Origin of the sequence: Bradyrhizobium sp. MOS001 (assembly GCF_004634465.1) — a bacterium.
Taxonomy (GTDB): domain Bacteria; phylum Pseudomonadota; class Alphaproteobacteria; order Rhizobiales; family Xanthobacteraceae; genus Bradyrhizobium; species Bradyrhizobium barranii.
On the sequence record NZ_SPVJ01000011.1, the window covers coordinates 114,096 to 171,766 of the forward strand.

A 57,671-nucleotide genomic window follows, 5' to 3' on the forward strand; every position below is an offset into this window, starting at 1 on the left:
GCTCGAAGGCATGATCGCTCATCCGAGCGCACAAGCCGCTGAATAATCACTGCAAGAAGCGAGAGTAATTCATGAAGGCTTATGTCTACGGCCCTGACGGCGCTCAGATTTCCGACGTCGCTCAACCAAAGCCTAAGGGCACGCAGGTGCTGGTCCGCGTCCGCGCCTGCGGGCTGAACCGCGCCGACACCGGCATGCGCAAGGGCCACGCCCATGGCGCCGCCGGCGGTGCCGGCACCGTGCTCGGCATGGAATGGGCCGGCGAGGTCGCCGAGCTCGGACCGGATGCCAAGGGCGTGAAGGTCGGCGACCGCATCATGGGCTCGGGCGGCGCGGCGTTCGCCGAATACACCCTGGCCGATCACGGCCGGCTGTTCCGCGCGCCATCGAACATGAACTTCGAGGAAGCCGCCACCCTGCCCGTCGCGCTCGCGACCATGCACAACGCGGTCGTCACCGTCGGCGGCATTCAGCCCGGCCAAGCCGTGCTGATCCAGGGGGCGAGCTCCGGCGTCGGTCTGATGGCGATGCAGATTGCGAGGCTCAAGGGCGCCAAGCTCGTGATCGGCTCGTCGACCGATCCCTATCGCCGCGGCCGGCTTAGGGAGTATGGCGCCGACCTCGCCGTCGACTCCTCCGACCCCAAATGGGTGGACGAGGTGCTGAAGGCGACGAACGGCGAAGGCGTCGACCTCATCGTCGACCAGGTCTCGGGCAAGGTCGCGAGCCAGAACCTCGCCGCCACCAAGGTCAAGGGCCGCATCGTCAATGTCGGCCGGCTCGGCGGCACCCATGCCGATTTCAACTTCGACCTGCATGCCGCACGCCGGATCGACTATGTCGGCGTCACCTTCCGCACCCGCACCATCGAGGAGGTCCGCGAGATCTTCGACGAGGTCCGCAAGGACATCTGGGGCGCGGTCGAGTCACGCAAGCTGCAGCTGCCGATCGACAAGGTCTATGCCTTCGCCGACATCGACAAGGCGTTCGAGCACATGGAGGCGAACAAGCATCTGGGGAAGATCGTCGTGACGCTGTGATGCCTGGCCGGGCGACGAGCGCGCGGTCTCGTAGGGTGGGCAAAGCGAAGCGTGCCCACCACAGCGGTTGATCAGGAGACACTTGTTGGTGGGCACGGCGCTACGCGCCTTTGCCCACCCTACGAGACTGAGCCAGTGGCATAAGCGAGCATTCAATTCGGAAGCATTCGCAATAGTTTCGCTCCTGCAACTCACTCGCGACTACAGCTGTGGATCGTCGCTTGATGTTCAGCCCTAGGCTGCTAAATCCCCGGCCATGAGCGCACAGCACAACAAGACCTCGGTCGCCGCAATCTCGATCTTCGCCAGCGGCGGCATGGCAGCGGCCAAGTTTGCGGTCGGGATCGCGATCGGCTCGCTGGCGCTGATTTCGGAGGCCCTGCATTCCTCGATCGACCTGGTCGCGACCATCATCACCTGGGCGGTGGTGCGGGTGTCCGACAAGCCGGCCGACGAAGAGCACCATTACGGCCACGGCAAGCTGGAGAGCATCTCCGCGCTCGGTGTCACCGCCCTGCTCTACGTGCTGGCCGGGGGCATCCTGGTCGAATCCTACAGCCGCCTGCGCGAGGGAACTCCGCCGCCGACCATCTCGGCCGTACCGTTCGTGGTGCTGGTGATCGACATCGTCGTGAACTTGTGGCGTGCCCGCGCCCTGCACCGCGCCGCACGGGAAACGCGCAGCCAGGCGCTCGCGGCGGACGCGCTGCATTTCGCCTCCGACGTACTCGGCTCGTTCGCCGTGATCATCGGCCTGATCCTGGCCGCCCTCGGCTTCTGGTGGGGCGACGCCGCGGCCGCTGCCGCCGTCGCCGTGATGATCGCCCTGCTCGGCCTGCGCATGGCCGGCTCGACCGTGCAGACGCTGGTCGATCGCGCCCCCGAGGGCGCGCAGGAGAAGGCCACGGCCGCGATCCTTGGCGTGCCCGGCGTGATCGACGTCGAGCGGTTGCGGCTGCGCATGGTGGGCGCGACCATGTTCATCGACACCATCGCGAAGGTGCCGCGAACCTATCCGATCGACCGCGTCGAGGAGATCAAGCGCAAGGCGCAGGCGGCGGTCAACAAGGCATTCGGCGACGCCGACCTTACCTTCACCGCCGTCCCCGTCGCGCGCGACAACGAGACCGTGCGCGACCGGATCATGGTCATCGCACACAATTCCGGCCTCGCCATCCACCACGTCACGGTGCACGACCTCGGCGCCAAGCTCATCGTCGGCATCGACCTCGAGGTCGACGCCGGGATGCAGCTCGACGCCGCCCATGACATCGCCAACACGCTGGAGCGCAGCATCCAGGAGGAGTTCGGCGCCGACGTCGAGGTGGACGTCCATATCGAACCATTGGAACCGGAACTGCCGTTCGGGGTCGATGCCGTGCCGGAACGGGTGCGGGCCATCGCCTCCGCCCTGACGGAATATGCCGCCGGCGGCGAGATCTACGACATCCACAATGTGCGTGTCCGCAACACCGACGCCGGCGAGATCGTCAATTTCCACTGCCGTGCCACGCCCTCGATGAGCGTGATCAAGGTGCACGAGCATGTCGACGCGATCGAGCGCGCGCTCCGCCGCGCGTTCCCGAGCGTGAAGCGCGTGATCAGTCACGCCGAGCCGCCGCGGGCGTGACGCGAAATGTGCGGGGAGTCACATGTTCTCGTTTCGGACTCGCCACGCACGTAAGTTTGCGGACGCAAAGTGCGCGTTGGATAAGAATAAATTCGCGTTAACGATTCGTTGACTCTCGACAGCCTGCGAAAACTGGATTCAAATCAGGCTTGATTCGGAAGCGATGTGGGGCTGCTTCCGAACTCAAGTTGCAAGCAGGTTTTCCAGGGGGCAGAAGGCATGTCGCGTGCAGACGCCGCGAACGTGCGCGTCCAATCCGATTCGATCAAGGGATTGGCGCAATCGATCGCGAAACCTGCCTATCATCGGCTCCTGATCGCGGAGCCGGCGCTGCGCCGCGCCGTGCCGACGTTGATCATCGCGTTCCTGGTCACGATCTGTCTCGGCGCGTTCGTGCAGGTCGTCGATCAGACGCGCCAGAAGCGGCAGGTGCTCCGCCACGACATCTCGGCGCTGGCCGACCTGCTCGCAGAGCGGATCGATCGCCTGACCTCGTCGCGGCAGGAGCGGCTCAAGAACATCGAGAACCTGCCGACGCTGCTGCCCGATCTGATCCCGTCCTGGGGCACGGCCTCCGGCCGCCACGTCGTCGTCACCTCGGCCGGCGTCGACCGCCGCATCCTCGCCCGCATTCCGATCGACCGCGACCCCTCAGGCAACGACCGCCTGCTCGATGCCATCACCACGGCGCAACTGCTCGCGGCGCCGCCGCGCGACAGCAACGTCTCCGACATGACGCTGCCGAACGGCAACGCCGCAATGGTGACCTCGCGGCAGATCAAGTCGCTGCCGGGCCTCGTCACCGTGATCCAGGAGCGCAACGAGCCGATCTGGGGCTCGGACGCCGCGCTCTCGGTGACGCTGTCGGCGACCACCGGCTTCGTCGTTCTGATCCTCGGCTTCGCCTTCCACTGGCAGTCCACCCGCGCCCGCGAGGGCGACCTCATCAACGACGCCGTGCGCGGCCGCATCGACACCGCGCTCAACCGCGGCCGCTGCGGCCTGTGGGACTGGGATCTGTCGCGCGGCCGGATCTTCTGGTCGCAGTCGATGTTTTCGATGCTCGGCCTCGACGGCCGTAACGAGCTCCTCACCTTCGGCGAGGTCAATGCGCTGGTGAAGTCCGACGACATCGACCTGTTCGAGATCGCCGACCAGCTCATCTCCGGGAAGATCGACCATATCGACCAGACCTTCCGCATGCAGCACGTCGACGGTCACTGGATCTGGCTCCGCGTCCGCTGCGAGAAGACGCACGGGGCGACCGATTCCAGCGTGCACCTGATCGGCATCGCCGTCGACATCACCGAGCAGAAGAGCCTTGCTGAACGCACCGTCGAAGCCGACCTCCGCCTGCGCGACGCCATCGAGACCATTCCGGAGGCCTTCGTGCTGTGGGACGCGAGCGACCGCCTCGTGCTCTGCAACTCGCACTTCCAGCGCCTGCACAAGCTGCCCGACACCGCCGTCATCCCCGGCACCTCCTACGAGACCGTGCTCGAGGTCGGCCGGATGCCGGAGGTGCGCACCCGCCACAACGAGACGGCCAGCCAGGGTCCGGGCGCACGCACCTTCGAGGCGCAGCTCGACGACGGCAGCTGGCTGCACATCAGCGAGCGCCGCACCAAGGACGGTGGCTACGTCTCGGTCGGCACCGACATCACCCGCATCAAGGAGCACGAGCAGAAGCTGGTCGACAACGATCTGCGCCTGCGCGCCACCGTCATCGACCTGAAGCGCTCCCAGGCCGCGCTGGAGCGCCAGACCAACGAGCTCGCCGACCTCGCCGAGAAGTATCAGCGCGAGAAGACCCGCGCCGAGGAAGCCAACCAGACCAAGTCGAAATTCCTCGCCAATATGAGCCACGAGCTGCGCACGCCGCTGAACGCCATCATCGGCTTCTCCGAGATCATGGGCTCGGGCATGTTCGGCGAGCTCGGCTCGGAGAAGTACCAGGAATACTGCCAGGACATCCTGACCAGCGGCCATTACCTGCTCGAAGTCATCAACGACATCCTCGACATGTCCAAGATCGAAGCCGGCCGCATGAAGCTCGACATGGAAGAGCTCGACCTCGGACAGACGCTCGCGGAGTCCCTCCGTGTCGTCTCCGGCCGCGCACAAGACAAGCATCTGACGCTCGACGCCGGGATCGAGAAATCGATCTCGGTCGTTGCCGACCGCCGCGCGACCAAGCAGATCATCGTCAACCTGCTCTCCAATGCGGTGAAGTTCACGCCCGACGGCGGACGCATCGTGGTGCGCAGTCGGCAGCTCGACGACAAGATCGTGCTGTTGATCGCCGACACCGGCATCGGGATCGCGCCGCATTCGCTGGCACGGCTCGGCCGCCCGTTCGAGCAGGTCGAGAGCCAGCTCACCAAGACCTATCACGGCTCCGGACTTGGACTTGCGATCGCGCGCTCGCTGGCGCAGCTCCACGGCGGCTCGATGCGGCTGCGCTCGAAGATCGAGGTGGGCACCGTCGTCCGCGTGACCCTGCCGCGCGATGCGATCAAGGCGGCGTCCGGGATGTCGGCTGCGGCCTAGTGCATTATCGGTTCTGATTGGATCAGAACCGAAGCTCTGGATTCTTGTTTTGACGCGTTTTCTTCACGCGAACCGGTATCCACTTCGCTCGAAAACGCTGTAGACCCTACAATTGCAGCGACGGCGCGACTTCGCGCGCGACGTTGACCAGCGCCGCAATCAGCGGCGTCATCGGATCGCGCTGCGGAATCACCATGCCGATGCTGTAATTGACATCAGGATCGGTGATCGGGATCGAGCGCACCGTATCGGACAGGCCGAGCGTCTCGGCAAGCTTGGCCGGCATCACGCTCGCCCAGCGCCCCGTCTTCACATGCGTGAACAGCACGAGCAGCGAGTTCGAGGTCAGGGTTGGCGTCGCCTCCGCGCCGACCGAGCGGAGCGCGCGGTCGATGATGCGGCGGTTCTGCATGTCGGGCGTCAGCAGGCACAGCGGCACCTGCCCGACCTCCTTCCACGTCACCGTCTCGCGATCGCCGAACATTCCGTCCGGCGCGGTCAGCAGGCGATAGCTCTCGTTGTAGAGCGGAATGGTGCGCACCTTGCCGATCGGCTCGTTCTCGATATAGGTCAGGCCCGCATCGACCTCGAGATTTTCGAGCAGCCCGAGCACCTCTGATGAGGTGGTGGACTGGATGCGGAAGCGCACCTCGGGATGCTTGGCGCGGAACGGCGTCGTCAGCTGGGCGACCATGCCGAGCACGGTCGGGATCGCCGCGATGCGGATTTCGCCGGAGAGCTTGTGCTTCAGCCCGTTGATCTCGTCACGCATGGCGCGGGCATCGCCCACGATCCGCCGCGCCCAATCCAGCGCCCGCTCGCCCTCGGGGGTAAAACCCTGGAAGCGGGAGCCGCGCTGGACCAGCATCACGCCGAGGATCTCCTCGAGCTGCTTGAGCCCGGTCGACATCGTCGGTTGCGTCACGCCGCAGACTTCTGCCGCGCGTCCGAAATGCCGCTCCTTCGCCAGCGCCAGCAGCAGTTCAAGCTTGTCGATCAACCGGTCGTCCCCTCGGATGCCATCGTGGCACGCAAGCTAGCACGGCAGGTCATTACCAACACGGAAAAACCGGCAAGCGGAACGCGATTAATTGCATTTCCGTATCGTCTGATTGCACTTCCAAATCGATCGCAATTCGCAATCGCAGCATGAGACAGCTTTATTGATCTTCGAACGATTCCAAATAGTTTGCGATCAAGGGACGCTCAATCTGAGAACAAAGAATGACAGCGGTTTACGAGCCTTGGGACGAGACGCGCGGCGCCGAGATCATCGCCGAACATGCGAAGCAAGAGGGCGCGACGCTGGTCATCCTGCACGCCCTTCAGGAGGCGTTCGGCTACGTGCCGGAGGCGGCGATCCCCATGGTGGCGCAGGCGCTGAATCTGTCGCGCGCCGAGGTGCATGGCGTGTTCACCTTCTACCATGATTTCAGGCACAAGCCGGCCGGGCGTCATGTCCTGAAGCTTTGTCGCGCGGAAGCGTGTCAGGCTGCGGGGGGCGATGCTCTCGCTGCGCGCGCCGAGGCGAAGCTTGGCGTGCCCCTCGGTAACACGACCGCCGATGATCGCGTCACGCTGGAGCCGATCTACTGCCTCGGGCTGTGCGCGACCGCACCGTCCGCCATGCTCGACGGCCGCCTCATTGGCCGGCTCGATGAGAAGCGCCTCGATGCACTGGTCGCGGAGGCACAGCGATGAGCATGCGTCTATTCGTCTCACGCGATGCGGGTGCGATTGCGGTTGGCGCCGACGAGGTTGCGCTGGCGCTGGAGCAGGATGCGGCCAAGCGCGGCGTTGCAGTCGAGATCGTCAGGACTGGCTCGCGCGGCATGTACTGGCTGGAGCCGCTGGTCGAGGTTGCGACGCCGCAGGGCCGGATCGCCTTCGGCCCGGTGACCGAGGCCGATGTGCCCTCCCTGCTCGACGCCCTCGCCAGCAACACGCCGCATCTGCTGCGGCTCGGAGCGACCGACGAGATCCCCTGGCTGAAGCGCCAGACCCGCCTCACCTTCGCCCGCTGCGGCGTGATCGATCCGCGCTCGCTTGACGACTACCGCGCCCATGGCGGCTATAAGGGCCTCGAGCGCGCGCTGTCGCTCGGCTCGGATGCGATCCTCGCCGAGGTCACCGCATCCGGCCTGCGTGGCCGCGGCGGTGCGGGCTTCCCGACCGGCATCAAGTGGAAGACCGTCGCGCAAGCGAAGGCCGACCGCAAGTTCATCGTCTGCAACGCCGACGAAGGCGACAGTGGCACCTTCGCCGACCGCATGATCATGGAAGGCGACCCCTTCCTGGTGATCGAGGGCATGACCACCGCCGGCATCACCGTCGGCGCGACCAAGGGCTACATCTACATCCGCAGCGAATACCCCCACGCCGTCGAAGCGATGAACGCGGCCATCAAGGCAGCAAAGCGCGGCGGCTATCTCGGCGACAAGATCGGCGGCTCCACCTACAGCTTCGATCTCGAAGTGCGGGTCGGCGCCGGCGCTTACGTTTGCGGCGAAGAGACCTCGCTGCTGGAGAGTCTCGAAGGACGCCGCGGCCTGGTCCGCGCCAAGCCGCCGCTGCCGGCGCATCACGGCCTGTTCGGCAAGCCGACCGTCATCAACAACGTGCTGTCATTCGCGGCGATCCCCTTCATCCTCGCCGAAGGTGCCAAGGCCTATGCTGATTTCGGCATGGGCCGCTCGCGCGGCACGATGCCGATCCAGCTCGCCGGCAACATACGCCATGGCGGGCTGTTCGAGACCGCGTTCGGCGTGACGCTTGGCGAGCTCGTTGACGACATCGGCGGTGGCACGCTCACGGGCCGCCCGGTCCGCGCGGTGCAGGTCGGCGGCCCGCTCGGCGCCTATTTCCCGCGCGCGCTGTTCGACACCCCGTTCGACTACGAAGCCTTCGCCGCACGCGACGGCTTGATCGGCCATGGCGGCATCGTCGTGTTCGACGACAGCGTCGACATGCGCAACCAAGCGCGCTTCGCCATGGAATTCTGCGCCATCGAATCCTGCGGCAAGTGCACGCCCTGCCGGATCGGCTCGACCCGTGGCGTCGAGACCATCGAGAAGATCATCCGCGGCGAGCGCGTGAGCGAAAATCTCGCGCTCGTCGAGGACCTCTGCAACACCATGAAATTCGGCTCGCTCTGCGCACTCGGGGGCTTCACGCCCTACCCCGTGCTCAGCGCATTGAAGCATTTCCGGGAAGATTTCATCCCGGCCCCGACCACGCTTCAGGCCGCGGAATAGGAGAACGACGATGTCTCTGATCGAAGAAATCGACTACGGCACACCGCGCTCCAAATCGACGACGATGGTGACGCTGACCATCGACGGCAACCAGGTCACGGTGCCCGAGGGCACCTCGATCATGCGGGCCGCGATGGATGCAGGCCACCAGATCCCAAAGCTCTGCGCGACCGACATGGTCGACGCGTTCGGCTCCTGCCGTCTCTGCGTCGTCGAGATCGAGGGCCGCGCCGGCACGCCCGCTTCCTGCACCACGCCGGTCATGAGCGGCCTCGTCGTGCACACCCAGAGCGAACGGCTGAAGAAGCTGCGCAAGGGCGTGATGGAGCTCTACATCTCCGACCATCCGCTCGACTGTCTCACCTGCGGCGCCAATGGCGATTGCGAATTGCAGGACATGGCCGGCGCCGTGGGCCTCCGCGACGTGCGCTACGGCTATGAGGGCGAGAACCACGTCTTCGCCAAATCCAACGGCGAGGTCAACGCCGCCTGGATGCCCAAGGACGAATCCAACCCCTATTTCACCTACGATCCGTCGAAGTGCATCGTCTGCTCGCGCTGCGTCCGCGCCTGCGAGGAAGTGCAAGGCACCTTCGCACTGACCATCTCGGGCCGCGGCTTCGACAGCCGTGTTTCGCCCGGCATGAGCGAGAGCTTCCTCGGCTCCGAATGCGTCTCCTGCGGCGCCTGCGTGCAGGCTTGCCCGACCGCGACGCTGACGGAAAAGTCGGTGATCGAGATCGGCCAGCCCGAGCACTCCGTCGTCACCACCTGCGCTTATTGCGGCGTCGGCTGCGCCTTCAAGGCCGAGATGCGCGGCGAGGAAGTCGTGCGCATGGTGCCGTACAAGGACGGCAAGGCCAATCGCGGCCATTCCTGCGTCAAGGGCCGCTTCGCCTGGGGCTACACCAACCACAAGGAGCGTATCCTCAACCCGATGATCCGCGAGCGGATCGAGGATCCCTGGCGCGAAGTGTCCTGGGATGAGGCGTTCTCGTTTGCCGCTGCCAAGATGCGCGGCATCCAGAAGAAATACGGCCGTGACGCCATCGGCGGCATCACTTCGTCCCGCTGCACCAATGAAGAAACCTATCTGGTGCAGAAGCTGATCCGCGGCGGCTTCGGCAACAACAATGTCGACACCTGCGCCCGCGTCTGCCATTCGCCGACCGGCTACGGCCTGTCGCAGACCTTCGGCACGTCGGCCGGCACGCAGGACTTCGACTCGGTGGAAGATACCGACGTCGCGGTCATCATTGGTGCAAATCCCGCCTCCGCCCACCCGGTGTTCGCGTCGCGCCTGAAGAAGCGGCTGCGCCAGGGCGCCAAGCTGATCGTGATCGATCCGCGCCGCACCGAAATGGTGGAATCGCCGCACGTGAAGGCGCTGCACCTGCCGCTGATGCCCGGCACCAACGTTGCGGTCGTGACCGCGCTGGCTCATGTCATCGTCACCGAGGGCCTCGCCAACGAAGCCTTCGTGCGCGAGCGCTGCGACTGGGCCGAGTTCGAGGAATGGGCCGCCTTCGTCGCCCAGCCGAAACACAGCCCCGAAGCCACCGCGATCCTGACCGGCGTCGATCCGCAGGTGTTGCGTGAAGCCGCGCGCATCTACGCCACCGGCGGCAATGGCGCGATCTATTACGGCCTCGGCGTCACCGAGCACAGCCAGGGCTCGACCACGGTGATCGCGATCGCCAACCTCGCGATGGCGACCGGCAATATCGGCCGCCCCGGCGTCGGCGTGAACCCGTTGCGCGGCCAGAACAACGTGCAGGGTTCCTGCGACATGGGCTCGTTCCCGCACGAGCTGCCGGGCTATCGCCACATCTCGGGCGACGCTGTGCGCGACCAGTTTGAGGCGCTCTGGAACGTCAAGCTCAACCCGGAGCCGGGCCTGCGCATTCCCAACATGTTCGATGCCGCGATCGAAGGCACGTTCATGGGCATCTACGTGCAGGGCGAGGACATCCTCCAGTCCGATCCCAACACCAAGCACGTGGTGGCGGCGCTGTCGTCGATGGAATGCGTCATCGTTCACGACCTCTTCCTGAACGAGACCGCGAACTACGCCCATGTCTTCCTGCCCGGCTCGAGCTTCCTCGAGAAGGACGGCACCTTCACCAATGCCGAGCGCCGCATCCAGCGCGTCCGCAAGGTGATGACGCCGAAGAACGGCATGGCCGACTGGGAGGTCACCATCGCCCTCGCCAAGGCCATGGGCTTCGAGATGAACTACAGCCATCCGTCCGAGATCATGGACGAGATCGCGGCACTGACGCCGACGTTTACCGGCGTCTCCTACGCCAAGCTCGACGAACTCGGCTCGGTGCAGTGGCCCTGCAACGAGAAGGCGCCGGAGGGCACCCCGGTGATGCATATCGGCGGCTTCGTCCGCGGCAAGGGCAAGTTCATCGTCACGGAATATGTCGCGACCGACGAGCGCACCGGTCCCCGCTTCCCGCTGCTGCTCACCACGGGCCGCATCCTCAGCCAGTACAATGTCGGCGCGCAGACAAGGCGCACCGAGAACGTGGTCTGGCATGCCGAGGACCGGCTCGAGATTCATCCGCACGACGCCGAGCAGCGCGGTGTGCGCGACGGCGACTGGGTGCGGCTCGCGAGCCGTGCGGGCGAAACCACGCTGCGCGCGGAGATCACCGACCGCGTCTCACCGGGCGTCGTCTACACCACCTTCCATCACCCGGACACGCAGGCCAACGTCATCACCACCGACTATTCGGATTGGGCCACCAACTGCCCCGAATACAAGGTCACGGCGGTGCAGATCTCGCCGTCGAACGGCCCGTCCGACTGGCAGAAGGCCTATGACGCGCAGGCGCAGCACTCCCGCCGCATCGCGCCGGCCGAGGCAGCGGAGTAACGGCATGCACGTGCCGGTCCAGGCCATCGACCGCGAGATCTGGCGCGACGGAGTCGCGTCCGAAGGCGCGCGCCTGATCCCGGAGGAGACGCCGCTGGCGCTGACCTATAACGGCGGCAGCTATGCCGTCATGATGGGGACTCCACAGAACCTCGAGGATTTTGCGGTCGGCTTCAGCCTGGACGAAGGCATCATCAGGTCGGTCGACGACATCAAGTCGCTCGAAGTGGTCCGCCTCGACGACGGCATCGAGCTGCGCATGTGGCTGGCGTCGGAAGATGCCGCGCGCATCAGCGAGCGGCGGCGGCACATTGCCGGCCCGACCGGCTGCGGCATTTGCGGCATCGATTCAATCGCCGAGGCCGTGCGGCCCGCGGCCGTCGTCCCACCAGGGTCCAGCTTCACGCCGCAACAGATCATGACGGCGATGCAGGCGATCGCGCCCCTGCAATCGATCAACATGCAGACGCGCGCGGTCCACGCTGCAGCCTTCTGGTCGCCATCGAATGGCATTGTGGCCCTGCGCGAGGACGTCGGCCGCCATAACGCGCTAGACAAGCTCGCAGGTTCGCTGGCGCGCAGCCGGACGGACGCTAGCGTGGGCATGGTGCTGCTGACGAGCCGTGTCTCGGTCGAGATGGTGCAGAAGACGGCCGCAATCGGCGCCCCGGTGCTGGTCGCCGTTTCGGCGCCCACCGCGCTCGCGGTTCGCACCGCGGAGGCCGCCGGCATCACGTTGATCGCGATTGCCCGCAGCGATGGGTTTGAAGTATTCACGCACCAGAGTCGCGTTACGGCTCATCGTGCTCGGGAGATTATCGATGTCGTCGCCTGACCGCCTCGTCTACATGGCCAACCAGATCGGTACCTTCTTCAAGAGCCAAGGTCACGACAAGGCCGTGCCGGGAATCGCCGACCACATCAAGAAGTTCTGGGATCCCCGGATGAAGCGCGCGATCTTCGCTCATCTCGACGCGGGCGGCGCAGGCCTGGAGCCGAACGTGCGCGAGGCTCTTACCTCGCTGAAGCAGACGACGTCCCTTCCAGCAGCGCCGTAAATACGCGCCTCACCTCGCTCTGCGTTTCCTTCACGCGCGCCTCCAGTGACGAGAAGTCGGGCGCATCGCCGGCGCGCGCCATCACGCGCTGAAGGTCGGTGCCGGCAGTCTCGGGCTTGAAGCCGTCGCTGACGCAGAGCCGCAGGATCTGCGTCAGGTCGTGATAGAGCCGCGCCGCCGCGCGCAGGATCTCCGCCTCCGATTGCGGGAGCACGTTGAGCTTGGCGGCGTTGTCCAGAACCTGAAGGGTGCTGACGTCGAGAATTTCAGGCTTGTCATGGGCGTGCACGAGCTGGAGATATTGCGCGATGAAGTCGATATCGACCATGCCGCCTGCAGCGTATTTGAGATCCCAATGGTCGCTATCGCCCTTCTCCTGCGCGATGGCGCGCCGCATGTCGGCGACGTCGTTGGCAATGGTCGCCCGATCGCGGCGGCGGGTCAGGACATCGCGGATGATACGCTCGATCCGCTCACGGAATTCACCCGAGGCCGATACCACGCGGGCGCGGGTCAGGGCCATGTGCTCCCAGGTCCAGGCCTCGTTGGCCTGGTAGTCCGCGAATGAGACGAGGCTCGACGCCACCGGACCGGCGCGTCCCGACGGGCGCAGCCGCATGTCGATCTCGTACAGCACGCCGTAATTGGTGCGTGTGGTGAAGGCACTGATCAGGCGCTGGGTGAAGCGCGCGAAGTAGTGGGCGCCCTGAAGCGATTTGGCCCCGTCGGAGTCCGGATTGTCGCTGTCGAAATCGTACAGCAGGATCAGGTCGAGATCGGACGATGCCGTCATCTCGCGGCTGCCGAGCCGGCCCATCGCGATGATCGCGGTCTCCTGATCCTTGATACGTCCGTGTTGGGCGGCGAAGCGTTCGGCGACAAGATCGTGCACGGTGTGGACGATGCCTTCGGCGACATCGGCGAAAGCCGTGCTGGCCTGCTGCGCCGAGACCGTACCGGAGAGAATGCGCGTGCCGATCAGGAACAGGCTCTCCTGCCCGAACAGGCGGAGACGGTCGAGAAATTCCTCATAGGAGTCGGCGTCGCGCACCGTCGCGGCCAATCGCGCCGACAATTCCCGCTTGTCCGGCATCGCGCCGAAGAATCTGGGATCGATCAGGCCGTCCATGAGCTGCGGCTTCCGCGCCAGCATCTCGCCGAGCCGCGGCGCCGCGCCCAGCACCAGCGCCACGAGCGCGACGAGATCGCGGTTCTGGCCGAGCAGCGTGATCAGCCGCCCGCCAAGCTGGAGTGCCTGGAGGAACTGATCGAACGCCACGACGGCGCGATCCGGCTCCTCGGCCCGCGCGAGGCCGTCGATCAGGGCCGGCACGAACTCGACGAAAGCGCTTCGCGTCTGGTCGTTGCGGAACACGCGGTAGTCGCCTGTGATCCAGTCACGTATGGTCTGCGCGAGTGCGGCCGGCTTCTTGAAGCCGAGCGTCGTCAAATATTGCAGTAGGCGCGGATCGTCAGGACCTGCACTGTAGTCGAGCGCCGGCAGCTTTGCCGTGCCGGTCGGGTCATCGCCCTCGAACAGCTTTTCGTAGTGTCCCTGCACGATCTGGAGCTGCCGCAACAGGTCGCGCGCGAAGGCTTCGCGATCCGGATAGCCGAAGAAGCGCGCAAAGCGCTCGACCGCCTCCTTGTCGTCGGGCAACGCATGGGTCTGCTCGTCGGCGATCATCTGGAGGCGGTGCTCGACACGGCGCAGGAATTCATAGGCAATGGTCAGCTCGTCACGCGCGGCAAAGGTGATCCAGTTGCTGGTGGCGAGAATATCGAGCGCGGCGAGCGTCGGCCGCACCCGCAACTCCGGATGGCGACCGCCGGCGATCAGCTGCTGCGTCTGCGCGAAAAATTCGATCTCCCGAATGCCGCCACGCCCGACCTTGACGTTGTGCCCCTCGACCGCGATCTCGCTCTGGCCGCGATAGGTCTGCATCTGCCGCTTCATGTCGTGGACGTCGGCAAGCGCGGCGAAGTCGAGATGCTTGCGCCAGACGAAGGGCGCGATTTCGGCGAGCAGCGCCTCGCCCGCTTTGGCATCGCCGGCACAGGCACGCGCCTTGATCATCGCGGCGCGCTCCCAGGTGCGCCCTTCCCGCTCGTAATAGTTCAGCGCGGCGTCTCGCGAAATCGCCACTTGCGTCGAGGACGGATCGGGACGCAGGCGCAGGTCGACGCGGAAGACGTAGCCGTCATAGGTACGCTGCTGGAGAATGCGCGCCACGCCCTGCGTCACCCGCACGAAGAACGGCTGCGGCTCGATGTCGGGCGCGAGCGTCGTGGCATCGGGATCGAAGAACACGATGAGGTCGATGTCGCTGGAATAGTTCAGCTCGCCCGCCCCCATCTTGCCCATCGCGAGCACGATCAGGCCGCAGCCCTCTTCCGGAGCTTCGGGATTGGGCGGCAGGATTTTTCCACGTGCGGCTTCCTGACGCAGCTGATATTGGAGCGCCGCCTGCACCGAGGATACCGCGACATCGGTCAGCGCCGCCGTCACCCGCATCACCGGCCAGACGCCGCCGATATCGCACAGCGCGGTGAGAAGCGCCGCTTCCGCCTTCATCCTGCGAAGCCGCCGCATCACCTCGGCTTCATCGGTCGCCACAAGGACCGCATCCCTCGCCTCCGCGATGAGCGCGGCCAGATGCGCGTCCGGATCGCATTCGAGCAGCCGGATCAGGCGCGGCGCCTCGGCGCGCGCGAGATCAAACAGATAGGGTGAGAATTCGGCGATGCCGGCCAAAATATCCCGCGCGAAGGGATGGACCAGCAGGGCCTCGAGACGGGCTGATTGAACCGGCTCGAGCTCAGCCAGCCAGTTTTCAAGACGTCGTTCTTCAGTTGTGGAAGCGGCAATATGGGGAGCCTCCGCGAAGCGCGCGGCCAGGCCCTCACCATGCTTGTCCGCGTTTCCCGGCGCGGAGTGGTTCATGCCACCTTCTGTGGCACATCCTGCATTGGCGGAGCAACCCTGTCGCCGACACGCGCCGGGAGCACCAGCGTGGCGACGAGGCCGGGCTGGGCATCACCCAGCCGCAATTCTCCGCCATGTAATGTCGCAACCGCGGCGGCAAGGCTGAGACCGAGGCCGGAGCCCGGCAGCGTGCGGCTGGCTTCAAGCCGCACGAATCGCTCGACGACATGCTTGCGGTCGGCTTCGGGGATACCAGGGCCGCGATCGGTGACGCTGAGCAGCACCTGGTCGCCCTCGCGCTTCGCCTCGATGATGATCTGCCTGCTGTCCATGCTGACCACGGTTCCACCGGTCTGCGCGACCGGCTTGCCGTATTTGATCGCGTTCTCGACCAGGTTGGCGAGCGCCTGGCTGATCAATTCGCGGTTGGCGTGAACCGGCGAGGGATTGGTCTTGACCTTCAAGGTCATGCCGTCCTCCTCGGCCAGCGGCTCGTAGAGCTCGTGGATGCCGCCCGCCACGTCGGCCGCGTCGAAATCGTCCATGTTGCCGCGCGCCTGTCCGGACTCGGCGCGCGCGATCATTAGGAGCGCATTGAAGGTGCGGATCAGGCCGTCGGATTCCTCGATGGTCCGCTCCAGCGCGACACGGTAATCGGCTTCGCTGCCCGATTTCGCCAGCGCCTCCTCGGCGCGGTTACGCAGGCGCGTCAGCGGCGTCTTGAGATCGTGCGCAATGTTGTCGGAGACCTCCTTCAGCCCCGCCATCAGCGCCTCGATCCGCTCCAACATGGCATTGAGGTTTTCCGCAAGACGATCGAGTTCGTCGCCGCTGCGCCCCACCGGCAGGCGCCCACTGAGATCGCCCGTCATGATGCGTTGCGCGGTGCCGGTCATCGCGTCGATGCGCCTCAACACCCTGCGCGCGACGAAGATGCCGCCGCCGAGGCCAAGCACTACGACGATCAGGACCGACCATTGCGCGGCCTTGGCGACGATGCCGAAGAGGCGCCGCCGCTCGGCGAGGTCGCGGCCGATCAGGAGCCGGAAGCCGTTTTCCAATTCGGTGACGCGCACGAGCGCGCGATGGTCGCGGTCATCCGCGTCCTCGATCCGGCGATAGGCGGTCTCCGTCCAGCCAAACGTCGCCATCACGCCCGGCGCCAGCGAGCCGACATTGCCGGCGATCGCCTGGCCCGTGGGCGTGGTCACAAGGTAGAGATTGGCGCCCGGTCGCAGTGCCCGATATTCGATCGCGCGTACGAGGCCGACCAGGCCGCGGCGGCCGTAGATCTCGTTGATCTCCGAGGTCTCGGCATTCACCGTCTGCGTGATCTCTTCGGTGATCAACCGCCGCGTGTTCCAGGCGAAATAGCCGAGCAGCGAGGCTGCGAACATCGCGAACAGCAGCAGGTAGACCAGCGTCAGCCGGAATGCCGTGGTGCGGACGAGTTTACCGAATGCCGTCACGGATCATGTATCCATTTTTAGTACCGCGCCTGCCATCACCGAGCATCGTCACATCTCGTATTCTGATTTGTTTACAGTAGCATAGCTTCAGGAACCATCGTCTGACTTCGCACAAATTCGCCGAACGCCAGCCGGTTCTGGCAAAAAAGTGGTAAGCTGACGCATCCGTCCCTTTATCGTATCCGTGATGGTCACACATCCCGACAAGTCGATTGTGGAACGACTGACCATGACCAGCAAAGCATCCGTGACGGTAGGTGGTATGCGGAGGGGGAACGTTAAAGTGACACTCAATTCGAACCAAGTTAAATCCCTGCAAGCTGGCGTTCATGCGGACACTGGGGGACTCTACTTGGCGGTGCGCGGGAGCGGTGATCGGGTGTCCGCTTCACTGACCTCGAAGGCAAGCGGGCGATACCTTACTCGCTCTCATCACCGGTGGCGGAACGCTTGGTAGCAAACAATAATTGCGAGGCCGAAAAGCCCCGTTCCTGATCAGGGATACGCTGGGTGCGATTTAACTGCAGAGGGTAAAAGACCCCCTGGACCGTTGAGCGTTCTGGTGGTGGTCGGTGGCGTAATGCTTGACGTCGATCGGATAGCATCGACCCGCTAGCGACAAAGCTTACGAACGACACAGCAGCCGACCGATTGACCGTGGCCGGCTTGTTGCTATCCGCGCCGGCCGGAGCGGCCCTGGTCTCTCTTACCCGTCCTCATTGGAGCTTCCTTGGAAGAGCTGGGGCCACTCCTGCTCTCGAAGAGAAGCGACATTCCGAACCGGCAGGCCCCCATCGTTTCGAAGACAGATTAAGCAATTCGGCGGTTCCTTCGGGGAACCGTAGAATACGTTTGAAATTTAACAAATTATTCCGCTAAATTTTCTCACTGGGGCTGTTTGCATATTTCACTTAGATCCTTTCGCCCGGCTTTTGCTCGGAAATGCGCAAGCCGTAGCAGATCCCCTGTCGCGTCCTACGTTGAATGGGTGCCCATCTGTATTTCCAAAGGCGCTCGCGAAGTGCTTCGCCTGACCAACGCCTTCAAGGAGATCAAGAGCCCGGGGACGCGACTAGCGGTTCTCCTGCTTATCGAAGAGCTGGCGCAGAAAGATGATCCACTCGTCCCAAAGAGATTCCCGCCGACCTTTCAGCGAATGGGGGGCGATTAGATTATAGACCGGCGGGCACCGCCGCTTGTGGTCTATGTAGCTTGCGGACCACCAGCATGAACCGGCGCGCCTGCTGAGACAGAGATAAATCCCAGGCTGAAAGCTGAATTCGAAGCGCAGGCGCTGGCTATCAGAAGCTTGCCGTCGAAAGGGCTGAACGGTTGCACCTGCCATTACGGCAATGCGCCGCCCGAACCGGCCTAATCCCCTGGACCAAGCCTAGTTCCCTCTTAACGATGCTCTCAGCTTTTCTGCGCTTCTGCCAACCAATGATCTACCCTGTCAGGGCATGAACCCGAATCGCCTTATCGCTGCGATGGGAATTTGCCTCGCTCTAATTGTCTACGCCACGTTGGCTAGACTGGCGGGTCGACCAGCATTGCTGGGCCACGCCGAAACGTATTGGGTCGTCGTCGTCGAGCGGTTCAGCGCATATGGCCTGCTAGGATTTCTGCTTTCCTTTCTGCTACCCGGTCGGTTCACGCTCTCTTGCGCTCTGGCAACAAGCGTGTCTGTCTTGCTTGAGCTCCTGCAAGCGTTGACACCTAACCACGAGCCAGCGTTTTTCGACCTCTCTCAGAAGGTGGTGGGTAGCATCATCGGAGTTACACTCGCCCAGGCCATTTTGATATTTTTGCCTCGGCCGCCAGCGTGAGCTGGCGGGCCAAATGTTCCGGGCGTCAGTTCAGAATGAACGAGCGATGCCTTCACCATAGTCCACTGACTATGGTCCCCACCAAGGGGGTGTTGCCGTCGCGGTAAGCCGACGCAGTCCGAAACACCGCAAGGCGGTGTTGAACAATCTGAACGCGATCAACGCGACGCGATCATCACGTAAATAGTATCGATGTACAGGCAGGCATCGATGGGCTCGCCGCAATCGCAGCCTAACCTAGCCCTGCCAAGTCAACCAAAGGCCCCGCCAAACTCTTAATGAGAGTGGGGCGTCGCTGTCTATCGGTATTTGTACGGACCGCTGATCGGCGTTGATGACATTAGACTGGCCCCGCAAGGCGGCCCTCTCTTATTGCGGACTTACCGCCGTCGTCATTTACCACCCTGAACTCCGCAGACTGACTGGCAGGAACTTGGGACGCCAAGCGTCACTTAAATGATGCTGAGCTTGTCTCTCGGCTGGCGGAGCGGCCCCGGCAGTACATCAAAGCGCCTCCCAGCCGGGCCCGTCTCCCTAAAAAGGCTGTTCCAGTGCGAATGGCGACAGGCAGCGCGGTGCGCCGGACGGGCGAATTGCTGAAAGCAATTCGACGGGCGCCCCGATAATTTAGTAAAGCAAAGTGAGGGCGCCCCAGCACCCGAGATCCAGTTACAAGTGGAGCGCAGAGGCCCGCTTCTCGTGCTTGAAATTTCCCCCTTCGGCACATCCCTTTTGGTGGACGTCGGCGGGAGGTGAGGCGGCGCACTTTTGAACTCGGCCCCCCATTACATGGCACGTTAAAAAACGTGTCTTAGACGTTTTGCAACGTGTTCTTGGGACGCGTCATGCGATGGGCCGGCCACCGGATTTCCCCAAGGACACGTTGCAAAACGTCAAAAACTCGTTGCACGACGAATGACTCCCGAAAGCTTAGCCCTCATGCAGGGTTAAGAGATTGCAACGGGCCAGATCTCTCGCCAGCGGTTCAAGATGTCTATCGATCTGGCAGTGAGCCCAGTCAGCCAATTCCACGCAACATTCGCGAAACGGGAAAGGCTCGGGCAAACCTAAGTATCCCGCCGGCCGCAGACGCTGGCGGGGTACCGTGGGCCCGGCGGATCGAAGATGTTGTCCGCAGCCGATACACCCCGCGGGCTACCGCTTCGCGCTGAACTCCTTCCGCAGATCAGGTCGAAATCGCCAGCCGGCTCAATCGAGATGTCCGTACAATAGCTCGTTAACCATCCTGACTGGAGAAATTTTCGGCCAACCGTAGACACGACGCGGATCGGACCATACCTCGGTTGCCTCGCAAAGCTGCGAGACAAAGCGGCCGCCGCCAAGTAGTGCAAATACGAAGCGACGGCCTGACCACCACCGACTAATAGGGAGTCGATAATGGCTAAGTCTGCTTATATCTCCGATTCGCTGCCCCCGCCCCTCCTGTTGCTCAAGGCCAGCGCGCCCGTCGCCGAGGCGCTGCACTCGCTTGCGGTGGAGCTTTGCTTCGCCGCCGTCGCAGTGGCTGTGTCCAGCGGCCCGCACAACGCCTAGGCTTCGATCGCGAGGTTCGATGCATTGCGTCGTTGTTGCGGCGCAGTACACGATCGCGACGACGCTTTGCCCTCCGATCTGATCCGCCTTCGCGACGGATGAGACCGGTCCTGACTGCCGCGTTTGGATTTTCCGGAACCGGCAGCTCGGCGAACCGACGCGATCATTGGCCTCGCGATCTCTCAAATACTTAGAGGGATCCAATATGTCGTCCATTTTCCAATTGCCGGCGCTTGCGGCTTGCACATCCAAGATCTATCGCCCCGAGGGCGATACCACCGGCTTGCGCCGCATTTACAATGATGCCAGCCGCGTCGCGGTGTGGGCTTGCCCGATGCCGCAGGTGTCCCGCATCGCGCTCGACCGTGCCGTTGGCGCCGCCGGATATCTTCTGGCCAACCACAACACGGTTTACGTGGGTGAGACCAAGAACGGGTTCTCGCGAGTTATCGACCACCTCGACGATCCGACCAAGAACTTTGCTCGCGAGGTCTACGTGATCGTCGGCTACCCCGATCCGTGGCTGGACAAGCTGCCGGTCCTTTACCTTCAGTATCGCCTCTGGGAAATCGCGCAGTCGATGAACTATGTGGTCGTCACCAATTTGCGCGACCCGCAGATCCCGGCGGTGCCGGAGGAAAAGCGCGCCGAGTTGGAGCGCATTGTCATGGACGCCCGCGTCTTCCTGTTCGACGCCGGCTGCCGTGCGCTCGATTCGAACTTCGACAACCAGCACTCGGCGATGCTTGCTCCCGAGGTCGAGGTTGATCCGATCGGCCCCGAGGATGGCGACCCCATGCAGATCGATGTCCGCGTCGATCCCGCAAACAGTAGCGAGCGCGAACTGCTCTATACAGGGATCTATGCCCGCGGTTATCCGCATTCTGAGCGCGGTTTCATCGTGACCGCAGGGTCCGAAGTTCGCAACGTCGTCAATCCGAGCGCGCACAAGATCATTACCGATCGTCGTAAGGAATTGCGAAACAAGAAGGTGCTGGTCGATATCGATGGTGTTGGCGATCGATCTCGCCTGATCGCAAACGTCTGGTTCCCGTCGGCAGCCATTGCCGCCAAGGTGGTGACCGGCGCGCACATCGGCGTCCGCGTGTGGCAGCCGGTACGCCACCCCCACACCATCCTGATCGACGCTTAGGAGGGTAAGGCATATGTCCTCTAAGTACTCGCAGGAATTCGAACAGCTGCTCAGTGCACAAAGCGGTGAGGCCGGCCGAGCCCCTGAAGCGCCTGAGACCTACAGCCCTGAAGATGCGCACCCGCTGGTGTGGTGGCGGCTATTGCCCCCGCATCAGCTGGACGGCGCGGAGCATCTCCAAGTTTCCGCCGCGCTCGACGGGCTTGCCGTCATGGGAGGCGGCACGGAAGCCGCTGCTGCGTTGGCGGGCGATGCCACCGCTGCCGTCGGAATGGCGCTTTCGCTGATACCGCTGCGCGTCGTGACGCTGCAGATCGACATCGTCATGTCGGCTCTTCTGTCTTGCGCGCTTGCGGGCGATCCCGCCTCGGTACTGGTTCTGTCGCACGTTCTTGGCCGCTGCCAGTGGGGTGATCCTTCCGCCGAGGAACTGGGCCTTGCCTGGCTCGACCGGCACAAAGCTTGCCCGATGAGCAGCGAACAGTTTGCCGCAAGCGAAGCGGCTCTTGCCGCTGCATTCTGCGAAGGCGAGGAGTAATCATGCGGATCCAGATTTTCTCCGATCTGCATGCTGATGTCCTCCCTATCAAGCATATCGTTCTTGCGGAGGGCATCGATGTCGTCGTGGTTGCCGGCGACACCTGCGAAGGCGCACGACGCGCCTTCGAACGGCTGCGCCAGATCGTGCCATTGGCCATCCCGATTGTTATGGTCATGGGAAATCACGAATATTATCGCCGCTTTCTTCCGCCCGAGCTGGAGGAAGCGCGTGCGCTGGCGCCTTCGTTTAACGTTCATCTCCTTGAAGATGCCGAGGTCACACTTGGGGGCACCCGCTTCGTGGGCGCAACCTTGTGGACGGACTATCGCCTTTTTGGCGACACAGGTCCCGGTCATGCAGACTTGCGCGGCCGCCATGAACGATCACCGCTTCATCGGTTGGCTGAAGAAGCCGTGGCTCCGTTTCCGGCCGCAGGAGGCGGAGCTGCTGCATCAACGCTCGCGTTCGTTTATTGAAGAGGCCCTGGCCGTGCCGTTCACTGGGCCGACTATCGTAGTAACGCACCACGCGGTGCATCGAAATTCAGTGGTTCCGATTTATCGCGATGACTGGGTGACGGCCGCCTTTGTCTCCGATTTGTCGGAGCTGATCGAAGCCTATCAGCCGGCCCTCTGGGTTCACGGCCATGTCCACAACTCGTTCGATTATCGAGTCGGACAGACACGCATCATCGCCAATCCGCATGGCTACGGCAAAGAGAACCCGGCTTTCGATTGCACCTTGGTTGTCGAGATCGAGGCATGACAAGAAAAGACGGTCGCCCCCGAGACAACGGGAATGAACGTTGACAATCTGTCCCCAATTCATCGTGGTCTGCAACAAAGCGGTGAAGCCCACCGTTGCGCTCTCTCCTGCAGGCACTCTTCTTGATGTCGGATCAAAATCCCGGTCGTGGCCAGTCCGATGCCCCGCGATGCCTCCCAAGCATTGTATGCGATCATCCGCGTGTGTACCTCCGCGCATGGACATCCTCGCCCAAGTACTTGATCGCGTTCGCCTCGGCGGGACACTGCTATTTCATTTCGAGCTTGGCCATCCCTGGCATCTTGAGTTGCCTGCGGGCCCCTATGCCCTATTTCACTATCTCAGTCGGGGCTCAGCAACCCTAGCGCTCGGCAAAGGCCGAGAGATCAAGATGACCGAGGGCGATTTTGTCGTCATCACACGTGAAGAGCCCCATGTGTTCTATTCAGATCGCCGGGCCAAGCCTTTGCGGATTATTGATATTGATCGAGCTTCATCGCGATTCGGTGTCATTCGTCACGGCAGTCGTGCGAAGCCGTCCTCGACCATGATCTGCGGCAGTTTCACCGTGTCGCGGCCAATATCGGGAGTGTGCTGGAGCTGCTTCCGCGCGTGCTCTTGCTGAAGCCGAGGGCGGACAGTGGCTGGCTCGAAGCAATCCTGCGCCGCATGGTCAGCGAGTCCGCGCTTGAGCGGCCTGGCCAACGCGTTGCGCTTTCGCGACTAACGGAAGTGCTCTTTGTCGAAGTACTCCGACACTGGATCGCAGTCCCGGGCAAGGCGGCTGGATCGGGGCCATATCCGACCCGCACATCGGGCCGGTACTCAAACTCACCCATGAGAGCCCGGAGGGGCCTTGGACCTTGAACGACCTCGGCCGCCGCGCGGGGCTTGGCCGCTCGGCATTTTCGGAACGCTTTACTAGGCTCGTCGGCCAATCCGTGCACCAGTACGTCATCGAACGCCGGATGGCGGAAGCCGCATTTCTGCTGGAGACGAATGACGAGCCCATCGCGCGGATTGCAAGCCGGGTCGGTTACGAGACGTCTGCGGCCTTCTCGAAGCTATTCTATCGACAGCACGACTTATCACGCGGCCGATACCGGGCAACACGACGCGCTAATAGTGGCAGCCTGCAAGACACTCAAGAAGCAGAAGTCGCCAATTGAGGTAGCATTTGACTTAATCGCACGCCCAACCGTGTGCGCCTGCAAACTGTGACGGCCAGGACACCACGGACGCAATGGGAAGTATTGAACCAGCGATGTCCAGCAGAAGAGACCCTGGACGACGATGCGACGGTCTCGCTGGTCGGTCCCGACCTTTGGTCGGCTACTCCAAGTTGGACTACGCAACAGCGTCGTAGATTCGAACTCGTAGAGCCTAAGCGGCGTTTCAGCTCTAATGCCCCGGCTCAGCACTTTCCTTCGTGCAGAGTTCGGTCTTATCAGGTTGCCGATCTCCAACGCGAAACCGGATTTAGGCAGCTCAATCGCTCGACCAAGCATTCAACTATCCTTGGAAGTGCTTGCTGCTTTGATCGCGGTGAGTCCAACTATGGCAACAAGTCTGTAACGACGAAACCATGGATGATCTCAGGCCGGTCAAGATCGAGCGGCGGAACCCCCGCTGATGATGAGCGCAAAGGAGGATCGCGTGCGTCGGAATGACTTATCGGCGCCGATTCCCCGAGCGTTTGATGGCAATTCGAGAGCCAGAGCGCGCGCCTGCGATGGAAGCGTATATGAAATCCGACTGCCCTACTTGGATGTGAGATATGCCCCGTTGCGGTTAGCGTTGGCGCCGATCTTCGCCGGCTTGCAGTACGCTAACCCCAACGATTGGCGGGCGGACGTGCTGACGCTCTGGCGTGCGGCCGATGCGCTCGCTAGCAAGGTCTCCTTTTTCGGTGGATCGCGGGGCGGACCGTTGTCGTGCATCACTCCCATAGCCGGGCGCGGCGACGGTGGATCGTTTTGCGCAAGGATCATCCGGTCGAGGCAGGCATCCTCGACCCGATTGCCGCCATAGCGGCGGTCGATGCTGGCGAGAGCGAGCTTCAAACCGCGGTAGTAGATGCCCTGGGCAATGCCGAGGTTCATGGCCGTCGGTACCGCCTCAACGTCTTCGACTAGTCGACGCAGCACATGCGGCTTAGTCGGGACCAGCTTGTTATTCCGCAGCAAACAGAGGTGCTGCCATACATCGTTGATATCAGAGGCGCTGAACCCGTCTGCGACCATCTGATCGTAATCCTCACGCCGTAGGCAGGCACCCGGGCCTTGCGCATCCAGGAGGGCGTAGGTCCAGAAGGCCTTCTTGTCATCCAGGCGCACCTGTCGGATGTCGAAATCGGGGGCGCATTTGGCCGCAGTGGCAACGCGCTCCAGCTTGCCCAAATGGTTGGTCACCACGGCACGCAGCATTGTCTCAATTTGAGACGAAGACAGATCGAGAGTGTCGCGTTCAGCGAGCATCGCTGCATCTTCCAGGATCAGGTCGAGTTGAACGGCCAGGCGCCGCGCCGTCGCGCGGCTGGTCGTCTTCAAGCTCAGAAAAAGATGCGGACAAGAAAAGAAACTGGCAAGCGGCCGCCGTGGACGGCGGCGCCAGTAATACACAGCATTCCTCCGGAAAATATGCGCAGCCATGGGATCACGACACCTGTGCAGCAGTGATGTGTCGCAGAGCTGTGCAGCAGCTCCCCAGCCAGGCCGGTTTGGTGAGGAATTTCAGGGGAAGCGGAGCATCTGGCTGGGGCGGGAGGGGGCGCACTTATTCCCGCGTGCATCGGGCCCCGTTAAGCGGCAACGTCGTGGCGGTAAATCCGCGGGAGCGCCACCTGATCGCTGCAGGAATCTCCGCCGAGGTGGCGATAGCTGCCTCAAAGCCCGCGAATTCGTCGAGCTCAACGGCCAAGGCGTCCTCCCAGCGGGGCATTGCGATCCGGAAGTCGTGACGCAAGCGGCTGAGATCGAGACGCGAGTTGGCGGGGCGAACTGCACGCGTCCGAAAGTCCGAGGTTGCGATCGGAATGATCGCTTCGACTGGGAGCACCACCCCGCGCGCTCTCAACCCTTCGACGATCGCAACGGCGAATTCATGCCAGCTTGCCTGACCGCTGCAAGCCACGTTCACGACGCCCCGCTTTTCGGCAAACAGCCGCTCGAGATTGCCGGGGTGCTCTCGTAAGATCGTCATCACGGCAGCAGCGATGGATCTCGCGCTGGTCGGCGCGCCCACCTGATCTGCGACGATCCTCAGCTCCTTGCGCTCACTCGCAAGCCTTGAAATCGTTCTCAGGAAATTGGTGCCATGTGCCGCATAGACCCAGGAGGTGCGGAAGATCAGATGACGCGCGCCGGATGCCTGGACCGCGACGTCGCCAGCGAGCTTGCTCTCACCATAGACTGAAAGGGGACCGGTCGGATCCTGCTCGGCGCGCGCGTGGCTGCCGCTACCGTTGAACACATAATCGGTCGAGAAATGTACGATCGGAACGCCGTGCGCTAATGCCCAGTTTGCGATCGCCTCGGGGCTTCTGGCGTTGACGAGACCGGCAAGCTCGCGCTCATCTTCCGCACGGTCGACCGCGGTATATGCAGCGGGATTGACGATCAGATCGGGCGAAATCTCATCAAGCCCACGCTCAAGCGTGGTCGGCCTGGCAAGATCAAATAGGGCGCGTGGTGGCGCAACGACGGTTCCGAGCTCTCCGAGCAGCGGCAGAAGCGCGCCCCCGACCTGCCCTGTACTGCCTGTCAGCAAGATCCGCATCATACCTCGCCAAAGATCGGCAGATCCACGATCTCCGACAGCATTGGCGCCTCCGCATCCTTGGCCGAGAGCCTCGGATTCTCCAGGCCCCATCGAATCGCGATCGCACGATCGTCCCACCGAATAGAGCGCTCGTCTCTCGGGCTGTAATACTCATCGCATTTGTAGAAGAACTCCGCCACCTCAGAGAGAACGATGAAACCATGAGCGAAGCCGCGGGGAATCCAAAGCTGGCGACGGTTTTCCTCGGTCAGTTCAACGGCGACATGTCGCCCGAAATGAGGGCTGCCGACCCGCACGTCCACAGCCACGTCGAGCACCCTTCCCCGCAATGCAGTAACCAACTTGCCTTGCGAATTGGGATATTGCAGGTGCAACCCGCGCAGCACGCCACGGGTTGACCGAGACAAATTGTCCTGCACGAAGGGGCGATTCAGGCCGGCTGCCGCATAGCGTTGAAACTGATAAGTCTCTAAAAAAAATCCACGCGCGTCCCCATACACATCCGGCTCAAAAATTAATACGTCCGGAATGTCCGAGGCGATAATTTTCATCTTTATACCCGCGCCGACTAGGCGATTGAATTTATTATATTAAATTAACTATGGACATACAGCCATATTAAATAGATAATCGGAAAACTATTGAGGATCAAACTTATATTTCCACAAAACCAAGTATTTTGCGAGGGGCGATGAAAGGCATTATTCTCGCTGGCGGTACCGGTTCACGCCTTTATCCAGTTACCACGGTCGTATCGAAACAGCTCCTGCCCGTTTTCGACAAGCCAATGATCTACTATCCGCTGTCAACCCTGATGCTAGCGGGCATTAGAGACATCCTCATCATCTCGACACCGCAAGACAGTCCCCTGTTTCAGCGCTTGCTAGGCACCGGCTCGGAGATCGGCCTCCGCTTCGAATACGCCACACAAGAGACACCGCGCGGGCTCGCAGATGCTTTCATCGTCGGACGCGACTTCGTAGGCTCGGATTCGGTTGCCTTGATCTTGGGTGACAACATCTTCTACGGACACGGCCTCCCTAACGCACTTTCCACTGCTTCCGTTCGTGCGAAGGGCGCGACGATATTCGGCTATGTAGTCAATGAGCCGCAGGCTTATGGCGTGGTGGAGCTCGACCGGTCGGGCCATGCCTTGTCGATCGAAGAGAAGCCGAAACATCCGAAGTCCAACGTTGCGGTAACCGGTCTTTATTTCTACGACAACGATGTGCTTGATATCGCTGCGAATGTTAAACCTTCGGCGCGCGGCGAGATCGAGATTACCGATGTCAACAGAGCCTACCTCGAGCGGGGCGACCTTTTCGTCGAGGTCCTCGGCCGTGGCTTCGCATGGCTCGATACCGGCACTCACGCTTCGCTGGTCGAGGCCAGCCATTTCGTTCAGATCCTGGAGCAGCGCCAAGGCCTTCACATCGCCTGCCCCGAAGAGATCGCGCTTCGCCAAGGTTACATTTCGTTGCAGCAATTCGAAAGGGCCGCCGAGAAGAGCAACAAGAGCAGCTACGGAGAATATCTGAAATCGGTCGCGAGGGACTACGCACGCAGCTCCATTGTCGAGACGATGCATGCGGCTGAATAATCCCACGATTTTTGTCACTGGCGGAGCTGGCTTCATCGGGTCCGCTGTCATACGACATCTCCTGCGCGATACGCAGGCTCGCGTCGTCAATATCGACAAGCTTACTTACGCCGCCAATCTCGACTCGCTGACCCCGGCTTGCGGCCACCCTCGCTACGCCTTCGTACAGCAATGTATCTGCGATGGCGCTGGCTTGCGGACGTTGTTCGACAAGTATCAGCCCGACGCGGTGATGAACCTGGCCGCCGAAAGCCATGTCGACCGCTCGATCGACGGCCCCAACGAATTTGTCCAGACCAACGTCGTCGGTACCTTCACGCTGCTGCAGGAGACGCTGCGTTACTGGCGAGCGATCGCGCCCCGGAAGCGCGAAAATTTTCGCTTCCTACACATCTCCACCGATGAAGTATTTGGCTCGCTGGGTGACGAGGGCCTTTTCACCGAGACCACCGCCTATGCACCGAGTTCACCCTATTCGGCGACCAAGGCTTCATCCGACCATCTCGTCCGGGCATGGCACGAAACGTACGATCTGCCTACGGTCGTAACGAACTGTTCGAACAATTACGGCCCTTATCATTTCCCGGAAAAGCTGATCCCCCACATCATTATCAAAGGTCTCGCGGGAGAGCCTTTGCCGATCTATGGCGACGGCAGCAACATTCGAGATTGGCTCTACGTGGAAGACCACGCAAGGGCTCTCTCGCTGGTGCTGGAACGCGGCAAGGTCGGCGGCACCTACAATATAGGTGGCCGGAATGAGCGAACCAACCTTCGTGTCGTCGAGTCCATCTGCGACCTGTTAGACCAGCTGGTCCCCAAAGAACATCCGTACCGGCGCTTGATCTCCTTCGTGGAAGACCGCCCCGGCCACGACCATCGCTACGCAATTGATGCTTCGAAGCTTGAACTCGAGCTCGGTTGGCGCCCGCAAGAGACCTTTGAAAGCGGGATCGAAAAGACCGTACGATGGTATGTGGACGAAAAACGATGGTGGCGAGCGATACTAGAAAAGGGCTATGAGGCCAGAAGGGTTGGGCTGAGCAGCGGGCTTACCCGGCCAAGCCCCGTTCAATAAAGCAAAGGCGCGAAGCACTGGATCGCCCGCCTTTCACCGAACGCAATCGCCGAGCTCCCGCATATGTCAGGACCAGCCGCTATGGCTCAGAGAATTGCCGCTGTGGCCGCTTGGACATTCTTGTGCTTCCTCGTCTATGCCACCATTTCGCCGCTCGGCGCACGTCCAACTCTTCGCTATCCAACCAGCCTCGAGCATGTCGCCGCGTTTATTCCGATTGGGCTCTTGTTCTGCTTCGCCTATCCGCGCCATACCACGCTCGTGCTTTGTCTCGTGATCGGAAGCGCTGCACTACTCGAGCTCATGCAGCTTGCCACGCCCGATCGCCATGCGCGACTGGCCGACGCGGTGGAGAAGATGGCGGGCGGCTGTCTAGGTCTGGGAGCGGGCCACGCGATACTCAGTTTGGGGAAAACGCTTCGCAGCCAGCAGCAATACTCGGCGAAAAACCGTTGCGAAACGCTGCCCCAGAGTTCCTCACCTGAAATCCGCTCGAATACGCGCCGGACATCCGAATACTTTCGCACCAGCCGGAACGTCGCGGTTGACGAATGAATTAGCGCCTATCACGGCTTTGTCGCCAATCGTGATGCCCATCTGAAGGACCGCATTGGGTCCGATGTAGACGCCATTTCCGATCCTGGTCGGAGCGTAGTCAATGGGCTTTTCGCCAAGCGAGGTGGAGCGGCCGACCGTGTGGTGCGAGTAGATCTGGGCGCCGGCGGATAGTGAGCACCAGTCGCCGATGTCGAGGCCGCCGGAGCCATCCAGAATACAGCCTGGTCCTATCCACGTGTTGCGGCCGACCCGGACATCTCCCAGCACCAGCACGCCATCATACATGGTGGTGCCCTCGCCGAAGCCGTAGGCAGCCGCATTGTCGCCGCGCTCGGTCAGGAGGTCTCCGATCGAGACCCTCCGGCCAAACTGCGCCTTTTTACGGATCGCGAGAGCCTGCATAAATGGCCTTATGAGCCCCAGCCACTTGTCAACCATCTCATCGGGCATTCCCGACTGCGACTTTTGCGTCATCCAAAGGTACTCTCTTGGGCCATTCTCACGCGCATCTCACGAAGCGACGCATTAAAACGTCTTTTTCTGGCCGCGCCGAACCATCCGCGGGCTGTCAGCTCACGGTGTAGCTCAATAAGATTTTACGGTCGTCACGAATTAAATCAAACATTTTACTCGATACCGCGCCGCCCCCAAGGCTTGCCTGAAGAGCGCGGCCAAGACCAAGCTCGCGCAACCTCCCCGACATGCACCAGAATTCCTCTCAGGGGAGGCCACGCTGGAATTGCCGGAGGTGTCGCGCCCGACACAGAAGGCAATGGAGCAGCCCGCGGTCAATTAATAATATTCTATAGGACTAAATATTAAATGGATTTACAAAATTTAAATCACGAAATAGTGTTTGACTTCGTAGCGATGCGCGGCCCAGTTGTTTCGATCAATAATTGCGAGGTCGTGAAAATTGATTGCATAAACCGCGTCTGGGACTGCTCCTCTGAATGATCGGAAGCTGAATCTCGAGAAATCAGACCGTGGAATGCTACGCGGCGCGGCACCTATCGTGTTGATTTATTCGCGCCGGTCGAAGTGAAGCGAGAAGAAAGAGATCCAACAAAGAGATCCCAAAAGGACATCCAATCTAAATAACACAGTGTTTCGTGGAGCTCGAAATGAACATCCAGTCCATTGCAACCAAGATTGCCCGAGGAGACGTCGCATACGCGCTTGGAAGGTTTAGGACAGTCCGATCCGCCTACAGCTCCGTGCGCCATCTGGCTGCGAGTCTTGGAAGCCCGACTGTCCCTGATGCCGAGAAACATGCGACGCTCTTCCCTGGCACCGACATCCCTCGCGTCGTGCAAACCATTCGTGAGGAAGCCGTCTTTATCGGCTTGCAACTCCCGGCAGACACCGTCGCCGAGATCGAGGCGTTTGCCCGATCTGAACCGCTTCACGCCATCTTCGATCCGACAGGACCTGAATTCAAATACGCCGACGTGGTTCGAGGCAAATGTATCGACGGAAGGGACATCCCGGTCGGAGGCATCCGCGAGCCCTCGCGATGTCCTGCCGTGCAGGCTGTCATCAATGATCCGGTGCTACGCGCTGTTGTGCGTGGCTATCTGGGGCACGAGCCACGTCGAGTGATGACCATCCTCGATTGGAGCTTCGCGTCGGACTTTACCGACGAGGCGCGCCGACGGATGAAACACGGCGTCATCGACTATCATTATGACGTCATGGGATTCAATTTCGTGTACGCCAGCTTCTACATCACTGACACCGACCGCAATTCCGGCGCGCATGTCATGATGAAGCGGTCGCACAAGCACAAGCCGCTTCGCATGCTGCTCGGCTCGGTCAAAGCGAGCGAGGCAGACGTAAGGCGGCAGTATGGAATTGAGAACGAAGTTGTCATTGAAGGCCAAGCAGGCCTCGGCTTCGTTCAGGATACCTCATGCTATCACCGCGCATCACCGCCCACCCAAGGCGATAGGTTGATGCTCGCTGTTCGATTCATCAACTGAAGCGGGCGGTTACGCACGCCGCCCCGCCACGACGCGCATGGCATAGACCAAGCGCCGCCGCTGTTGCGAATAGGGGTCCCGAGCGCCGGTTCTGGACGGGGATCTCGGCACTCGCTTGGCCCGTCATCGGGTATATTGCAACAGGCGCAGCTCACCTGCGTCGGTTTGGAGGGCGGTCAAGACACTCACGTTCGTCAATCTCACTGCTCCTTGAACGCGCGCCCGGCCTGATCACGTAATGGCTTGATCAGGTAGGACAACGCAGTTCGCGAGGGCGTCTTGATGAAGACATCGACCGGCATGCCCGGCACCAGCTTGGCAGATCCGAGCCTCGCCAGCTCCTCCGCCTTGAGCAGAATCCGCGCCGTGTAATAGCTCGCTCCGGTGCGCTGTTCCTGCGTCAGGTCCGCCGACACCATGCTCACCTCTCCGTCGACCCCAGGCGTCGTCTTCTGGTTGAACGCCGCGAATTGCATCGACGCGCTTTGGCCGACATAGACATGATCGATGTCTCGGGGCGCGATCTTGACTTCAACCGCGAGGGCATCCGAATCCGGCACGATGAGCATGATCTGCTCGCCAGGAGCAATCACTCCTCCCACGGTGTGGACGGAAAGCTGATGAACGCGGCCGGACTGCGGCGCGCGGATATCGATTCGATTGAGCTGATCCACCGCCGCGGTCTTGCGCTCGGTGAGCTCGGAAAGCTTGGAGCGCGTTTCGATGAGATCCTTGCCGACCTCGGTGCGCAGGTCCTGATCGATCTGGATGATCTGAAGCTCGATCTCAGCTATCTTTCCCTTTGACTGGGCCATCATGCCGCTCAACTGGCTCCGCTCACCTTCCAGCCGAGCGGTGTCGCGCTCGAGCGCGGTCAAGCGTGTAATCGGCACGAGGTTCTTTTGGAAGAGCGTCCGGACGCCCTCGAGCTCCTGGCGGATGAACTCGACCTCTTTCTGCTTGGCCTCCGCTTGCCCGACATAACCCTTGATTTCATCCTGAAGCTGGGCCTTACGCTCCTTGAGCTGCGACTTCTGGCCGTTCCGGGATTGCCGGCGCAGATCGAACAATGTGCGCTCCGCCGCGATCGCACGCCCCGCCTCCAGATTGGTGTCTCTCGCTCGTTCGAGCAGGGTCGCTGGAAACAGAATCTGTTCGGCGCCGTCGCGCTCGGTTTCGAGGCGCGCCTGACGCGCGAGCAATTCGTCGAAACTCTTGGTGACGATCGTTGCGTTCGCAAGCGTTTGCGTCTCGTCCAACCGGATCAAGATGTCGCCTGCCTTCACCCGGTCACCGTCGCGGACACGCAGTTCGCCGACAATGCCGCCGGTGGCGTGCTGAACCTTCTTCACGCTCGAGTCCACCACGACGACGCCTTGTCCGATCACGGCGCCCGACAATTGGGACGTCGCGGCCCAGCCGCCGATACCAAAAGTAACGAAGCCGACCATGACCATGCCGACGATGATGTAGCGCTGGATAGACCGCAGCGCCGGCGTTGCTACTTCGCGATCCATCGTCCGCCTCCCTGTCCGTCTGCCACCACCCTGAGCGGAGCTGCCGGTCGCAGCACCTTTTTGAGGACCTCCTCTTTCGGCCCAAAGGACTGAACTCTTCCCTCTCCGATCACCAGGACATGGTCCACCCCTTCGAGGGCCTTTGGCCGGTGCGCAATTACGGCAACGATGCCGCCACGACTGCGAACGCTCGTGATCGCTGCCGTGAGCGCCTCTTCACCTTCGGAGTCGACGTTCGATGTTGGCTCATCGAGCACGACCAGGAAAGGATTGCCATAGAGCGCCCGGGCGAGCCCGATGCGTTGCCGCTGGCCGGCTGACAGGGCCATTCCGCCCTCGCCGATCCTGGTGGCATAGCCGTCCGGGAGCGCGAGTATGAGATCATGCGCGCCGGCCGCAAATGCAGCTTCCAGCACCGCCTGGGATGTTGCGTGGACATCGAAGCGCGCGATATTGACGGCAATGCTGCCGTCGAACAGTTCGACGTCCTGCGGCAAATAGCCGATGTGCTTGCCCAGCGCATCGCTCGACCATTGTTCCAGCGTCGCGTTGTCGAGCTTGACCTTGCCACGCAGCCGCGGCCAGACGCCGACCAACGCACGAACCAGCGTCGACTTGCCTGATCCGCTGGGTCCGATAATCCCGACGGCCTCGCCGCCCTTCAATTGAAACGAGATGTCCGAGAGGATCACCTTCTCCGAGTCGGGGGCCGCGACATAGAGCTGCTCCACCACGAGCGCCTCTTTGGGCGCGGGGAGTCCGAGGTGCTCAACCTCTTCGGGCAGGAGCTTCAGCAACCGATCGAGCCGATGTGCCGACTGTCGGGCTCCAATGAAGCCCTTCCAGTTCGCAATGGCCACCTCCACTGGGGCGAGCGCCCTTGCCGACAGGATCGAGCCCGCAATGATGATGCCGGCGGTCGCTTCCTGATTGATGACGAGGACCGCTCCGACCGCAAGCACAAGTGACTGCAGAAACGAGCGAAAGAACTTCGAAAGCCCACCCAGCCCGCTTGCAACATCGCTCGCCTGCTCATGCGCCGAGAGATACTTTCCGTTGACATCCCGCCAACGCAACGCCGCCTGCCGCCTCATTCCCATCGCATGCAGCACTTCGGCGTTTCGTCGCCCTTCCGCCGCGAGTGCGCTACGCGTCACGCCGAGACGCGAGACGGCCTTTGCCGGGCCGCGCGTTCGCGTTTCAGTCAGGATTGTCATACCGACCAGCACCAGCGCGCCGACTAGCGCAGTCACGCCGATCCAAAAATGGAACAGGAAGCAAATACCAAGATAGATCGGCATCCAGGGCAAATCGAACAGCGCAGTCGGCCCGCCCCCGGACAAGAAGCTGCGAACCTGGTCAAGATCCCGCAATGGCTGCTGGCCGTCACCATCGCCGCGCGTCTTGAGCGGCAGGCGCACGACTGCGTCGAACACACGAAGCCCGAGCCTCTCATCGAAGTAACGCCCGATCCGAACACTGATCCGGCTTCTGACAAGATCGAGACCGCTCTGGAAGAGATAAAGCATCATCGCCAGCACCAACAACGCGACGAGCGTCGGAATGCTGCGACCGGGCAGCACCCGGTCATAGACCTGAAGCATGAAGAACGAGCCGGTGAGCATCAAGAGATTGCTCAGGCCGCTGAAGACGGCAAGGCTCCAGAATATCCGACGGCACGAAGTCAAGAATGCCGAAATCTCGGATTGCGGCTCATCGTCGAGATCCGCAGAGCCGGGGGAGCGGGCAAAGAGCCGCGCTCGTACAAACTCAACCGAGCCCTGCCCCAACGCGCGCGACGATGATCGCGCCCGCTCTGCCAAAAGCCCGAGGGCGGCGATAAATATCGCCCATCTCGATACCTGTATCTCATCAATATTCAGCGGCGGGGGCGCATCCCCCCGCCGTGCAAGATCGCTCATGGAACACGTCCCCTGACATGCACCGCGGAGCCGAGGGCTCCGCGGTATTGAATGTACTTCGCCTTATGGCGCCCCTTCGCTTACGCGAAATGGAAGTCGTGGCTTTGCAGTGAACCGAGCTTGACGTTCTTCAGCGTGAGCGAGTCATCTCCATTCGCAATGACAACGTCCTGCCCAACCTGCGAGGCGTGGTTAAGAACGCTCGCAAAGTCGCTGAACGCACTCTTGCTGAACTGGACCGTGTCGTGCGAACGCCCGTAAGAATTGAAGTCCTTGATGACATCCTTACCGAAATTCGCATCGAATACGAAGGTATCCGGATGACCGTTGCCGACGAAGATGTCGTCACCGGTTGTACCAGTCAGCGTGTTGCCCTTGCTTGAGCCGAGGATTGCACTCGCCGAGCTCGTTCCGGTCACTTGACCACTGCTGTTGACCTCCTGAGCCTTGAACGTATGCACCTGGTCCGACAGGCCGGTCGCCTTGTAAGTCCAGTCGCCGTCACCATCGGCCTTGACGGTACCGATGATTTTGTTGCCGTCAAGAATCTTGACCTGACTGTAAGCGTCCGCCGTACCCTTGATGAACGCATTCGTGCTGTAGTAGCCGAATCCGGTGATGTCGATCGGCGACGAGTGCCCACTCACCGTGACGCCCTTAGCCGTAGAAGAGCCGCTGGTATTGCCGGCGACGTCAATAGCCTTGGCCGTGAAGCTATGGCTGCCATCGTCAAGGTGGCCGGTGTCATAGCTCCAGCTGCCATTGTTGCCGGCGGTTGCCGTTCCGATCTGCTTGGCGCCATCGAAAATGGCGACCTTGCTGTTTGCCTCCGCGGTCCCCTTGACGATCAGGTCGTCGAGCGCGGTCGTGCCGCTGACGGCCGAACCGCCCTGCGTGTAGAGCCCTACGCTCGGCGCGACCGGCGCATGGGTGTCGATCTTGACGTCGAGGGCAGCAGACGCCGCGCTGGCTTTCCCCGACGCGTCGGTGCCGGTGGCGGTGAAGTGGTGATCGCCATCGTTTAGCGCCGCCGTGGTCACGCTCCAGTTGCCATTGCCGTCAGCCTTGATGCTTCCGACCTGGGTCGTGCCGTCGAACACCTTGACAGTGGCATTGGCCACAGCCGTGCCTTTCAGTGTCAGCGTGTTGTCGTTGGTGATGTTGTCGCCGACCGTCCCGCTGTCGTTCGAGAAGGAGGCAATCTTAGGCGCCGTGGGAGACGGCGGTGTCGGGGTGCTGATCACCGGCTTAACTGATTGCGAGGCGGCACTTGCATTGCCTGCAACATCCGTCGCTGTTGCAGTAAGTGTATGGGTACCGTTCGACAGGCTGTTGGTGGTGATGCTCCAGCTTCCATTTGTCCCCGCCGTACCTGTCCCGACCAGAGTCGATCCATCATACACCGTGATGGAGCTGCCCGCCTCGGCGGTGCCGGACAACAGCACGTGGTTGGTATCGACCACGGAGTTCGCCTTCAACACCGGCGCGGTCGGCGCCGTGGTATCGATCGTGACGGCAAGCACCGCAGACGTTGGACTTGCGGTTGCCGCTGCTGCAGCAGCAGCGGTGCTGCTGGTCGAAGCCGTGGCCGTGAAACTGTGGGCTCCGTCCTTCAGCGCCGCGGTGGTCAGGCTCCAATTGCCACTGGCGTCGGCTTTGACGCTCCCGACCTGAGTGTTGCCGTCGAACACCGTGATGGTGGCGTTGGCCGCGCCTGTGCCCTTCAGTGTCAGCGTGTTGTCGTTGGTGACGTTGTCCCCGGCCTTGCCGCTGTCATTCGAGAAGGAGACGATCGTCGGCGTAGCCGGCGGTGGCGTCGTCGCCCCGCCGATCACCGGATTTGCCGACTGCGATGCAGCACTGACATTGCCGGCGGCGTCCGTGGCCTTCGCCGTCAGGGTGTGAGATCCGGTCGACAGGGCACTGGTGGTGATGCTCCAGCTACCATTCGCTCCCGTCGTGGCCGTACCGACCAGGTTCGCCCCATCATAGACGTTGATGGCGCTGCCCGCCTCGGCGGTGCCGGACAACTGTACCTTGTTCGTCTCGACAACCGTGTTGCTTTTCAGCACCGGGGCAGTCGGCGCAACATTATCGACCGTTACCGTGAGCGCAGCGGATGCGGCGCTGGTCTGACCGCTGGCACTGGTGGCCGTCGCTTTCAGCACGTGCTGGGCGTTGGTCAGTACCGCCGTAATATACTCCCAGCTCCCGCTCGCATTAGCAGTCGCCGTGCCGATCTGGGTCGAGCCGTCGTAGATCTTGATCGCGCTGTTTGCCGCAGCCGTACCCTTCAGCTGGAGCGTTGTGTCGCTGGTGATGCCGTCGCCGACTTTTCCCGTGTCGTTCGAAAACGAAGCGATCGCCGGCGCGTCTGGAGTCGCAGGCGGGGTTGGCGGGGTCGTGGGCGTCCCTGAGAGTGTGTTGTTCGTCGTTACGAGCTTGCCGGTGGCGTAATCAACGTTGTTCGTCCACACCGGATTAGTATCTACGATGCTGCTCCAATACCAAAAGCCTTTGCCAAGTACATTGTTCGTGACTTGAGCGTTGGTAATTTGACCGGAGAAGCCGGCTTTTTCTTCAACGTAGATGGTGGCAGCCGCGTTGTTCTGCCCGAGAAGCAAGTTGCCATCGACCTTGATGTTGTCTATCGGCCCGAAGGCATTTTGAATGATGATGCACGACGTATCACGTCCGAGCACCGTATTCCCGCTTATAAGAACGTTGTTGAATCCGCCCTGGGCCTGGATGCCGTCATAGTGACCCGCGCTTCCGCCAGACGCATTCAGGTCGTGGATGTAGTTGCCCTTGATGACGACATTGCTGCCCTCAACGTTGATGCCATTTTCAACGTTGTAGATGTTGTTATTGGCGAACGTTCCCTGGCCACCAATGCCTGTCTGGCCTTGCGGTCCGTTGCCGGTGCCATTGATTTCGCAGTTTTCAACTACCGCACCCGACACTCCGCTCTTGATATTGACCACGTTGTAGCCGGTGGACGTGATGCTGCAGTCCTTGATCGTGACATTGTCGGCGTTGATATAAACCGTGCCGGTGATCTTGAGGCCTGAGATGACCGTTCCCGGTGTGTTGATGGTAATGTCCCCATTATAGGGATTGAGGGTTACCCCTGGCGGCACACCGGTAGTGGTGGCGTCGGGATAAACAACTCCGTTGAACGTGTAAGCCAAAGCGCCTCTCCTTAATTTAGCTGCTTGCGTCTATTCGGCATGAGCGCAACTTGTCCCCGCACTCATGCCGACCGGTTCTGGACAACCGTGACGTCGACGTAATGGTCGAACGCGGACGGCTTTTTTGGGACCAGACGTGGGCCTAGCTGCGGTCATTTCCGTTCGCTTCGATCCCTTTGCCTGCCGTCGCGGCCTCGAAAACGCGTTATCTCGCACAGCTAAACCCCAGAAATACCTGGGTTTGCGTGAACTACGGGAATTGTGGAGAGCCAGTCACGCACGAACAGCCACCGTGACTGCGACGCTACATTCGAAAGACAAGACTCTTGGCTGCGACATTAGAATATCAAGATTCTCGCGACTGAGTAAAGCTGACTTCTTTGATGCGTGCGACATCCGCCGATCCGATGCGACGCACCATAAGAGACGCGCTTTAATAATCGCCTTGCGGGATATTTATCATTTTATTTCATCGACGGATTGGGCGGGACCAAGATGGACTTGGTGAACAGCGCGTAACTTGGATCCACGATTTAATATGCGCGACAAACCACAGATGGATTGAAACAGGACCGATTGCGGAAATTACGCAGCGCGACGGGTGCCCGTCCGGCAAGTGCACAGGACAAACGGGTCGCCCCGACACTTGCGGCCTATTGCCAGAGATGCCGCAGCCCAAAGATTCGGGGCAGGAAGGCGCAATCTAACCATCGAATATATGATCTTGCGCATCTTATTATTTGACCCGCGACCAAACGACACTCGGGCCATCGCAAGAGAGGGCCAAGCCCATCTATTCTTGCCCGACGCATATTATATTATGAATCAAGTTTTGATTATTATAAGCGATAGAGAACATATATCCGGGCCGACATCATGACTCTGATCATCATCCCAGCACATAATGCGGGTGATTGCGCGGAAGTTGAATACATGGCTCGGCAGCGGCGCCCCCGATGAGATGGAGGTGGTGGTCGCATGCAACGGCTGCACCGATGATACGGCAATCATCGTTCGACCGCGCCGGGGCACGGTCGTTGTTTGCAATGAGCGTTCTAATGAACTGCAACTGTCGCTCGCCGCATCGGCCCAACAGTTCGCCTATCGAGGCCGAACTCGCGAGTAAGACTCATGCTTTGAACATTGGAGATGAGCTCTCCAGCAGCTTTCCGCGGATCTATGTTGATAACGATAAGCACCGTGTCCATTCCAAGCCTAGCCGACCTCAGGCATCAACGAGAGCAATCGGCCCGAAAAACTCGCCGCCTAACGCCGCCTCCGGCCACAAGCCGTCGGCACAGTGGGGCCCGAATACCACTTCCGATACGCCAGGTATTTAGTCCCGGCATTTTCTGGAGCGGATTGAGTTTGAATCGTTGTGGCTGGGGAGTCCTGCATTTTTGCGGATGTATTCGTAAGGCGTGAGGCCATTCAGGCTCTTCAGCCGCCGGGCGCAAGTGCAGGCGCTGATGAAGTCGGCAAGGTGAGCTTCGAGCTAATCGTGTCTATCGTCGGAGCCGACGGCATGGATCTAGTCACGGGGCGTGCTTGCTCTTAATTCGCTGGATGGCAAGACCGATCTATGTTGGCTTGCGACCCATCAAGTGAAAGACAGTTACGCCAAGATCAGATGGCGGCAACCGTTTGAAACGGTTCGCTATCTTTAGGGAAGAAACGTCGACGCGCGCGATTGGCTGACACTCGACCTCGAAACCGGCCTCCTCTAACAGGTGGGCCCACTCGCTCATCTGGATTCGGTTCACATATTGCACGTCATTTGCGAAGAACAGGCTCCAGACGGTATCATCGTATCGTAGATAATTCTTACTGTTTACGTGCTTGTCATAGATGGTCAGGTGGTCCGACGGAACGACCTGATGCGCGCTGACACCGCCCGGCTTAAGCATCCTGAAATGCTCCCGACACATCTGCGGGATCGCGGGTGCCGGAATGTGCTCCAAGACATCGCTGCTGAAAATCGCATCCAACTCGCCATCGCCAATAGCGGCGTACGCATTCTCGACGCCGATGACGTAGCGAAAGCCGAGCAGATCATAAACTTCGTCAAACGATTTGCACTCAGCGACGCTCCCGAGCACGTCCCTGGCGCGTCGCTTTTGGTCCTCACTGCGCTGAGTCTCGTTAAGCCGCCGGCCAAGCTCGGCAGCATAGGCCCTGAACCCGCCTAATTGGCGATTGTCCCAAACATCCATCAAGACGATCTCGACGTCATAGAAGCATCGCAGGAAGAGAGCTTCCCAATGGACCCAGCCCGTCCCAATTTCCATCAGACGCAAGCCATCGCGGATCGCACCAAAGCGCTCCAGCTGAGCGAGATTTTGGTCCGCGCGGGAAAGGTAGTGTGCCGGCAAGCCCCGTTCACGCGCGCGACCACCCAGGTTATTCCCCAGGGTGCGATAAAGGCGCTTAGTCGCCCCATTGAGCGAGAATACCTTCAGTGCCTGCGCAGCCAATACGTATTGGAGCATTGTCTCTTTCTTTCGAACGCTCGCCGAATGGCGGAATAGCTGAATGGCTGAATATATTCAGTACTTGATAACAGAATCTGATTTAAATTTCAAATTAATCAATTATATTGTGTCGGCTCGATCATCGTCTGCGGCCTATTGGGCCGAAACCCTGGCACGGTGAAGTATGCGATTTGCAATGGCCCGGGTCTCATTTATTCAAGTTCAGGCACGGCGATTCATTCTGGCCGAGCGGTCATGATTTCGATAGTCGTCCCAGCGCATAACGAAAGCACGGTGATTGCACGAACCTTGAAACCGTGGGTCACCGGCTCGGGTTCTGAGGACATCAGCGCAGTTGTTGTCTGCAACGGGTGCACAGACGATACGGCGAGCATCGCTCGCCGTATCGGTCCAACCGTTCGCGTGGTCGAAACCGAGATTGCAAGCAAGATCCACGCACTGAACCTTGGCGACCAAATTTCCAACATCTTCCCGCGGATTTACGTCGACGCCGATATCGTCATTACTATCGATGCTGTTCGGGCGCTGGCGGACCGGCTCAGGCGGGGCGACGTGCTGGCCGTAGCACCGACGCCCGATATCGACCTGACCGGCTGCTCCCGGCTGGTCCGTCTGTATTTTTCCATTCGAGACCGCCTGCCCTCGGCGCGCGAAGGCTTTGGCGGATCTGGCGTCTACGCGCTGTCCGAAGCCGGGCGCAGACGGTTCTCTCAATTCCCGGATGTTATTGCCGACGACACCTTCGTTCGCCTCCAGTTTAGGCCGGACGAGCGTGAGACGCTTACGACGATTAAATCCAAGGTATTCCCGGCCCGCACCATCGGCCAGCTGATCGCCGTAAGGACGCGCGCTCACGCCGGCACAGCCGAGGTTATCCGTCGCTTTCCGGAGCTTACCGGCAACAGGGGCGAGACTAACAGCCGAACGCTGCTAGGATTGTTCGCAAACCCCCTTCTCTGGCCCGGGCTATCGGTCTTCTGCTATGTAAACATTGTCGCCCGTTACAGGGCAAAGGCGCGCTCCCGCGCGAGAACCGCCGTCTGGCAACGCGATGAGAGTTCTCGCGCTGCGTTGTCAGCAGATGCGTCCAAAAAATGACGCGCTGTCAATTGCGCTCGCAATCGCGTCGACTTGGGAAGTCGTTCGAGCGTAACGGCAGTCTGGCGGGCATGTCCGCGATCGAACGGAGGGAGTGCGGTCGCCCCGTCCAAATCGCATCCACGACGAGCGGCCAAATGGGTTGCCTCCAGCGCCCACCTCTTTCCATGCCAGCCAACCGTAAGCTTGAGCGGCGACCGCCCTCCCCCTGAAATCTCGCTCGCGATAGCTGGCCGAGGCGAAATGGACGCGCGGCCCCACCCGACGCCCACGCCCTGGCGGCGGCCGTCCTGGTCGCCGGCGCCCGATCGCCTCATTTAACCCTGTTATTAATTTCGAATAAATCGCTTCCTTTTCGGTATTTAATATATTAAATATGCGTTATAAGGATTATCTGGCGCGGCAGCACCTACTTCGGCTTTAGGGTTCGAGGGGAAATAATGCTCCAAAGCAACGGGCTACAGAACGATCAAATACGCGCACTTGCAACGCACAGCGCCCGTCCGAAGGTGCTGGCGGTTGCTTCGGGCGGCGGCCACTGGGTTCAGTTGATGCGCATCAGACACGCGTTTGAGGGATGCGAGGTCAGCTACGTCACCGTTCACGACTCGTATCGCGCACAAGTGCCAGGTCACAATTTTTATGTGGTCAACGATGCCAACCGCTGGAGCAAGATTGCGCTGATGAAGACAGCGGCACGGCTCAGCTCAGTCGTTTGGAGGGAGCGCCCCGATATCGTGGTCTCTACGGGCGCTGCTCCCGGATATCTGGCACTTCGGCTCGGACGGCTGTTGGGCGCACGCACCGTTTGGCTCGACAGCATTGCCAATGTCGAACAGCTTTCAATGTCCGGAGCATGGGTCGGTCACTCAGCAGACCTCTGGCTGACGCAGTGGCCGCATCTGGCACGCCCCGAAGGCCCCCACTACGCGGGATCGGTGCTATGATTTTTGTGACAGTCGGTACGCAGGGACATTTTGACCGGCTGGTACGGACCGTCGACGAATGGGCCGGTATGCGCGGAAAGCCCGACGTATTCGCTCAAATCGGGCCGTCAGATTATCGCTACGAGAATATCAGCGCTGAACGCTTCATCGATCCCGGCGAGTTTCGGAGGCGTGTTGAGTCGGCAAGCCTGGTCATCGCGCACGCCGGCATGGGCTCCATCATCACCGCCCTCGAGCTGGGAAAGCGAATCCTGGTCATGCCGCGACGGGCAAGCCTGGGCGAGCACCGGAACGATCATCAGGTCGCAACCGCAACGCGATTCTCCGAACAAGGCCGAATCGAAGTCGCGTTCGACGAACAGGAGCTGTCACTCAAGCTGGATCAACTGGAAGTCTCTTGCGACCAAGATCGGCTCGATCCACAGGCGTCGTCGCACCTGATCGGGGCAATCCGGACATTCATCGAGACGGGGCATGTTCGTCTCGACGGGGATGCGCTTTAGCGCAGGTGAATGATATGGAGTCTCAAGCCCAATCGGTTGTGCCGAGCCGCCAGCTGCGCAGCGATAGTTGCGGCGATTTGCGTCAATTACGGACGGTCTCGGCACCTCGCGTCAGTGAGACAGACGTCGCAGTTGTCATCGTGAGCTGGAATACTCGCGACATCCTAAGAGGCTGCCTACGCTCCGTCTTTGAGCAGACGCAGCGTGTTTCCTTTCGAGTGTTCGTCATAGACAACAACAGCCAAGACGGCTCTGCCGACATGGTCCGCGCCGAATTTCCGGACGTGACCTTGATCGCAAACGCAGAAAATCGTGGCTTTGCTGCAGCCTGCAACCAGGGCATGCAGCTTGCTTCGGCACGATATACCCTCCTGCTAAATCCGGATACGGTCGTACTCGACGACGCCATCTCCCACAGCGTTCGTTACGCCGATCTCCATCTCGATGTAGGTGTTGTCGGATGTCAGGTGCTCGAGGCCGAAGATCGAATCACGCCGACGGGCTTTTCATTCCCAAGTCCCTTCAACCTTTTCCTTGCGCTCTCGGGGTTGTCGCGGGCTTTCCCGCGCTCGCGTCTGTTCGGCCGGCCAGAGTTTAGCTGGTGGGACCGCCGGAGCGAGCGAGACGTCGATGTCGTCACGGGCATGTTCATGCTGGTGCGTCGCGAAGCGATCGCGCAGGTCGGACTGATGGACGAGGCCTACTTTGTTTATTCGGAGGAAGCGGACTGGTGCTATCGGTTTGCGCAGGCCGGCTGGCGGCGCGTATTCACGCCTAGCGCCCGCATTGTTCATCTTGACGGAGGTGCCAAGAGCACCAAGCAAGCCAGCAAAAAGATGTTCGTCCAGCTACAGAAGAGCGCGATGATCTATCATCGCAAGAACCTCGGATTGGCGTCGTGGTGGTTGCTCAAACTGATCTACATCGCATCGAACTTCGTTCGCATGATTGCGTGGTTCGTCTTGTCCGTCGTCAAGCGCGATAATGGTAGCTGGCACAAATCGGCGGCAGCGAAAGCAGCGCTCGTATTCCACTTCACCGGGAGCGAGCCAAAATGATTGCCCAAGCTTCTTTTTTACCGAGGCTTGTCGTGGCGGGAAGCGAGCTCGATCGCGTTTTCTACCTCAGTCGAACAGTACGAGCGAAAACTCCGCACTCTTGGATCTTTTCACACATCGAATATTAAGGGGCCTGCAAATGATTGGAATCGGCATTGTCGGATATGGATACTGGGGACCGAATCTCGTCCGCAATTTCGCGAGCAACGAGTCGTCGTGCGTTGTCAGCGTCAGCGATCTTGACGCAGAAAAGCTGGCTACCTGCGCGCGCCGCCACCCCGAAATCACCACGACGTCGGATTTCAGCGAGCTTCTGCGTAATCCGGAGATCGACGCCATAGCGGTCGCAACGCCCGTTCATACTCACTATGAGCTGGCCCTGGCAGCGTTGAAAGCAGGAAAGCATGTGCTGGTCGAGAAACCGCTTGCCCCGACGTCCGACCAGGTGCGTCACCTCGTCGACGAGGCCGATCGGCGTGGCCTGACTCTGATGGTGGACCACACCTTCCTCTATACCCCGGCGGTGCAGAAGATCCGCGAGCTCCTGCAGCAAGACCAGCTCGGAGAGATTTTCTATTACGACAGCACGCGATCGAGCCTCGGCCTGTTCCAGAGCGACGTGAACGTGATCTGGGACCTGGCGGTTCACGACCTCTCAATCATCCAATATCTCCTCGAAGAGGATCCGGTTGCGGTTTCGGCGACGGGGTCGTGCCATGTGGCCGGCTCGCCCGAGAACATGGCGCACATCACGTTGTTCTTCGAGAGCAAGTGCGTTGCGCATGTCAGCGTCAACTGGCTTTCCCCAGTCAAGGTGCGTCAGACCTTCATCGGCGGCAGCAAGAAGATGATCGCCTATAACGACCTCGAGCCCACCGAGAAGATCAAGGTCTACGACAAGGGCATCACGCTGAACCCGCAAGCCGAGAATACGCATCAATTCCGGATCGGATATCGGGCCGGCGACATGTGGGCGCCCAATATCTCCACGAAGGAGGCGCTGCTAACGGAGGTCCAGCACTTCGTCGAATGCGTGACCACCGGCGCCTCGCCGGTTTCCAATGGCTTGTCGGGCCTGCGGGTCATTGAGGTGCTGGAGGCGGCATCGCGTTCGATCGCCGATCACGGCCGGCCGGTCCGGCTGAAGCAGCCGCGGAGGATTCCGGAGCACGTCAGGGCGATTGCCTGAGGCAGGTGCCGGCCTATAGCTGCGAAGGCTCGCGATGAACGCTGTGCAACGTTCGATTTTCTTTTCGGCGCTCGAGCGTTACGCGAGCCTGCTGCTGTTCCTTGTCTCGATTGGCATTTTGTCGAGACTGCTGACTCCCAAGGAGTTCGGCATTTATGCAGTCGTCCTCGCAATCACGTCGGTGTTCTCGACCTCTTCCCAGGAATTCGGCGGCGCCAACTATCTCATTCAGAAAGCATCCCTGTCGGAAGTTAACGTCAGGACCGCCTTTACCATCACATTTGGCTTGTCCGTCGCGATCGGGCTTCTTCTCTATCTGCTGGGTGGCGTTGTCGGATCGACGCTCGGCGCTCAGGGACCCGCGACTGGTATCGCCGTTGCCGTCCTCAATTTCATCGTTACCCCGTTCTCGACGACGATCATCGCGCTGTATCGTCGGGACATGCAGTTCGGCGTCGTCGCGGCCAGCAATCTTGCCTGCAATTTCACGATGGTCTGCGTATCAATCGCGCTCGCGAAGATGGGCTATAGCTATCTTGCGCCGATCTGGGGAATGATCGCCGGAAGTGTGGTCCAGACGGTCTATCTGATGGGCAACCGACGAGATCTACGCATTTTCCGGCCGTCGTTGCAGGGCTACCCCGAGGTCGTCAGGTTCGGCCTCTATTCAAGCGGCGTAGTCCTCATCAACGTGTTCTATAGTTCAGCACCGCAGTTGTTCCTTGCCCGGATGCTGGATTTCACGACTGTCGGCCTTTACAGCCGCGCCTGCACCCTGACCCAGGTGTTCGACAAGCTCGTGATCCAGGTAATCAGCCCTGTGATCATGCCGGCCATCTTTGCCCAGACCAAAGCCGGCGCAGACCTCAAACGCCTCTATCTCCACGCGACCTCGCTTCTGACTGTCCTGTATTGGCCGTTTCTGATCTTCATGGCTCTGATGGCGAAACCAATCATTCTCGTCTGGCTCGGCCCATCCTGGTTGGAGGTGGTTCCGCTGGTCCGCCTGCTCTGCATCGCTCAGCTTTCGCTGTTCGCTGCCTGCCTCACATACCCCGTCCTGGTTGCCGCGGGCAGCGTCCGCGACACGCTGCTGTCGTCGCTGATCTCGCTGCCGCCGTCGCTCCTGATCATCTTTATCGCATCGTTCTTTGGCGTCGAAGCCGTGGCGGGATCGGCAATGCTGACATTGCCATTCCAGGCCGCCGTGGCAATCTCCTTTGTCAGTCGACATCTCGATCTGCGGTTCACCGATTTCGTTCATGCGCTGCGCAAGAGCGGCATGGTCGCCCTCTGCTGCTGCGCAACGGTCGCGATCTGCGCAGCGCTGGTCGAGCACGGCCTGATTGGACCAGTGGCGGGCATTTTCGTAGCCTGCGGGGCAGTCGCAGCGATGTGGCTCGCCGCCCTGTTCGCGGTACAGCATCCGCTGCTGCCGGAGCTGAAGGCACCCGTTTCCCGCTTGGTGTCCACCGCCTGGCGCTCCACTGGCCGGGTCCCGGTCCCGGTGGCCCAGGGAGACCGCGATGTATGCTAAGACTTTCGTGTAGCGTTTGGAGAAGCTGCGATGCCTATTGCAAAAGATGTACAGCTCGGTCGTGACGTACGGATATTCCATCCGGATCTTGTTAACCTCTACGGCTGCTCGATCGGGGACGAGACCAGGCTCGGCACATTTGTCGAGGTGCAGGCCGAAGCGAAAATCGGTGCCCGGTGCAAGATCTCATCGCACAGTTTCATCTGCTCAGGCGTGAGCATCGCGGACGAGGTGTTCATCGGGCACGGCGTCATGTTCACCAACGACAAGTATCCGAGGGCGACAACGGCAGATGGCCGGCCACAGGGCGCGGCCGATTGGACCGTCGAACCGACCCGTGTCGGCAAGGGAGCGTCGATCGGCTCCAATGCGACAATCCTGTGCGGCATAACCATTGGAGCCGGCGCCATTGTCGGTGCCGGTGCAGTGGTGACAAAGGATGTTCCGGCCGGCGCGACCGTGGCGGGCGTGCCCGCTCGCATCGTCCCCAGCTCCAAGGCAGGCCCTCTGATCGAGGCGGCGCGCCTCGCCGGTGCCGGTTACCAATAAATCGTTCTCCCGCGAACAACGATACATTTTATTTGTTTCTCGATTGATTTAATTATATTCATCCATTTAAATTTATAATAGACGCGGCCAGATCGGACGCCTGACAGTTAGGGATCAAGACATTGATACCGTTTTTGGATTTGAAAGCTCAGTATCGCCAAATCAAGCCGGAAGTCGATGCCGCGGTCGCGCGTGCGATCGAGAGCACGCAATTCGTGTTGGGCCCGGAAGTGACGGCCTTCGAAAAGCGTTTTGCCGACTATTGCAGCACCAGTCATTGCAGCGCGGTCAGTAGCGGCACCTCGGCACTGCATCTGGCCCTGCTCGCGGCCGGTGTTGGCCCCGGCGACGAGGTCATTACCGTGTCGATGACCTTCGTCGCGACGACCGCGGCGGTGCTGTACAGCGGCGCTAAGCCGGTCTTCGTCGACGTCGACCCAGTTACCTGGACAATGGATCCAGCCCTGATCGAGGCCGCGATCACGCCACGGACCAAGGCGATCCTGCCGGTTCATCTGCACGGCTTGATGGCCGACATGGATCCGATCATGGAGATCGCGCGGCGTCGCGGGCTGATCGTGATCGAGGACGCAGCTCAGGCTCATGGCGCCGAATACAAGGGACGGCGCGCAGGGTCGATCGGTGATTTCGGCTGCTTCAGCTTTTATCCAGGCAAGAATCTCGGAGCTTATGGCGAAGGCGGCGCGATTGTGACGAGTCAGCCGGAGCTCGCGCGGAAGGTTTCGCTGTTGCGCGATTGGGGACAGGAAGCCAAGTACAATCACGTCGTCGCGGGCTACAATTATCGCATGGACGGCATCCAGGGCGCGGTGCTGAACGTGAAGATGAACTACATCGAATCCTGGACCGAATCGCGCCGATCGCTGGCCGTACAGTATGATCGTCTCACGGCGAAGCTTCCTATTGCGAGGCCGCGGCCGCCCGAGCACAGCCGACATGTCTACCACGTCTATGCGGTTGGCCTGCCCCGTCGCGACGAGGTGCTGAGCGCGCTCCAGGAAGCCGGCATCGGCGTGGGCATTCATTATCCCGTGCCAGTCCATCTGCAGAAGGCGTACGCCAATCTCGACTATCGCACCGGCGATTTTCCGGTCACCGAAAGTTTGGCCAATCGTTTCCTCTCGCTTCCGATCTTTCCGGAGCTGCACTTGGAACAAGTGAACGAAGTGGCAGCAGCGTTGGAGAAATCCGCATTCGTCGATGCCGCCTAGGCTCGGCGAATGACCGGCTTCATTAGGGCCGTTTTCGGCTTGGCTCAATAACTCAACAAAGGGAGAGCGGCTTGGCTGATCTGAAGGGGAAACGAATTCTGGTCACTGGCGGCGCCGGATTCATCGGCTCACATATCGTTGACCTCCTATGCGACGAGAATTGCATCGAGATCGTCGCGTTCGACAACATGATCAGAGGGCGACCGGAGAATCTCCAGCGGGCGATGAGCCGCGGACCGGTCCGCATGGTCCAGGGCGATATACGGGACCGCAAGCTGATGGCATCGCTCGTACAGGCGGCCGATATCGTCTTCCACCAGGCGGCCTTGCGCATCACCCATTGCGCCGCCGAGCCGCGCCTTGCCAAGGAAGTTATGGTCGACGCCACCTTCGACCTGCTCGAATTGTGCGTCAAACACAACATCGAGAAGGTCATCGCCGCCTCCTCGGCATCCGTCTACGGCATGGCGGAGGCGTTTCCGACCACCGAGCGGCAAAACCCCTACGACAACCGCACCCTTTATGGAGCCGCCAAGGCCTTCAATGAAGGGCTGCTCCGCTCCTTCAACGACATGCATGGGCTCGACTATGTCGCGTTCCGATACTTCAACGTCTACGGCGAGCGGATGGATATCCACGGCCGCTACACCGAAGTGTTGATCCGCTGGATGGAGCGGCTCGAAGCGGGGCTGCCGCCGATCATATTCGGTGACGGCCAGCAGACCATGGATTTCGTCCACGTTCGCGACGTCGCGCGCGCCAATATTCTCGGAGCCCGGTCTCGGGTCACAGATGACGTCTTCAATATCGCCAGTGGAACCGAAACCAGCCTGGTGCAGCTCGCGAATGCGCTTGCTTCGGTGATGGGCCATCGCAACCTGACGCCTGAGTTCGCGCCGGAGCGCTCGATTAATCCCGTGCCGCGCCGGCTGGCATCGACGGAAAAGGCCGAGCAAAAGCTCGGTTTCCGAGCCTCCGTTCCGCTCGAACAGGGCCTCGCCGATCTTGTGAAATGGTGGCGCGCCGAATACGCGTCGACCTCTGCCGCCCGCCAGCAAGATGCGGTCGTCTCGTGATCCCGATTGCGCTGCCACTCCTCGCCGACGAAGAGGCCGAAGCTGCCCGGGAGGCCGTGCTTTCCGGTTGGGTTTCGCAAGGCCCCCAAGTCGCAGCTTTCGAACGCGACTTTGCGACGCTGGTCGGCGCGCCCCATGCGTGCGCCGTTTCCAACTGCACGACCGCCTTGCACCTTGCTCTGGTCGCACTCGATATAGGACCCGGCGACGAGGTCATCACGGTCAGCCATTCCTTTATCGCGACCGCCAATTGCGTCAGATATTGCGGAGCCACCCCTGTCTTCGTCGACATCGACCCGGACACCTACAACATCGATCCAGAGCGCGTGGCCGAGGCGATCACGACCAGCACCCGCGCGATCATCGCCGTGCACCAAATGGGGATGCCCTGCGACCTCGCAGCGCTCGTTGCGATCGCCGATCGCCACGGCCTTGCCTTGATCGAAGACGCCGCCTGCGCAGCCGGCAGTCAGATCCAGGTAAACGGCAGCTGGGATCGAATTGGTAAGCCCTATGGCCGGATTGCATGCTTCTCCTTCCACCCCCGCAAGGTGATCACGACCGGCGAAGGCGGGATGCTCACCACCTCGGATCCCGAGCTCGACCGCAAATTCAGGCTCCTGCGCCAGCACGGCATGAGCGTCCCGGACACGGTGCGGCACGGGTCCCCCCAGGTCATCTTCGAAGATTATCTTGCCGTTGGCTTCAACTACCGGATGACTGACATCCAGGCCGCGGTCGGACGCAAGCAGCTCACCAGGCTGCCAGACATCGTAGCCCGCCGGCGGACCCTCGCCGCGCGCTATTCGGAATTGCTCGGCAACGTCGAGGGCCTGAGCCTGCCGTTCGAGCCGGAATGGGCCCGCTCCAACTGGCAAAGCTATTGTGTACGCCTGCCGAGCAACGTGGACCAACGGACGGTGATGCAGAAATTGCTCGATCGAGGCATCGCCACCCGCCGTGGCATTATGTGTTCGCACCGGGAGCCGCCCTACTCGAACGCCAAGCAACGCCATGAGCTGCATCAGTCCGAACTCGCGCAAGATCGCGCAATCCTGTTACCGATCTACGCACAAATGAAGGACGAAGACCTCGAGCTGGTGGCCAGCACGCTCCGCGCCGAGGTCAGCCAATGACAAAGGAGACGTCCTTCAGCGTTGTCATCCCCTGCTATAATTATGCGCATTATCTCAAGGGGTGCGTTGAGAGCGTTCTTTCCCAAGGCGTCAAGGTACAGGTGATCATCATCGATGATTGCTCGACCGATGAAACTCCCGCGGTGGGCACCTCGCTGGCGAACGATGCCAGGGTGACATTCATTCGCCACGGGATCAATCAGGGCCACATCAAGACCTACAACGAGGGACTGGCCCTCGCGACCGAAGACTACACCGCTCTGATATCGGCCGACGATCTCCTCACGCCTGGCGCACTAAAGCGGGCCCAAGCAGTTCTTGATGACCACCCGGAAGTCGGCATGGTCTATGGACATGCGCCATACTTCCAATCGAACGACAAGCTGCCGCAGGCCCGTACCGGCAAGCCGCGGGTCGATATCTGGGATGGCCGGGACTGGATTGCTCAGCGCTGCAAGTCCGCGACGTCGTGCATCTCGTCCCCCGAGGTCATCGTCCGCACGTCGCTCCAGCGGCAGCTCGGGGGCTATCGCGAGGATCTTCCTCATGCCGGCGACCTGGAGATGTGGCTGCGATTTGCAGCGCACTCATCGATCGCCTATTTGGCCGAAGTGGACCAAGCATACTATCGCAGGCACGTTGCCAGCATGCAGTCAACCCAGTTCAACTCCAAGATCGCAGATCTCAGGCAGAGGCGAGCCGCATTCGAAGCCGTCTTTCAAGTGCACGGACATAAGATCAGCGACATGGAAGAACTGCGGCAGATGGCGCTGCGGGCTCTGGCCAAGGAAGCCCTCTGGCTCGCCTGCTGGTCCTACGATCGTCGTCGCGTTCATCATATTTGCGTCGATGATCTGCAGGCCTTCGCCGAGGAGACTTATCCGAGTGCCCATGCTCTCGGTGAATATTGGGGCTTACAATGGCGCCGGCGTCTGGGGACGCGGTGGCCGCCGATTCTGCAACCAATCATGCCAAGCGGCTATATTCATTGGGTGAAACACAAGATGCTCTGGCGACGTCATCGCCTGCGCGGCGTATAGAGGTCGTCGTCCACTTCAGGTCTGATATCGACTTGCATCAACACTCGGATGAGGCGAGAACCGGGCTCGGCGCGTGATGGAGTCCGGCAAGATCGAAAATGAGGATCAAGGACAACGGCGCCCGGCTGACCAGGTCCGCTATCCTGACATGATCGATCAGAAGCGCGCGTAACGCCGTCGTTCGCCATCACCTGCCATTCGCGCCATGTGCTGGCGCTACGCGATGTCGGGAGCCGCGGCCGGCCCCCGACGCATGATCGGCCGGCAGGCAGATCACCCTACTTCTTCCTGAACAACCGGGGAACCTGCCAGACAATTGGTGGAACGAAGGGCTTCATCACATCAAGCACACTACGTCGACGGACTTCGTTGGGACGCATTTTGAATATCGTCGTATGCTCGTCCGACTTCTCCTCCTCGGGACGGCCATTCGTATAGTAATACAACGCAATCGACCGGCGATACTTTCCCTTTGGACTTGTCAGCGGATCAGGATGGCCGTGATAAGCCGTGTCGGTCGTTGTAAAGACGACGATGCGGTTGGCGATGGGGAAATACGCCTTCTCCTTTGACTTAACGTCCTTGTCCCAAAGCTCGAGGGCCCCGCCCCACTCCTCTTGCCAGTCGTAATTAAGGTACACTAACAGATTGAGCCGGCGATCGAGTCTGAGCTCTCGATGCGTATTGAAATCCGCATGGATGCCGAGACGCCCTCCTCGCGGGATCATGTGCAGGCCACCTCCCGACAGATATGGATCGGGTATCAGGCCCTGGATACCCGTAAGCTTCTCCAGAAACCCAACGAAGACGCGCGAATTCAACGCATTGACGAATTGCTGAATGTAAGGGGGAAAGTCCTCCAACCGATTCAGACCAAGCTTTTGCTCTTCGTAAGCTCCAGCATCGAGGAACTTCCGATCCCAAGATGCATCAAATTCGCCGGGATAGTTCGCAACCACAGTCCTGATAATATTCTCGTCAAAAAAACCATCGATCCCAATATGTGGGAAAGGTTGATTGTCGCGATATTGCTGGGCCCACTGCTCGCTGTGCTCCGCCATCTTCTTCATGGGAAGAAGCGATTTGACACCGAGAGGCTCCGTGTCGACGGACACCACGCGCTGGGCAAGACTGACCATGACCTTCTCCGACAACTGATCTTAACATCTTCAATTAAACTCCGTTATTATCAATTATCAAGGTTTAATTTCTATTATTATTCCATAAATCATTAATCAGCCTCGACAGCGAGACATTTGAGCGGCATACTGAATTTTATCAATATTTTCCATGTGCATAGCCTTACATCACCGCGCCAAACGATTTTGACGAGCTATTTAGAAATCACGAATTTTGAAATAGAGGAATTTTGCCGCAATGCGTCAAAACCAGGAAACCAACGTCTCACAAGCGATCCATTCGGGCAAAATTGGCAGTCACGACTGCACCGGACGTCAAGCTCCCCTATGCGAGACCCGCGTCGAACATTGCGAACTCGCAAGGACCATTCTCTGGCGCCAGCTTGAGAGGCCTGGGATCCAAGAGCAATCAACCGAATAGCAACTTGTGCATTCAGCGTACATTGGGCTGGATATGGTCTCGGAAACTTCGCGCTAGGGTTTGGTCATTGGTCTCCAGATGGCAGGCACAGCAGGATTTGCAGTAAGACATCAACGCTCAGTACTGTCAGGAGCAGGGGGCGCCCTTGCACCACGCAACTTCCCTTTGCAGACAAGCCGACCAGCCTGGATCCGACCACCTTGGGCTGTGGTCGCTTTCCTGGTCGGATTGGCCGTCCCATGGATCATTCCTCTGGGACCGATGAACTTGTCAGCTTATCGACTCGTTCTCCTGGCAACCCTGCTGCCCTGTCTCTTGAGTTGGGTACGCGGCGCGCTAGGCTTCAGACTTCCGGATCTTGCGCTTCTTTTTTACTCTGTTTGGACTGCAGCTTCCCTGTTTGCTGCACATGATGGCTCTTCTGCCACTCAAACGTCTGGCATCTTTTTTATAGAAACGATGGGAGCCTACCTCCTCGCGCGCCGCTATGTTCGCGATGCCGCTGACTTCAGAGGAATGGTCTTAACAATAGCGATCGTTGTTTTGGCCCTGTCACCGTTTGCTGTCTACGAATGGATCACAGGAAACAAGCCGCTCTTATCGACGTTGAGCGTCGTTTTTCCGACCGTCGAAGTTACGATGATGGTTCCCCGGTGGGGCTTTTGGCGGGTTCAGGGACCGTTTAGTCATTCGATCGAATTTGGCCTTTTTTGCACCAGCACCGTAGCCTTGACCCACCTCGCTTGGGGGCATGGCAGCAACTTTGCTTCACGATGGCTCCTGACCGTGATGGTGGCGGCCACCGCCTTCTTGTCGATGTCGTCGGCGCCGATCTCATGTCTCGTATTCCAAGTCGTGCTGATGGCATATGCCGGGCTTCTTCGGCGCAATAGCAGCAAGTGGATGATACTCTGGAGTATCGTCGCCGTAGGCGTCTTGGCTGCCCAGTTTGGCTCCAATCAAGGAGCGGCCAAGTTCTTCATCTCGCACTTCACGTTCGATCCTCAGACCGGGTGGTACCGTGTCGCGATCTGGGATTACGGAAGTGCCTCGGTGCTTAATCATCCATTGCTTGGAATAGGTCTGGCAGATTGGGAGCGGCCTAGGTGGATGGCATCTGACAGTGTGGACAACTTCTGGCTATTGACCGCCATGAGGCACGGGATTCCCGCCCTCGTCCTGCTGCTGGGATCCTGTATTTACACGATGGTTGCGGTCACTAACGCTAAGAGCGCAGACAGAACGGTCGAGATTTGCCGTGTGGCATACTTGATTTCCCTCATCACATTCTTGTTCGTGGGCATCACTATTCACTTTTCGCACGGAATTTATGCGTGGTTCATGTTCGTCCTGGGAAGTGGTGCATGGTTGATGGACACCAAAGAACCTCGATCGGCAATGACGACTGATGGCAATCTGCTGTCGCGCAGGAAGACCGGCCAGCAGCCCCAGAGGTGGAATTGATCGGTAGATGGCGAAGCGCATCATCAACGCCCCGACTTACGTCCGTAAACAATCTGTAACGGCATCCGAGGGGGTTCGACCGGTGACGACGCAAGACGTTGCGGAGGCCGCGCTTCATGCTTACGACGACGGAGCGCTGCGCGGTGCCTTCGATTTACTTCAGATGGACGCGTGTCGTTGGATCCGTCCCGAGGATGTTGCCAATAGGAGCGAGCTCACACCCCTGTTGCTCCTCAAGCTGCTCTTTCGGCATCCCCCTCTGCGAGCGATGGCGTGGTTCCGGCTTGCCACACTAATGCATCGCCGGAAGGTGAAGTTGCTGCCTGGCATTCTGAAGCGTCGCCTGCTGAGACTTTACGGACTTGAGTTGGTGCCGGGCGCGAGGATCGGGGGAGGACTGTACATCGCCCATCCGGTCGGTTGCGTGATCGTCGTGGAATCCATGGGCACGAATGTTTCAATTATGGGTAGTGTGACGTTGGGCCGCCTTAAGCCGTTGCGCTGGCCGACCGTAGGGGACAACGTGTTCTTCGGGGCCGGATGTCGCGTGCTGGGACCCATCGAGATCGGCTCAAGCGCGACGGTGGGCGCCAACGCCGTCGTCCTGACCGACATTCCATCCGGGGCGATCGCGGTTGGTGTTCCGGCACGGATACTGACACAAGATTGTGACGCTGCCGACAAATACAGATGCTCGCATGGCTGATCGCAACGGGCCCAGAGCGGGGGTCGACACGCACAGACGCCGAGGGACGGCGCCGACGGGTCCTAATCCGATTCCACGCTCCCGGCGGTCTGGTCAGTTCAAGAGGAGGAACAGGATGTTTGCCATTGCAGCCCGCACGGCAGACCGTCTCCACGGCCGCACTGCACGGACGATAGGCGCGGGCATCGCGGCAACGATCTTAATGCTCACCTCCGCAGCAATCGGTGAAGAAGTGCCTGCTCGGCCGCAGGCCAGAACTTCATTTCCAGGTCCGTCGACGACCGGCGTGCCCCTCGATTGGAAGCCGGCCACAACCTACACCAGGACAGTACGGATCTCGAAGCGCGGCGCCGTGTTGGAGGATGTGCGGCTAGTGAACGCCGACCTCATCATCGCTGCCGACGATGTTACAGTGCGGCGGGTCGAAATCCAGGGCGGTCATATCCTCAACGAGACAAACGGCAAGTGCAACAACGGGCTCCTCCTTGAGGATGTCTCTCTCGTGCGTGCGCCAGGCCAGACGACGACTGACGCCGACGCGCCCGCGGTAGCGACCGGTGGATACATAGCACGTCGCGTGAAGATCGATGGGCTGCCGGAAGGCTTCCGCGTTGGCGGGCGGTCCCGTGGCTGCGCGGCCGTCAGGATCGAGGACAGCTACGTCAAGGTCACCTCTCCTGAGATGTGTCGCGACTGGCACGGCGACGGGATCCAGGGCTATGACGGAGCGGCGCTGACAGTCCGCAATGTGACGCTGCATATGGTCGAAGTTGGTACATGCGGTGGCACCGCCCCCTTCTTCTATCCACACAGCCAGGGTAATGAATCCGTCGAAATTGACGGGCTGCTTGTTCAAGGAGGCGGCGCACCTTTTCGACTAGGAACGCCGGGCTCAGTGCTTGGTCTGCGCATCGTCCAAGGCTCGTGGGGATATCGCCCGATCGACGTGAGGTGCTCGGCAGTCAACGGATGGGATGCGCAGATAGTGACTATCGACGCGTCGAACCAACAGGCAACGATCGTACGCACGCAACCCTGCAACACTGACGGGGGGAGCTGAGAGGTTCGGCCCGCCGGGCACAAGGCGGCGGTGCTAATCGACCGTCGCGAGACAGCTTTCCAGGACTTGCGTTTGCCGTGACGCGTTCAAGGCTCGCCTGAAAGCCGCGTCGACTGCCGCTGCTGCATCGTCCCACGTCGTTGATTTGACGCTCTCCGCAGCGATCTGTGACAGAGCATTGAAATCGGCCATCTGCATGAGGTCTTCCAAAGCCGAAGCCAAGGCGTGAGGAGTTGGAGATGTGTAGCGGACGTACGGATTGTCGAGCACGATGCGATTGTGCTCGGCATCATTGACGACCGGAACGCAACCTGCGGCGAGCATTTCATGCGGAACCAGGGACACATTGGTAAAAGACAAGCAGATTCCCGCGAAACACTGATTATATATCTCGTTGAGCTTGGCTGGGCTCACCAAGCCATGGTTGATGCAGTTGAAGGTCAGGCCCTCCAACTTCTCACCAAACAAATGTATCTGGGCATGGGGTTGCCGTTTGGCGAATAGCTCGAGAGCTAACAGCCCGAGCTCGGTCCCGCGCCGGGGCGTTCCGGTTCTCACATAAAATGCGACTCCTGAACGTCGGGACACCGGGTCACGATGGTAGCGTGACGTATCACAGCCGAACGGAAAATGGTCCGCATCCATGCCGTACTCACGCGAGAGCTTTTGCGCCAGCCACGCTCCCGCTGTGATGCCATGGAATCCCATTCGGTAAGTATTCTCTGCGATCACGCTGTACGCGCCGA

45 protein-coding genes and 1 pseudogene (2 of these 46 cut by a window edge) are annotated in these 57,671 nt (G+C 60.6%); 33 read left to right on the forward strand and 13 right to left on the reverse strand.

The genetic code is table 11. The features are described 5' to 3' along the window. From CT676_RS17360 to CT676_RS17375, 4 genes are all read left to right on the forward strand, one after another. On the forward strand, nt 1–46 hold the 3' end of the coding sequence (locus CT676_RS17360; protein WP_063984534.1) for a nitronate monooxygenase family protein. It extends 950 nt beyond the left edge of the window; only the last 46 of its 996 coding nucleotides appear in the window; its start codon lies beyond the left edge, outside the window; it ends in the stop codon at nt 44–46. Nucleotides 47–71: 25 nt separating this feature from the next. Continuing rightward, a complete protein-coding gene (locus CT676_RS17365) occupies nt 72–1,040 on the forward strand; it encodes a zinc-binding dehydrogenase (protein ID WP_085400614.1) in 969 nt (322 codons plus the stop codon). A 256-nt stretch (nt 1,041–1,296) separates the two neighbouring features. Further along, nucleotides 1,297–2,670 (forward strand): cation-efflux pump, encoded by a 1,374-nt coding sequence (locus tag CT676_RS17370; RefSeq protein ID WP_135215008.1) that lies wholly within the window; start codon nt 1,297–1,299, stop codon nt 2,668–2,670. 219 nt (nt 2,671–2,889) lie between these two features. Further along, nucleotides 2,890–5,220, forward strand: a complete 2,331-nt coding sequence (locus CT676_RS17375) for a PAS domain-containing sensor histidine kinase (RefSeq protein WP_135215009.1) — start codon at nt 2,890–2,892, stop codon at nt 5,218–5,220. Nucleotides 5,221–5,326: 106 nt separating this feature from the next. Here CT676_RS17375 and CT676_RS17380 read toward each other — a convergent pair whose 3' ends face one another. After that, nucleotides 5,327–6,220 carry a LysR family transcriptional regulator gene (locus tag CT676_RS17380; RefSeq protein ID WP_135215010.1) on the reverse strand — a complete coding sequence of 298 codons (894 nt, stop codon included), beginning with the start codon at nt 6,218–6,220 and terminating at the stop codon, nt 5,327–5,329. Between the two features lie 224 nt (nt 6,221–6,444). On the opposite strand from CT676_RS17380, the gene CT676_RS17385 reads away from it, so the two are divergent. From CT676_RS17385 to CT676_RS17405, 5 genes are read left to right on the forward strand one after another with little or no spacing between them, the layout of a single operon-like run. After that, nucleotides 6,445–6,921 carry a formate dehydrogenase subunit gamma gene (locus CT676_RS17385; RefSeq protein ID WP_135215011.1) on the forward strand — a complete coding sequence of 159 codons (477 nt, stop codon included), beginning with the start codon at nt 6,445–6,447 and terminating at the stop codon, nt 6,919–6,921. Then, complete coding sequence (locus CT676_RS17390; protein WP_135215012.1) at nt 6,918–8,474, forward strand: NADH-quinone oxidoreductase subunit NuoF; 1,557 nt, start codon at nt 6,918–6,920, stop codon at nt 8,472–8,474. The genes CT676_RS17385 and CT676_RS17390 overlap by 4 nt, the downstream gene beginning before the upstream one ends. Nucleotides 8,475–8,484: 10 nt before the next feature. Next, nucleotides 8,485–11,358, forward strand: a complete 2,874-nt coding sequence (fdhF, locus tag CT676_RS17395; RefSeq protein ID WP_135215013.1) for a formate dehydrogenase subunit alpha — start codon at nt 8,485–8,487, stop codon at nt 11,356–11,358. Nucleotides 11,359–11,362: 4 nt separating this feature from the next. Next, nucleotides 11,363–12,193, forward strand: coding sequence for a formate dehydrogenase accessory sulfurtransferase FdhD (gene fdhD / locus CT676_RS17400; RefSeq protein WP_135215014.1), 831 nt, complete (start codon nt 11,363–11,365; stop codon nt 12,191–12,193). Next, nucleotides 12,180–12,416: a formate dehydrogenase subunit delta gene (locus CT676_RS17405; protein WP_028151503.1), complete on the forward strand. Its 237-nt coding sequence runs from the start codon at nt 12,180–12,182 to the stop codon at nt 12,414–12,416. Before fdhD ends, CT676_RS17405 begins: the two co-directional genes overlap by 14 nt. On the opposite strand, the gene CT676_RS17410 is transcribed toward CT676_RS17405, so the two are convergent. Together CT676_RS17410 and CT676_RS17415 are read right to left on the reverse strand one after the other, a co-directional pair. Continuing rightward, the gene (locus CT676_RS17410; protein WP_135215015.1) at nt 12,373–15,360 is read right to left on the reverse strand and encodes a bifunctional [glutamine synthetase] adenylyltransferase/[glutamine synthetase]-adenylyl-L-tyrosine phosphorylase; all 2,988 of its coding nucleotides are present in this window, start codon (nt 15,358–15,360) and stop codon (nt 12,373–12,375) included. The genes CT676_RS17405 and CT676_RS17410 overlap by 44 nt on opposite strands. Further along, a complete protein-coding gene (locus CT676_RS17415; RefSeq protein ID WP_135215016.1) occupies nt 15,357–16,811 on the reverse strand; it encodes an ATP-binding protein in 1,455 nt (484 codons plus the stop codon). Before CT676_RS17415 ends, CT676_RS17410 begins: the two co-directional genes overlap by 4 nt. Before the next feature lie 3,224 nt (nt 16,812–20,035). Here CT676_RS17415 and CT676_RS44065 point away from each other — a divergent pair. The 6 genes and pseudogenes from CT676_RS44065 to CT676_RS17445 all read left to right on the forward strand — a co-directional run bounded on the left by CT676_RS44065 (nt 20,036) and on the right by CT676_RS17445 (nt 23,819). Continuing rightward, the gene (locus CT676_RS44065) at nt 20,036–20,191 is read left to right on the forward strand and encodes a hypothetical protein (protein WP_167768072.1); all 156 of its coding nucleotides are present in this window, start codon (nt 20,036–20,038) and stop codon (nt 20,189–20,191) included. A 223-nt stretch (nt 20,192–20,414) separates the two neighbouring features. After that, nucleotides 20,415–21,344, forward strand: a complete 930-nt coding sequence (locus tag CT676_RS17430; RefSeq protein WP_135215019.1) for a hypothetical protein — start codon at nt 20,415–20,417, stop codon at nt 21,342–21,344. 13 nt (nt 21,345–21,357) lie between these two features. Further along, on the forward strand, nt 21,358–21,882 hold the full coding sequence (locus CT676_RS17435; protein WP_135215020.1) for a hypothetical protein: 525 nt from the start codon (nt 21,358–21,360) through the stop codon (nt 21,880–21,882). 2 nt (nt 21,883–21,884) lie between these two features. Next, nucleotides 21,885–22,361 carry a metallophosphoesterase gene (locus tag CT676_RS45240; protein WP_244623178.1) on the forward strand — a complete coding sequence of 159 codons (477 nt, stop codon included), beginning with the start codon at nt 21,885–21,887 and terminating at the stop codon, nt 22,359–22,361. Between the two features lie 13 nt (nt 22,362–22,374). Beyond that, a complete protein-coding gene (locus CT676_RS45245) occupies nt 22,375–22,650 on the forward strand; it encodes a hypothetical protein (RefSeq protein ID WP_244623179.1) in 276 nt (91 codons plus the stop codon). A gap of 217 nt (nt 22,651–22,867) precedes the next feature. Next, nucleotides 22,868–23,819: pseudogene (locus CT676_RS17445) on the forward strand (AraC family transcriptional regulator). A 591-nt stretch (nt 23,820–24,410) separates the two neighbouring features. On the opposite strand, the gene CT676_RS17450 reads toward CT676_RS17445, so the two are convergent. The 3 genes from CT676_RS17450 to rfbC all read right to left on the reverse strand — a co-directional run bounded on the left by CT676_RS17450 (nt 24,411) and on the right by rfbC (nt 26,981). Further along, complete coding sequence (locus CT676_RS17450; RefSeq protein ID WP_135215021.1) at nt 24,411–25,301, reverse strand: DUF6538 domain-containing protein; 891 nt, start codon at nt 25,299–25,301, stop codon at nt 24,411–24,413. Nucleotides 25,302–25,425: 124 nt separating this feature from the next. After that, nucleotides 25,426–26,427 carry a dTDP-4-dehydrorhamnose reductase gene (gene rfbD, locus CT676_RS17455; RefSeq protein ID WP_135215022.1) on the reverse strand — a complete coding sequence of 334 codons (1,002 nt, stop codon included), beginning with the start codon at nt 26,425–26,427 and terminating at the stop codon, nt 25,426–25,428. Next, nucleotides 26,427–26,981, reverse strand: coding sequence for a dTDP-4-dehydrorhamnose 3,5-epimerase (rfbC, locus tag CT676_RS17460; protein ID WP_135215023.1), 555 nt, complete (start codon nt 26,979–26,981; stop codon nt 26,427–26,429). The genes rfbD and rfbC overlap by 1 nt, the downstream gene beginning before the upstream one ends. A gap of 140 nt (nt 26,982–27,121) precedes the next feature. On the opposite strand from rfbC, the gene rfbA reads away from it, so the two are divergent. The 3 genes from rfbA to CT676_RS17475 all read left to right on the forward strand — a co-directional run bounded on the left by rfbA (nt 27,122) and on the right by CT676_RS17475 (nt 29,663). Further along, a complete protein-coding gene (rfbA, locus tag CT676_RS17465; RefSeq protein ID WP_135215024.1) occupies nt 27,122–28,030 on the forward strand; it encodes a glucose-1-phosphate thymidylyltransferase RfbA in 909 nt (302 codons plus the stop codon). Continuing rightward, nucleotides 28,017–29,108, forward strand: a complete 1,092-nt coding sequence (gene rfbB / locus CT676_RS17470) for a dTDP-glucose 4,6-dehydratase (protein ID WP_135215025.1) — start codon at nt 28,017–28,019, stop codon at nt 29,106–29,108. The genes rfbA and rfbB overlap by 14 nt, the downstream gene beginning before the upstream one ends. A gap of 81 nt (nt 29,109–29,189) precedes the next feature. Then, nucleotides 29,190–29,663, forward strand: coding sequence for a VanZ family protein (locus CT676_RS17475; RefSeq protein ID WP_225004953.1), 474 nt, complete (start codon nt 29,190–29,192; stop codon nt 29,661–29,663). Here the strand turns inward: CT676_RS17475 and CT676_RS17480 are convergent. Beyond that, the gene (locus CT676_RS17480; RefSeq protein ID WP_135215027.1) at nt 29,586–30,140 is read right to left on the reverse strand and encodes an acyltransferase; all 555 of its coding nucleotides are present in this window, start codon (nt 30,138–30,140) and stop codon (nt 29,586–29,588) included. The genes CT676_RS17475 and CT676_RS17480 overlap by 78 nt on opposite strands. A gap of 650 nt (nt 30,141–30,790) precedes the next feature. Here CT676_RS17480 and CT676_RS17485 point away from each other — a divergent pair. Then, nucleotides 30,791–31,648 (forward strand): hypothetical protein, encoded by an 858-nt coding sequence (locus CT676_RS17485; protein ID WP_135215028.1) that lies wholly within the window; start codon nt 30,791–30,793, stop codon nt 31,646–31,648. 200 nt (nt 31,649–31,848) lie between these two features. On the opposite strand, the gene CT676_RS17490 is transcribed toward CT676_RS17485, so the two are convergent. The 4 genes from CT676_RS17490 to CT676_RS17505 form a co-directional block, all read right to left on the reverse strand. Further along, nucleotides 31,849–33,165, reverse strand: a complete 1,317-nt coding sequence (locus CT676_RS17490; protein WP_135215029.1) for an HlyD family type I secretion periplasmic adaptor subunit — start codon at nt 33,163–33,165, stop codon at nt 31,849–31,851. Further along, entirely contained in the window at nt 33,150–35,087 is a 1,938-nt protein-coding gene (locus CT676_RS17495; RefSeq protein ID WP_135215030.1) for a type I secretion system permease/ATPase, read from the reverse strand. The genes CT676_RS17490 and CT676_RS17495 overlap by 16 nt, the downstream gene beginning before the upstream one ends. Before the next feature lie 80 nt (nt 35,088–35,167). Further along, nucleotides 35,168–38,278 (reverse strand): Ig-like domain-containing protein, encoded by a 3,111-nt coding sequence (locus tag CT676_RS17500; protein ID WP_135215031.1) that lies wholly within the window; start codon nt 38,276–38,278, stop codon nt 35,168–35,170. Between the two features lie 1,580 nt (nt 38,279–39,858). Continuing rightward, the gene (locus CT676_RS17505; RefSeq protein WP_135215032.1) at nt 39,859–40,767 is read right to left on the reverse strand and encodes a class I SAM-dependent methyltransferase; all 909 of its coding nucleotides are present in this window, start codon (nt 40,765–40,767) and stop codon (nt 39,859–39,861) included. A gap of 237 nt (nt 40,768–41,004) precedes the next feature. Here CT676_RS17505 and CT676_RS17510 point away from each other — a divergent pair, with 237 nt between their 5' ends. From CT676_RS17510 to CT676_RS17560, 11 genes are all read left to right on the forward strand, one after another. Next, nucleotides 41,005–41,868, forward strand: coding sequence for a glycosyltransferase family 2 protein (locus tag CT676_RS17510; RefSeq protein WP_135215033.1), 864 nt, complete (start codon nt 41,005–41,007; stop codon nt 41,866–41,868). A gap of 440 nt (nt 41,869–42,308) precedes the next feature. After that, nucleotides 42,309–42,815 (forward strand): UDP-N-acetylglucosamine--LPS N-acetylglucosamine transferase, encoded by a 507-nt coding sequence (locus CT676_RS17515; protein ID WP_135215034.1) that lies wholly within the window; start codon nt 42,309–42,311, stop codon nt 42,813–42,815. Further along, nucleotides 42,812–43,318 (forward strand): glycosyltransferase, encoded by a 507-nt coding sequence (locus tag CT676_RS17520; protein ID WP_135215035.1) that lies wholly within the window; start codon nt 42,812–42,814, stop codon nt 43,316–43,318. The genes CT676_RS17515 and CT676_RS17520 overlap by 4 nt, the downstream gene beginning before the upstream one ends. A 14-nt stretch (nt 43,319–43,332) precedes the next feature. Further along, nucleotides 43,333–44,376: a glycosyltransferase family 2 protein gene (locus tag CT676_RS17525; RefSeq protein ID WP_135215036.1), complete on the forward strand. Its 1,044-nt coding sequence runs from the start codon at nt 43,333–43,335 to the stop codon at nt 44,374–44,376. 139 nt (nt 44,377–44,515) lie between these two features. Next, nucleotides 44,516–45,565, forward strand: a complete 1,050-nt coding sequence (locus CT676_RS17530; protein WP_135215050.1) for a Gfo/Idh/MocA family oxidoreductase — start codon at nt 44,516–44,518, stop codon at nt 45,563–45,565. Between the two features lie 34 nt (nt 45,566–45,599). Further along, complete coding sequence (locus tag CT676_RS17535) at nt 45,600–47,102, forward strand: oligosaccharide flippase family protein (RefSeq protein WP_135215037.1); 1,503 nt, start codon at nt 45,600–45,602, stop codon at nt 47,100–47,102. Between the two features lie 30 nt (nt 47,103–47,132). Next, on the forward strand, nt 47,133–47,651 hold the full coding sequence (locus tag CT676_RS17540) for an acyltransferase (RefSeq protein WP_135215038.1): 519 nt from the start codon (nt 47,133–47,135) through the stop codon (nt 47,649–47,651). Between the two features lie 122 nt (nt 47,652–47,773). Further along, the gene (locus CT676_RS17545) at nt 47,774–48,883 is read left to right on the forward strand and encodes a DegT/DnrJ/EryC1/StrS family aminotransferase (RefSeq protein ID WP_135215039.1); all 1,110 of its coding nucleotides are present in this window, start codon (nt 47,774–47,776) and stop codon (nt 48,881–48,883) included. A gap of 80 nt (nt 48,884–48,963) precedes the next feature. Beyond that, entirely contained in the window at nt 48,964–49,959 is a 996-nt protein-coding gene (locus CT676_RS17550; RefSeq protein WP_205124603.1) for an NAD-dependent epimerase/dehydratase family protein, read from the forward strand. Further along, nucleotides 49,956–51,095, forward strand: a complete 1,140-nt coding sequence (locus CT676_RS17555; protein WP_193560888.1) for a DegT/DnrJ/EryC1/StrS family aminotransferase — start codon at nt 49,956–49,958, stop codon at nt 51,093–51,095. The genes CT676_RS17550 and CT676_RS17555 overlap by 4 nt, the downstream gene beginning before the upstream one ends. Further along, the gene (locus CT676_RS17560; protein ID WP_135215042.1) at nt 51,092–52,135 is read left to right on the forward strand and encodes a glycosyltransferase; all 1,044 of its coding nucleotides are present in this window, start codon (nt 51,092–51,094) and stop codon (nt 52,133–52,135) included. The genes CT676_RS17555 and CT676_RS17560 overlap by 4 nt, the downstream gene beginning before the upstream one ends. Nucleotides 52,136–52,413: 278 nt before the next feature. Here the strand turns inward: CT676_RS17560 and CT676_RS17565 are convergent, their stop codons facing one another. Next, nucleotides 52,414–53,274 carry a 2OG-Fe(II) oxygenase gene (locus CT676_RS17565; RefSeq protein ID WP_205124599.1) on the reverse strand — a complete coding sequence of 287 codons (861 nt, stop codon included), beginning with the start codon at nt 53,272–53,274 and terminating at the stop codon, nt 52,414–52,416. Between the two features lie 688 nt (nt 53,275–53,962). On the opposite strand from CT676_RS17565, the gene CT676_RS17570 reads away from it, so the two are divergent. From CT676_RS17570 to CT676_RS17580, 3 genes are all read left to right on the forward strand, one after another. Next, complete coding sequence (locus CT676_RS17570) at nt 53,963–55,159, forward strand: O-antigen ligase family protein (RefSeq protein ID WP_167768073.1); 1,197 nt, start codon at nt 53,963–53,965, stop codon at nt 55,157–55,159. Between the two features lie 7 nt (nt 55,160–55,166). Next, entirely contained in the window at nt 55,167–55,865 is a 699-nt protein-coding gene (locus CT676_RS17575) for a DapH/DapD/GlmU-related protein (RefSeq protein WP_205124600.1), read from the forward strand. 115 nt (nt 55,866–55,980) lie between these two features. Then, nucleotides 55,981–56,925 carry a hypothetical protein gene (locus tag CT676_RS17580; RefSeq protein WP_135215044.1) on the forward strand — a complete coding sequence of 315 codons (945 nt, stop codon included), beginning with the start codon at nt 55,981–55,983 and terminating at the stop codon, nt 56,923–56,925. A gap of 33 nt (nt 56,926–56,958) precedes the next feature. On the opposite strand, the gene CT676_RS17585 is transcribed toward CT676_RS17580, so the two are convergent. After that, nucleotides 56,959–57,671 carry the 3' portion of a glycosyltransferase family 1 protein gene (locus tag CT676_RS17585; RefSeq protein WP_225004951.1) on the reverse strand. The gene runs 346 nt beyond the window's last position, so 713 of the gene's 1,059 nt are visible here — the last part of the coding sequence; its start codon lies off the right edge, out of view — the gene reads right to left on this strand; it ends in the stop codon at nt 56,959–56,961.

Coding starts and splice junctions, on each gene's coding strand:
- CT676_RS17475 (WP_225004953.1), top strand. CDS start 29,190: ATGGCTCAGAGAATTGCCGCTGTGGCCGCTTGGACATTCTTGTGCTTC.
- CT676_RS17365 (WP_085400614.1), top strand. CDS start 72: ATGAAGGCTTATGTCTACGGCCCTGACGGCGCTCAGATTTCCGACGTC.
- CT676_RS17490 (WP_135215029.1), bottom strand. CDS start 33,165: ATGGATCGCGAAGTAGCAACGCCGGCGCTGCGGTCTATCCAGCGCTAC.
- rfbC (WP_135215023.1), bottom strand. CDS start 26,981: ATGAAAATTATCGCCTCGGACATTCCGGACGTATTAATTTTTGAGCCG.
- fdhD (WP_135215014.1), top strand. CDS start 11,363: ATGCACGTGCCGGTCCAGGCCATCGACCGCGAGATCTGGCGCGACGGA.
- CT676_RS17385 (WP_135215011.1), top strand. CDS start 6,445: ATGACAGCGGTTTACGAGCCTTGGGACGAGACGCGCGGCGCCGAGATC.
- fdhF (WP_135215013.1), top strand. CDS start 8,485: ATGTCTCTGATCGAAGAAATCGACTACGGCACACCGCGCTCCAAATCG.
- CT676_RS17495 (WP_135215030.1), bottom strand. CDS start 35,087: ATGAGCGATCTTGCACGGCGGGGGGATGCGCCCCCGCCGCTGAATATT.
- CT676_RS17575 (WP_205124600.1), top strand. CDS start 55,167: ATGGCGAAGCGCATCATCAACGCCCCGACTTACGTCCGTAAACAATCT.
- CT676_RS17435 (WP_135215020.1), top strand. CDS start 21,358: ATGTCCTCTAAGTACTCGCAGGAATTCGAACAGCTGCTCAGTGCACAA.
- CT676_RS17480 (WP_135215027.1), bottom strand. CDS start 30,140: ATGACGCAAAAGTCGCAGTCGGGAATGCCCGATGAGATGGTTGACAAG.
- CT676_RS17520 (WP_135215035.1), top strand. CDS start 42,812: ATGATTTTTGTGACAGTCGGTACGCAGGGACATTTTGACCGGCTGGTA.
- CT676_RS44065 (WP_167768072.1), top strand. CDS start 20,036: ATGGCTAAGTCTGCTTATATCTCCGATTCGCTGCCCCCGCCCCTCCTG.
- CT676_RS17485 (WP_135215028.1), top strand. CDS start 30,791: ATGAACATCCAGTCCATTGCAACCAAGATTGCCCGAGGAGACGTCGCA.
- CT676_RS17560 (WP_135215042.1), top strand. CDS start 51,092: ATGACAAAGGAGACGTCCTTCAGCGTTGTCATCCCCTGCTATAATTAT.
- CT676_RS45240 (WP_244623178.1), top strand. CDS start 21,885: ATGCGGATCCAGATTTTCTCCGATCTGCATGCTGATGTCCTCCCTATC.
- CT676_RS17450 (WP_135215021.1), bottom strand. CDS start 25,301: ATGGCTGCGCATATTTTCCGGAGGAATGCTGTGTATTACTGGCGCCGC.
- CT676_RS17375 (WP_135215009.1), top strand. CDS start 2,890: ATGTCGCGTGCAGACGCCGCGAACGTGCGCGTCCAATCCGATTCGATC.
- rfbB (WP_135215025.1), top strand. CDS start 28,017: ATGCGGCTGAATAATCCCACGATTTTTGTCACTGGCGGAGCTGGCTTC.
- CT676_RS17370 (WP_135215008.1), top strand. CDS start 1,297: ATGAGCGCACAGCACAACAAGACCTCGGTCGCCGCAATCTCGATCTTC.
- CT676_RS17505 (WP_135215032.1), bottom strand. CDS start 40,767: ATGCTCCAATACGTATTGGCTGCGCAGGCACTGAAGGTATTCTCGCTC.
- CT676_RS17405 (WP_028151503.1), top strand. CDS start 12,180: ATGTCGTCGCCTGACCGCCTCGTCTACATGGCCAACCAGATCGGTACC.
- CT676_RS17410 (WP_135215015.1), bottom strand. CDS start 15,360: ATGAACCACTCCGCGCCGGGAAACGCGGACAAGCATGGTGAGGGCCTG.
- CT676_RS17530 (WP_135215050.1), top strand. CDS start 44,516: ATGATTGGAATCGGCATTGTCGGATATGGATACTGGGGACCGAATCTC.
- CT676_RS17535 (WP_135215037.1), top strand. CDS start 45,600: ATGAACGCTGTGCAACGTTCGATTTTCTTTTCGGCGCTCGAGCGTTAC.
- CT676_RS17565 (WP_205124599.1), bottom strand. CDS start 53,274: ATGGTCAGTCTTGCCCAGCGCGTGGTGTCCGTCGACACGGAGCCTCTC.
- CT676_RS17540 (WP_135215038.1), top strand. CDS start 47,133: ATGCCTATTGCAAAAGATGTACAGCTCGGTCGTGACGTACGGATATTC.
- CT676_RS17515 (WP_135215034.1), top strand. CDS start 42,309: ATGCTCCAAAGCAACGGGCTACAGAACGATCAAATACGCGCACTTGCA.
- rfbD (WP_135215022.1), bottom strand. CDS start 26,427: ATGCGGATCTTGCTGACAGGCAGTACAGGGCAGGTCGGGGGCGCGCTT.
- CT676_RS17390 (WP_135215012.1), top strand. CDS start 6,918: ATGAGCATGCGTCTATTCGTCTCACGCGATGCGGGTGCGATTGCGGTT.
- CT676_RS17510 (WP_135215033.1), top strand. CDS start 41,005: ATGATTTCGATAGTCGTCCCAGCGCATAACGAAAGCACGGTGATTGCA.
- CT676_RS17580 (WP_135215044.1), top strand. CDS start 55,981: ATGTTTGCCATTGCAGCCCGCACGGCAGACCGTCTCCACGGCCGCACT.
- CT676_RS17525 (WP_135215036.1), top strand. CDS start 43,333: ATGGAGTCTCAAGCCCAATCGGTTGTGCCGAGCCGCCAGCTGCGCAGC.
- rfbA (WP_135215024.1), top strand. CDS start 27,122: ATGAAAGGCATTATTCTCGCTGGCGGTACCGGTTCACGCCTTTATCCA.